Annotated in this window: 47 protein-coding genes and 1 pseudogene (1 of these 48 running past the window's edge); 31 read left to right on the forward strand and 17 right to left on the reverse strand. The window is 42.5% G+C overall.

Annotated elements, in window-relative coordinates:
* Nucleotides 1-107 precede the first annotated feature (107 nt).
* The 5 genes from msrA to C900_RS18610 all read right to left on the reverse strand — a co-directional run bounded on the left by msrA (nucleotide 108) and on the right by C900_RS18610 (nucleotide 7,383).
* Complete coding sequence (msrA, locus tag C900_RS18590) at nucleotides 108-773, reverse strand: peptide-methionine (S)-S-oxide reductase MsrA (RefSeq protein ID WP_009581706.1); 666 nt, start codon at nucleotides 771-773, stop codon at nucleotides 108-110.
* Between the two features lie 124 nt (nucleotides 774-897).
* Nucleotides 898-1,953: a PA0069 family radical SAM protein gene (locus C900_RS18595; protein ID WP_009581707.1), complete on the reverse strand. Its 1,056-nt coding sequence runs from the start codon at nucleotides 1,951-1,953 to the stop codon at nucleotides 898-900.
* 205 nt (nucleotides 1,954-2,158) lie between these two features.
* Nucleotides 2,159-5,320, reverse strand: a complete 3,162-nt coding sequence (locus C900_RS18600; RefSeq protein ID WP_009581708.1) for a TonB-dependent receptor — start codon at nucleotides 5,318-5,320, stop codon at nucleotides 2,159-2,161.
* Nucleotides 5,321-5,429: 109 nt separating this feature from the next.
* Nucleotides 5,430-6,122, reverse strand: coding sequence for a response regulator transcription factor (locus C900_RS18605; RefSeq protein ID WP_009581709.1), 693 nt, complete (start codon nucleotides 6,120-6,122; stop codon nucleotides 5,430-5,432).
* On the reverse strand, nucleotides 6,115-7,383 hold the full coding sequence (locus C900_RS18610) for a sensor histidine kinase (protein ID WP_040497089.1): 1,269 nt from the start codon (nucleotides 7,381-7,383) through the stop codon (nucleotides 6,115-6,117). Before C900_RS18610 ends, C900_RS18605 begins: the two co-directional genes overlap by 8 nt.
* A gap of 163 nt (nucleotides 7,384-7,546) precedes the next feature.
* Between C900_RS18610 and C900_RS18615 the strand changes: the two genes are divergently transcribed.
* From C900_RS18615 to C900_RS28670, 3 genes are all read left to right on the forward strand, one after another.
* The gene (locus tag C900_RS18615) at nucleotides 7,547-7,954 is read left to right on the forward strand and encodes a DUF1573 domain-containing protein (RefSeq protein ID WP_009581711.1); all 408 of its coding nucleotides are present in this window, start codon (nucleotides 7,547-7,549) and stop codon (nucleotides 7,952-7,954) included.
* Between the two features lie 322 nt (nucleotides 7,955-8,276).
* Nucleotides 8,277-8,639 carry a VOC family protein gene (locus C900_RS18620; RefSeq protein WP_009581712.1) on the forward strand — a complete coding sequence of 121 codons (363 nt, stop codon included), beginning with the start codon at nucleotides 8,277-8,279 and terminating at the stop codon, nucleotides 8,637-8,639.
* Between the two features lie 70 nt (nucleotides 8,640-8,709).
* Entirely contained in the window at nucleotides 8,710-10,404 is a 1,695-nt protein-coding gene (locus C900_RS28670; protein WP_009581713.1) for a tail fiber domain-containing protein, read from the forward strand.
* A 230-nt stretch (nucleotides 10,405-10,634) separates the two neighbouring features.
* On the opposite strand, the gene C900_RS18630 is transcribed toward C900_RS28670, so the two are convergent.
* The 3 genes from C900_RS18630 to C900_RS18640 all read right to left on the reverse strand — a co-directional run bounded on the left by C900_RS18630 (nucleotide 10,635) and on the right by C900_RS18640 (nucleotide 13,788).
* Entirely contained in the window at nucleotides 10,635-12,197 is a 1,563-nt protein-coding gene (locus C900_RS18630) for an Rne/Rng family ribonuclease (protein WP_009581714.1), read from the reverse strand.
* Nucleotides 12,198-12,419: 222 nt separating this feature from the next.
* Nucleotides 12,420-13,265, reverse strand: coding sequence for a tetratricopeptide repeat protein (locus C900_RS18635; protein WP_009581715.1), 846 nt, complete (start codon nucleotides 13,263-13,265; stop codon nucleotides 12,420-12,422).
* 220 nt (nucleotides 13,266-13,485) lie between these two features.
* Nucleotides 13,486-13,788, reverse strand: a complete 303-nt coding sequence (locus C900_RS18640; RefSeq protein WP_009581716.1) for an HU family DNA-binding protein — start codon at nucleotides 13,786-13,788, stop codon at nucleotides 13,486-13,488.
* Between the two features lie 145 nt (nucleotides 13,789-13,933).
* Between C900_RS18640 and mutY the strand changes: the two genes are divergently transcribed.
* From mutY to C900_RS18700, 12 genes are all read left to right on the forward strand, one after another.
* Nucleotides 13,934-15,004 (forward strand): A/G-specific adenine glycosylase, encoded by a 1,071-nt coding sequence (gene mutY / locus C900_RS18645; RefSeq protein ID WP_009581717.1) that lies wholly within the window; start codon nucleotides 13,934-13,936, stop codon nucleotides 15,002-15,004.
* 50 nt (nucleotides 15,005-15,054) lie between these two features.
* Complete coding sequence (locus C900_RS18650; protein ID WP_009581718.1) at nucleotides 15,055-15,504, forward strand: single-stranded DNA-binding protein; 450 nt, start codon at nucleotides 15,055-15,057, stop codon at nucleotides 15,502-15,504.
* Between the two features lie 22 nt (nucleotides 15,505-15,526).
* Nucleotides 15,527-16,879: a gliding motility-associated protein GldE gene (gene gldE, locus C900_RS18655; protein WP_009581719.1), complete on the forward strand. Its 1,353-nt coding sequence runs from the start codon at nucleotides 15,527-15,529 to the stop codon at nucleotides 16,877-16,879.
* Nucleotides 16,851-17,462 carry a gliding motility lipoprotein GldD gene (gldD, locus tag C900_RS18660; protein WP_051052900.1) on the forward strand — a complete coding sequence of 204 codons (612 nt, stop codon included), beginning with the start codon at nucleotides 16,851-16,853 and terminating at the stop codon, nucleotides 17,460-17,462. Before gldE ends, gldD begins: the two co-directional genes overlap by 29 nt.
* Before the next feature lie 13 nt (nucleotides 17,463-17,475).
* Nucleotides 17,476-17,769: a nucleotidyltransferase family protein gene (locus tag C900_RS18665; RefSeq protein ID WP_009581721.1), complete on the forward strand. Its 294-nt coding sequence runs from the start codon at nucleotides 17,476-17,478 to the stop codon at nucleotides 17,767-17,769.
* The gene (locus C900_RS18670) at nucleotides 17,770-18,120 is read left to right on the forward strand and encodes a HepT-like ribonuclease domain-containing protein (RefSeq protein ID WP_009581722.1); all 351 of its coding nucleotides are present in this window, start codon (nucleotides 17,770-17,772) and stop codon (nucleotides 18,118-18,120) included.
* Nucleotides 18,121-18,124: 4 nt separating this feature from the next.
* A complete protein-coding gene (gene recG / locus C900_RS18675; RefSeq protein WP_009581723.1) occupies nucleotides 18,125-20,218 on the forward strand; it encodes an ATP-dependent DNA helicase RecG in 2,094 nt (697 codons plus the stop codon).
* Nucleotides 20,219-20,269: 51 nt separating this feature from the next.
* Nucleotides 20,270-21,031: a triose-phosphate isomerase gene (tpiA, locus tag C900_RS18680; RefSeq protein ID WP_009581724.1), complete on the forward strand. Its 762-nt coding sequence runs from the start codon at nucleotides 20,270-20,272 to the stop codon at nucleotides 21,029-21,031.
* Between the two features lie 10 nt (nucleotides 21,032-21,041).
* Complete coding sequence (gene prmA / locus C900_RS18685; RefSeq protein WP_009581725.1) at nucleotides 21,042-21,881, forward strand: 50S ribosomal protein L11 methyltransferase; 840 nt, start codon at nucleotides 21,042-21,044, stop codon at nucleotides 21,879-21,881.
* 171 nt (nucleotides 21,882-22,052) lie between these two features.
* A complete protein-coding gene (locus C900_RS18690) occupies nucleotides 22,053-26,822 on the forward strand; it encodes a hypothetical protein (protein ID WP_157494075.1) in 4,770 nt (1,589 codons plus the stop codon).
* 89 nt (nucleotides 26,823-26,911) lie between these two features.
* Nucleotides 26,912-27,556, forward strand: coding sequence for a glycerol-3-phosphate 1-O-acyltransferase PlsY (plsY, locus tag C900_RS18695; RefSeq protein WP_009581727.1), 645 nt, complete (start codon nucleotides 26,912-26,914; stop codon nucleotides 27,554-27,556).
* A 742-nt stretch (nucleotides 27,557-28,298) separates the two neighbouring features.
* Nucleotides 28,299-29,435, forward strand: coding sequence for a DUF2911 domain-containing protein (locus C900_RS18700; protein ID WP_040497092.1), 1,137 nt, complete (start codon nucleotides 28,299-28,301; stop codon nucleotides 29,433-29,435).
* A 407-nt stretch (nucleotides 29,436-29,842) separates the two neighbouring features.
* On the opposite strand, the gene C900_RS18705 is transcribed toward C900_RS18700, so the two are convergent.
* The 6 genes from C900_RS18705 to fumC form a co-directional block, all read right to left on the reverse strand.
* Nucleotides 29,843-30,412 carry a collagen-like triple helix repeat-containing protein gene (locus C900_RS18705; protein ID WP_009581729.1) on the reverse strand — a complete coding sequence of 190 codons (570 nt, stop codon included), beginning with the start codon at nucleotides 30,410-30,412 and terminating at the stop codon, nucleotides 29,843-29,845.
* Nucleotides 30,413-30,468: 56 nt separating this feature from the next.
* A complete protein-coding gene (locus C900_RS18710) occupies nucleotides 30,469-31,998 on the reverse strand; it encodes a GH3 auxin-responsive promoter family protein (protein WP_040497093.1) in 1,530 nt (509 codons plus the stop codon).
* Nucleotides 31,999-32,063: 65 nt separating this feature from the next.
* Nucleotides 32,064-32,795: an LPS export ABC transporter ATP-binding protein gene (lptB, locus tag C900_RS18715; RefSeq protein ID WP_009581731.1), complete on the reverse strand. Its 732-nt coding sequence runs from the start codon at nucleotides 32,793-32,795 to the stop codon at nucleotides 32,064-32,066.
* Nucleotides 32,796-32,810: 15 nt separating this feature from the next.
* Nucleotides 32,811-34,511: a single-stranded-DNA-specific exonuclease RecJ gene (recJ, locus tag C900_RS18720; protein WP_040497094.1), complete on the reverse strand. Its 1,701-nt coding sequence runs from the start codon at nucleotides 34,509-34,511 to the stop codon at nucleotides 32,811-32,813.
* A gap of 127 nt (nucleotides 34,512-34,638) precedes the next feature.
* Entirely contained in the window at nucleotides 34,639-35,283 is a 645-nt protein-coding gene (locus C900_RS18725) for an SPOR domain-containing protein (protein ID WP_040497095.1), read from the reverse strand.
* A 61-nt stretch (nucleotides 35,284-35,344) separates the two neighbouring features.
* Nucleotides 35,345-36,745: a class II fumarate hydratase gene (gene fumC, locus C900_RS18730; protein ID WP_009581735.1), complete on the reverse strand. Its 1,401-nt coding sequence runs from the start codon at nucleotides 36,743-36,745 to the stop codon at nucleotides 35,345-35,347.
* Between the two features lie 278 nt (nucleotides 36,746-37,023).
* On the opposite strand from fumC, the gene C900_RS28675 reads away from it, so the two are divergent.
* The 4 genes from C900_RS28675 to C900_RS18750 all read left to right on the forward strand — a co-directional run bounded on the left by C900_RS28675 (nucleotide 37,024) and on the right by C900_RS18750 (nucleotide 41,524).
* Nucleotides 37,024-37,746 (forward strand): LiaF transmembrane domain-containing protein, encoded by a 723-nt coding sequence (locus C900_RS28675; RefSeq protein WP_009581736.1) that lies wholly within the window; start codon nucleotides 37,024-37,026, stop codon nucleotides 37,744-37,746.
* A 307-nt stretch (nucleotides 37,747-38,053) separates the two neighbouring features.
* The gene (locus tag C900_RS18740) at nucleotides 38,054-39,127 is read left to right on the forward strand and encodes a sensor histidine kinase (protein WP_009581737.1); all 1,074 of its coding nucleotides are present in this window, start codon (nucleotides 38,054-38,056) and stop codon (nucleotides 39,125-39,127) included.
* Nucleotides 39,105-39,845, forward strand: coding sequence for a LytR/AlgR family response regulator transcription factor (locus C900_RS18745; protein ID WP_009581738.1), 741 nt, complete (start codon nucleotides 39,105-39,107; stop codon nucleotides 39,843-39,845). The genes C900_RS18740 and C900_RS18745 overlap by 23 nt, the downstream gene beginning before the upstream one ends.
* Before the next feature lie 143 nt (nucleotides 39,846-39,988).
* Nucleotides 39,989-41,524 carry a S8 family serine peptidase gene (locus C900_RS18750; RefSeq protein ID WP_157494076.1) on the forward strand — a complete coding sequence of 512 codons (1,536 nt, stop codon included), beginning with the start codon at nucleotides 39,989-39,991 and terminating at the stop codon, nucleotides 41,522-41,524.
* A 377-nt stretch (nucleotides 41,525-41,901) separates the two neighbouring features.
* On the opposite strand, the gene C900_RS18755 is transcribed toward C900_RS18750, so the two are convergent.
* A complete protein-coding gene (locus C900_RS18755; RefSeq protein WP_040497096.1) occupies nucleotides 41,902-42,447 on the reverse strand; it encodes an RNA methyltransferase in 546 nt (181 codons plus the stop codon).
* Nucleotides 42,448-42,745: 298 nt separating this feature from the next.
* On the opposite strand from C900_RS18755, the gene C900_RS18760 reads away from it, so the two are divergent.
* Both C900_RS18760 and mutS read left to right on the forward strand, forming a co-directional pair.
* Nucleotides 42,746-43,147, forward strand: coding sequence for a GNAT family N-acetyltransferase (locus C900_RS18760; protein WP_009581741.1), 402 nt, complete (start codon nucleotides 42,746-42,748; stop codon nucleotides 43,145-43,147).
* Between the two features lie 150 nt (nucleotides 43,148-43,297).
* Nucleotides 43,298-45,907: a DNA mismatch repair protein MutS gene (gene mutS, locus C900_RS18765; protein ID WP_009581742.1), complete on the forward strand. Its 2,610-nt coding sequence runs from the start codon at nucleotides 43,298-43,300 to the stop codon at nucleotides 45,905-45,907.
* A 37-nt stretch (nucleotides 45,908-45,944) separates the two neighbouring features.
* Here the strand turns inward: mutS and C900_RS28680 are convergent, their stop codons facing one another.
* On the reverse strand, nucleotides 45,945-47,312 hold the full coding sequence (locus tag C900_RS28680; protein ID WP_051052904.1) for a sensor histidine kinase: 1,368 nt from the start codon (nucleotides 47,310-47,312) through the stop codon (nucleotides 45,945-45,947).
* Nucleotides 47,313-47,577: 265 nt separating this feature from the next.
* Here C900_RS28680 and C900_RS18775 point away from each other — a divergent pair, with 265 nt between their 5' ends.
* The 6 genes from C900_RS18775 to C900_RS18795 all read left to right on the forward strand — a co-directional run bounded on the left by C900_RS18775 (nucleotide 47,578) and on the right by C900_RS18795 (nucleotide 53,085).
* Nucleotides 47,578-48,528: an acyl-CoA desaturase gene (locus tag C900_RS18775; protein WP_009581744.1), complete on the forward strand. Its 951-nt coding sequence runs from the start codon at nucleotides 47,578-47,580 to the stop codon at nucleotides 48,526-48,528.
* A 136-nt stretch (nucleotides 48,529-48,664) separates the two neighbouring features.
* Complete coding sequence (locus C900_RS30005; protein ID WP_009581745.1) at nucleotides 48,665-48,829, forward strand: hypothetical protein; 165 nt, start codon at nucleotides 48,665-48,667, stop codon at nucleotides 48,827-48,829.
* Between the two features lie 82 nt (nucleotides 48,830-48,911).
* Nucleotides 48,912-50,486 carry a sensor histidine kinase gene (locus tag C900_RS28685; protein WP_009581746.1) on the forward strand — a complete coding sequence of 525 codons (1,575 nt, stop codon included), beginning with the start codon at nucleotides 48,912-48,914 and terminating at the stop codon, nucleotides 50,484-50,486.
* Between the two features lies 1 nt (nucleotide 50,487).
* Nucleotides 50,488-51,171, forward strand: coding sequence for a response regulator transcription factor (locus C900_RS18785; RefSeq protein WP_009581747.1), 684 nt, complete (start codon nucleotides 50,488-50,490; stop codon nucleotides 51,169-51,171).
* Nucleotides 51,172-51,637: 466 nt separating this feature from the next.
* Complete coding sequence (locus C900_RS18790; RefSeq protein ID WP_040497097.1) at nucleotides 51,638-52,048, forward strand: hypothetical protein; 411 nt, start codon at nucleotides 51,638-51,640, stop codon at nucleotides 52,046-52,048.
* Nucleotides 52,049-52,131: 83 nt separating this feature from the next.
* Nucleotides 52,132-53,085 (forward strand): beta galactosidase jelly roll domain-containing protein, encoded by a 954-nt coding sequence (locus tag C900_RS18795; RefSeq protein WP_157494077.1) that lies wholly within the window; start codon nucleotides 52,132-52,134, stop codon nucleotides 53,083-53,085.
* A 48-nt stretch (nucleotides 53,086-53,133) separates the two neighbouring features.
* Here C900_RS18795 and C900_RS18800 read toward each other — a convergent pair whose 3' ends face one another.
* Complete coding sequence (locus tag C900_RS18800) at nucleotides 53,134-54,711, reverse strand: hypothetical protein (protein ID WP_009581751.1); 1,578 nt, start codon at nucleotides 54,709-54,711, stop codon at nucleotides 53,134-53,136.
* A gap of 950 nt (nucleotides 54,712-55,661) precedes the next feature.
* On the opposite strand from C900_RS18800, the gene C900_RS18805 reads away from it, so the two are divergent.
* From C900_RS18805 to C900_RS18820, 4 genes and pseudogenes are all read left to right on the forward strand, one after another.
* On the forward strand, nucleotides 55,662-56,105 hold the full coding sequence (locus C900_RS18805) for an acyl-CoA thioesterase (RefSeq protein WP_009581754.1): 444 nt from the start codon (nucleotides 55,662-55,664) through the stop codon (nucleotides 56,103-56,105).
* 288 nt (nucleotides 56,106-56,393) lie between these two features.
* Nucleotides 56,394-56,974: pseudogene (locus C900_RS18810) on the forward strand (HD domain-containing protein).
* Nucleotides 56,975-57,092: 118 nt separating this feature from the next.
* Entirely contained in the window at nucleotides 57,093-57,611 is a 519-nt protein-coding gene (locus tag C900_RS18815) for a hypothetical protein (RefSeq protein ID WP_040497098.1), read from the forward strand.
* Nucleotides 57,612-57,622: 11 nt separating this feature from the next.
* On the forward strand, nucleotides 57,623-57,671 hold the 5' portion of the coding sequence (locus tag C900_RS18820; protein ID WP_009581757.1) for a GerW family sporulation protein. 314 nt of this gene lie beyond the right edge of the window; the window shows 49 of its 363 coding nt (coding positions 1-49); its start codon is at nucleotides 57,623-57,625; its stop codon lies beyond the right edge, outside the window.

The raw sequence follows: 57,671 nt of genomic DNA on the forward strand, positions 1-57,671 counted from the left end.
TTCGATGCAAACTCGTCTTCCACTCAAGACTCACGACCCAATACCCAGATCTCAAATCTCATATCTCATATCTAACTATCTAAACTTCGGTCTTCTGACTTCCGGCTTCACCTATACTTCTCCTTAAGCTTGTGCTTATATTCTTTCATAAACTTTTCCACCTTTGGCCGTGATACTGAAGCTACATAAGGCTGATCAGGATGAAGTTCATAATAGTTCTGATGGTAGGTTTCCGCCTCATAAAATGATGTGAATTTTGTGATTTCAGTTACAATAGGCTTATCGTATTTCCCTGAATTGGTTAGTTTTTGCATCACCTCTTCTGCAGTCGACTTCTCTGATTCATTTTTGTAAAATATAGCGGAGCGATATTGCTTGCCAATATCGGGGCCCTGACGGTTGAGCTGTGTTGGATCATGAGATGCGAAAAACATTTCTACCAACTCAAGGTAGGTCACCACCTGCGGATCATATAGCACCCTAACTGCCTCGGCATAGTTGGTAAGGCCTGCGCTTACCTCTTCATAAGTTGGACTCGATTTAGTTCCTCCACTGTAACCGGATACCACATCTTCAACACCTTTAATCCTTTCAAAAACTGCTTCCGTACACCAGAAGCACCCACTGGCAAAGATAGCAGTGTCAAGCCGGGCAAGTATCCCAGAGTCAATATGTCTTTTCGTTGCATCCTGGGTTGAATTTTCCTTGGCAGTACAAAATATAAGGCTGCAAAATGAGAGAACAATTACTAAAGATCTGAACATCAGTTTCATATCGTATTTATTGGTATATAGAAAGCTAAACTGGTTTTGGAGGCGCTTTGTTTCACACAAAACGAAAGCCAGGCGACATATCAGTTAAATTTAATGAAGTTTTTGCCGGTTTGGTAGCTTGGGCCTAGAAAAGGCTGTAGTTACCACCCCTACGAAACTTGGAGACATCAAAAGGAGGGATTTCTCTACCGGCCATATATTTATCGCGGGAGGAGTTGAATAGTTGTGCAATGATATCCGCAATGTTACCTTCTCCACGCATTCTTCTTCCAAATTGGCTGTCATTGACATGGCCACCATGCACCTCGCATATCTGATTCCAGACCTTATTGAAGCGATCCGGGAAATTCTTTGTTAGCCAGTCTTCAAAAACTTCTCCAATATATCCGTTTAGCCTGACTATTGTATATCCTGCGCTTAAGGCACCATGCTCGGCTGCTGCTTTGATCACTTTAGGTATCTCGTAGTGGTTAAGTCCGGGTATAATGGGGGCGTTCATAATGGTGACGGGTATGCCGGCATTGGAAAGCTCGCCAATAGCATGCAGTTTTTTTACAGCGCTGGCTGTGCGTGGTTCCAGCAAAGACCTCAGTTTTTCGTCAAGTGTTGTGATCGAGAATACTACGTGCACAAGGCGGTCTTTGGCCAGCTCAGTCAAAATGTCCAGGTCCCGGAGGATAGTTACGTTCTTGGTGATGATTCCCACCGGGTGGCGGTATTTCAAAAAGATCCCCAACAGCTTTCTGGTAATGCCGAGCTTTCTTTCCAACGGCTGATAGCAGTCTGTGTTTCCTGATAGCATAATTGGTACTGGCTTCCAAGATTTTTGCAGAAGCTGCTTTTCAAGGAGCTCGGGAGCATTTTTCTTAACCACTATCTTTGTCTCAAAATCTAACCCTGCATTATATCCCCAGTATTCATGTGTTTTTCTTGCATAGCAATAGATACAGCCATGCTCACAACCCTGGTAAGGATTGAGCGAATACGCCATGCCAACATCAGGACTTTCTACCCGGTTAACAACCTTTTTAGGGGTTTCATAGAAAACCTGTGTTACAATTTTTTCAGGAAGCAGCTCTTCATCTAGTCCTTCTATATGCTCGGCAACATATTCCTGTTTTAAAAACGGATTGGTCGTTTTTATCTGTGCGCCCCTGCCTTTATGATAGCCTTCATTCATATTGTAAATATACTAAAAATTTTAGTAATTACTATTAAATTTAGCGTTAATAATAGAAGGTCACTACAGTCGGCTCATTATACCAAAACTTGATTGAGGATCCCCTATAAAGTATGGTCGAAACTCAAGCAGGGGATGCTGAGTTCAGGATAACGCCCCAAAGTAGGCTTTTGAGACGTCATCCTAAGCTGTTGGAGTATTCTTTCTAAAAACTATACCTGAGTCCAAATTGCATTTGCCATCTGGATTGTAAGCTTGTATCAGAAGTAAAGCTATCGGTTAGATTAGTGTCAAATGAGTAGGTTGGATTTCCATCGACCACACTGACACCAATAGGCTGAGTGTTAGTTGGAAATTCTCTCACACCCCATTCAGAGCTAATCAAATTGCCAATATTAAGAATGTCTATGCTAAATTCGATTGAATGGCCATTGTTCAACTTATAATTCTGCAGCGTCCTGAAATCCCAACGTGAATACCAAGGGCTTAGAGCATCATATTTTTCAGCATATTCCCCCCGATTGTCATTAAGGTAATCGTCCTGTTTTATGAAAGCCTTCAAAGCGGATCTTTGAGCTGCTTGCTCTGCAGCGCTACCTGTAAAAGCCATATTGTCGATTTCATTATCTGTGGGGATATAAATAAGGTCATTCAATCCCGAACCATCATTGTTGATATCACCGGAGTATGTATAACTGAACCTGCCTCCTTTAGCATATTCAAAGAATACTGAAACAGTGGTTGACCAGTTACCACCATAAGTAAAAGTTTTATTGGCGTTCCCAACCACTCTGTGCTTATTACCATATAGAGAGGGAGCTAACCGCGCTCTATTGACATGCCCAATAGCCGGATTTCGATCATATGCATCACCGGAGATCTCTGCCTCTATCGAACTTGCATCTTTCGCATCAAGAAAATTATAGGCAATGCTGGTATACAAGCCGTTAGTCCAGTTTCTCTTTAGCTCCAAAGTTCCATTAAAGCTTCTACCTTCATCGGTGTTGGTAAATACATAAGCGTTTGTTGCTCCTCCAAACGGCCCCTGAGCCCTGTCCGTGTTTTCGTAAATCGCTCTGTTGTCAACACCACTTAGTTCGCCAGACGGTAATCGAAGGCCATAATTTCTTACCATCATGGCATTGATATCTTTGGTATAGGCAAGATCTGCCGTAATTATCCATCCATCACCAAGCCTCTGGTCTACTCCTACACTGGTTCTCCACACCTGGGGAAACTTAAAGTCATCTTCAGTCATTGTATAGAAGAAAAAGTCGGGGTTGGCTACCTGGTTACCAACCCATACGAACGGAAACCTCCCGGCAAACAATCCCGAACCACCTCTCAGTTGAAGTTTTTTGTTTCCATGTATATCCCAGTTAAATCCTACTCGTGGTGAGATCAAAGGCGTTTGATCGGGGAGGTCCGTGTGGTTAAACCGTACCGGATTCCCATCTTCATCATAATATACTACATCAGGAGCATAAGAACCTCCCTCATCAATAGTGCCTCCCTTCCTCTCAATATTTTCTTGTATTTTTTTGTCAGTATTAAAATAAAGAGGCATATCCATTCTTAATCCATAAGTTAGGGTGAAGTTTTCAGATATATCCCACCTATCTTGTGCATAAAGTGCAAATTGACCTACATTGGTTTCTGCCAGAGCCCAACTGTCATTAGCATTATTTGTATTAAAGGTGTTTTCAGCGTGATCTATCACCGGCCCAAGCAATCCGGCGGCTACATAGTCAACAAAATCTTGCACGCTGTTGAAGCCTGGTCCGAAAGTTCCACCCGGATAAGGATAACCGAAAGGTTCATATACACCCAGGTTGAAGGAATTGTCAAACTTAAATTTTTCAAATGATCCACCCACAGTTATTGAATGCACACCTATGTAGATGTCAAAGTTATTATTCACCTGAAACACGTCCTGGTCAAGCCTGTTGTGGATTGAAAACGGCTCATGACCCGCTACAATATATCGGATGCCATCCTTATTGATATTCAATACTGGAAATGGTGCGCTGAAAGGATCTCTGCTGTCCTTAAATTTGGTCATCCCGACTTGAAGTTTATTCGCAGTTTTATTCGAGAATCTTGATTTCAATTCCAGTAGTCCGGAATGTATTTTGTTATTTATGGCATACCCGGAATTCCTGAATTGTAAGGTAGTGGCATCCGGCCCTCTTCTCCCTATCGCATTGGGATGGGCTGGTTTTTGTTTAGTTGCATCCAAAAAATTATAAGTTGCGGTAAGTGTGTGATCATTATTGATATTCCAGTCAATTTTAATAATCCCTTTCTGATTGTCTGTGTCATGCTTATACCCTTGATATGGTCCGGGCTCATAGCCAACGCTTCTCAGAGCATCCCGTACAGCTACAAAATCTGATTCCTCAACCCTTGATTCATTGATCTGGTCCTGCGGTCCGTTTTTAGCTATAAAACTTGATCCGAGGTCCTCGCGTCTTTCAATCTCCATATTGGCAAAAAAGAACAGCTTATCTTTTATTATTGGCCCCCCGATACTAAAGCCCGTTTGAAGTTGGGTTAAGTCGGGAACAAATATTTCCTCATCTTTCACTTTTTCACCAGTCAATGCATCCGACCTGTAAAACCCAAAAACAGTACCCGAAAAATTATTAGTTCCGCTCTTAGTCACTGCATTAATAGATGCGCCCGTGAACCCGGATTGCGTAACGTCATAGGGAGCCACGGCTACTTGTATCTGATCTATAGCATCCAGTGAGATAGGCTGAGCATCTGTTTGTCCTCCCGGGGTGGCGGCATCAAGCCCAAAGGGGTTGTTGAAGATAGATCCGTCAAGAGAAAAATTGTTGTACTGATCGTTTCTTCCTGCAAATGAATTACCATCAGAAGAAGGAGTCAAACGGTAAATGTCGCTGGCCGAACGTGTAATGGTGGGTAGTTTTCTGATCTGAGAGTTGTCAAAAACCTCGGCAGCACCGGTGCGATCGCTATTAAAGGTCTCATTATTGCCGCTAATAACTACTTCACCCAATGTTTGAACATCCTCATCCAGATTGAAGTTGAGTTCGAACACCTGACCTAATAGCAGGTTGATGCCTTCCTTTTGCTGCTCTGCATATCCGATATAAGTTACCTTTACTGTATATGGCCCACCTACTCGCAGGTTAGGTAGGTTGTATTTGCCATCAGCTCTTGTGGAGGTGCCATATTGTGTGCCTGTAGGCTCGTGGAGCGCTATAACTGTCGCTCCGGGGAGTCCTTGGCCGTTGTTATCTGTTACTTCACCTCTTATCGAGGCTGTTGTCACACCCTGGCCGAAGCACCAGGATACGCCAACTACGAGAAACGAAAAACATAGTAATACTTTCTTCATTGCATTTTGGGGTTGGTTTTAGTTGTATTTTATTGAGCACAGAAATAGGGGCTCGATGCAATGAAGATATGGAATATCATTGAAAAATGAATACAGATGCTGACAGGTTTCAGATTTTGATCTGGAATTTAAATCCGATTCCGTGATAATTTATGATTTCAACGGCTGGGTCCTGCTTCAGGTATTTACGCAGTTTTGAAATAAATACATCCATACTTCTGCCCAGAAAGTAGTCGTCATCTCCCCATACCTCTCTGAGTATATCTTCCCTTCGCACTATTACATCTTTATTGTTGCAAAAATACCTGAGCACATCAGCTTCCTTTTGAGTCAAATCTTTATGAAAGTCGCCATTGGTGAGTGTGAGATTTCCATAGTCAAAGAGATATGCTCCCACCTGGTAGGTGGTTGTGGCAGGCTTTTCAGACCCCAAACCTGTGCGTTTCAGGAAAACCTGCATCCTGTACATCAGCTCTTCCATGCTGAAGGGCTTGGTTATATAGTCGTCAGCACCTGTCCTGAAGCCCTCGAGCTTATCTTCCTGCATCGATTTGGCGGTGAGAAATAATATGGGGATATGCTGGTTGAAAGCTCTGATCTCACGGGCTAGCGTAAAGCCGTCTTTCTTTGGAAGCATCACATCAAGTATACAAAGATCAAACCGACTGTTTTGACAAGCCTCCAACCCTTCCTCTCCATTATAGCACCGTGTAACGCTGTAGCCGCTTATGGAAAGGTTATCTTCAATGACAAAGCCAAGGTTTTGGTCGTCTTCAACAAGCAGAATTCTTTTTTCAGGCATTGTGCAAACAAAGTTTAAATGTACTACCCTTTTCAGGTTTGCTTTCAAGTTCTATGGCTCCTTTATGCGCTTTTATTACCAACTGCACATAGTTCAATCCCAGACCAAATCCCTTAACGTCATGCAAGTTGCCCGTTGGCACCCGGTAGAATTTGTCGAACACCTTCTTTTGCTGATCGGATGTCATTCCAATTCCCGAGTCTGTAATCTCAATGTAAATGATGTCCTTTTTATTATAAGTGAGTATTTTGATTTGCGGGGCATTTTTAGAATACTTAATGGCGTTGTCCAGCAGGTTGTAAAAAACATTAATGATATGTAACCTGTCACCGGTTATTTTGGTGTTGGTGGCGCTGAGTCGGGTAGTTACCATTCCATGCCTTTCTTCCAGATTGACAGCCACTCCTTTTAATGCATCATTAATAACTTCGTGAATATCCAGTTTTTCTCTCTTCAAAGCTATCTCTTCTTTATCCAGGCTGGCCATTTGAAGTACCCGCTCTACCTGTTTTTTGAGTCGTTGATTTTCGTTTTGTATGATAGTGGCGTAGTTGAGCAGTCGCTCCGGCTGTGTGGTGATATTTGGGTTCTTTAATACTTCGGTAGACAATGCAATTGTTGAAATAGGAGTTTTAAATTCGTGGGTCATATTATTGATAAAGTCTTTCTGGATCTCCGAAAGGCGTTTTTGCTTGAGTATAATGAAGAGCGCATAACCAAAAAAGAGGATCACTACCAATAACACGGCAGAGGAAAAGATCCATACCCCCATACGGTTGGTAATAATGGAGGCCTTATCGGGAAATTGTACTCCGAAATAATAGCTTTGGTTTTCCCACTTCGGCAGAGCACCTGGCTCAGGCGCATGTTTTCCTTTGTTATTCATTGCAACATAGCTTCCGTATACCATCTTTTCATTGTTGCAGTCGTATATCCCATATTCGAAATCTGCGATCAGGTTTCTTTTTTCAAACTCTGTCTTGAGCAGGTACTCCAGCAAGTTGGCATCTATTTCGTTATTGATCATCACCACGTAATAATTGGTTGAAAGCTGCCGGATAGGGTTATTTGCCGGAATGGCAGTATTGCTGATCTCAAAAAACTGGTTGGCGACATTAAAGAGTGCGGTGCTGACATCCCTGTTAAAACGGTCTGCCTCTGTGTTAAATGCCTGCTTAAACCAGTATACCTGGGTGATAGAGATACCTATCACGCTGAGCGTGGCTAGTACCACCAAAAGCCGTATTGTACTGCGCTTCATTTTATGAAAATAATAAAAAGAGAATTGCTTCGTGTGATTTTAACATCTTGTTAACAACTATTACAAACCTGTTAACAAAAAGATTCTGCAGATATAATGAAATTGGCTTTCGCTTATGTGGTCCACAAACAACTTAAACAAATTGTAAAATTTAAACCTTAAAATGATGAAAAGATTTTTTTTAATTTCGATGTTTTCGTTTCTGGCCCTTGCTCTCCATGCACAGGAACTGGCTTTGGCCAATAAAGCTCCGGCTGCTGAGATCAATTGGCTGGAATCGCGCACTTTTGATTTCGGCAAAATTGTGAAGGATCAGGCTGCAGAACATGTGTTTCAGTTTACCAATAAAGGTACCGAACCCTTGATTATTAGCAGTGTTAAAGGTTCATGTGGCTGTACTGTTACTGCCTTCACAAAGGAGCCCATCCCTCCCGGACAGACTGGTGAAATAAAGGCTACTTACAATGCAAAAAGTCTTGGCTTATTTCAGAAAGGAATCACTGTGATATCTAATGCAAAAGAGAGTCCGGTGATGCTCTATGTTAAAGGTGAAGTGGTCGAAGGAAAATAAATGTGATATTTTAAGTAGGTCGGCTTGCCAAGCCGACTTACCATTTTTAATATCTTTTTAATATCTTTTGCATTTAATAATAATGACGTGCGTTCGATATAGTAAAACCGATTAAATTGTATTCGTATCCAAACAGACCTAAAAAACCTCTTTTCTTTTTAAGGTCATTCTGCCTGTCCCGAACTTGCCTTCGGGGAGGTACGAAGAATCTTACTAAGTTCAAGGATACCATTACAACTTAGGAAGATCCTTCCTGACGTCAGGATGACTGCCCTTTTTTAAGCATTTTATATCGAATTCACGTCAATAACAAGTCGACAAAATGTTAGAAATAGAAGAATTGAACCATGTGGCTATTTATGTGAAAAATGTTGAAGTAAGCAGTGAGTTTTATAAAAGTATTTTATGCCTTAGCCCGCTTCCTCGCCCCGATTTTAACTTTCCCGGAGCTTGGTTCAGGCTAGGGAGCCGGCAAGAACTTCACCTGATAGGCAATCGTGCCGAAGACCTTATCTTTCATAAAAGACATCACTTTGCGTTGAAAATAAGATCAGCCAGTGCAGCGGAGCAATGGCTAAAAGAAAAAGAAGTAGCCTTTGCCGGTCCAAAGCCCAGACCTGACGGAGCCATTCAGATCTTTCTCCAGGACCCGGACGGATACTATATAGAGCTCTTCGAGCTTTAGCATTGCGAGGCAACGGTAACCTTTGCTTGTTTTTCTACACAAAGCCAGTAGACAACAAACATGTGTTACTATGAGAAAACTTCTATTTACATTAATCCTTTCCAATTGGTGGGTATGGCAAACCTACGGTCAAAATACCGCATATGGCACCGGTGCAGGTAATGCCGGAACACAAAACACATCTGTTGGGTATTATGCAGGCGATAAAGTTACCGGATACAACAATTCATTTTTTGGGACCTATGCGGGATTCAACACCACTTCAGGAGGCAATAACTTCTTTGGAGGTGCATCTTCCGGATATAGCAATGTTTCCGGTATGGGAAATGTTTTTTTAGGCCTTTCCAGTGGCAGGAATAATACAGATGGCTCATACAACGTGTATCTCGGTTACGTAGCAGGGTTCAATAATGCCAGTGGGAGCGATAATGTAACCATTGGCACTTATGCGGGTTATAATTCTTCAGGTGGTAGAGGCAATGTCACCATAGGGAGAAGCGCTGGCTCTAATAACCGCGCAGATTATAATACATTTCTCGGGTACCTGGCGGGGCATCGAAACCAAACGGGAACACAAAATCTTTTTGCCGGTAATGATGCCGGCTTTGGGAATGAAACGGGGTCGTATAATGTATACCTTGGGCCTATGGCAGGCCATAATAAGACAGATGGTAAAATGAATGTATTTATCGGTTATCAAACCGGTGGCAATGCAGCAGGAGAGTCGAATGTCTTCGTAGGATCTCATTCCGGATATTACAACAACGCCAACCATAATACTTTTGTTGGTGTAAATACAGGCCAAAGTAATGATAGCGGTGCACGTAATTTATTCATGGGCTTTAGTGCGGGAAATTCAAACAATTCCGGATCGGACAACGTGTACCTGGGCTATCATGCAGGATCTACAAATACCATTGGGAGCGGCAATATTTTTATAGGCAAACAAGCGGGTTACTATGAGACCGGCTCTAATAAGTTCTACCTTGCCAATTCCTACTCAAATACACTACTATATGGTGATTTTACATCGCGGAATATTGTAGTAGGCGGTTCGTTGAGCAGTTCTTATAAACTCTACGTAATGGGCGATGCCTATGCTACCGGCCTCTGGGTTTCATCAGATAAAAAATGGAAGCATGAGGAAAAGAAGGTAAAGGGAGCATTGGAGGTGATTAACAAATTTGAACCAAAATCATATGAATTCAGGCAAAAAAGTAAGGAGAGAATGTCATTCAGCTCAGGAAAACACTATGGTTTTATAGCTCAGGATCTGCAAAAAGTCATGCCTGAACTTGTCAGAGAGGATGCTGATGGTTCTCTGGCCATAAACTATATTGAAATCATTCCTCTACTCACCAAGGCGATACAGGAGCTGAGCCAAAAGCAGCAGGAAATTGATCTATACAAGAATGAGTTAAAAGAAATTAAAGAGCAATTGGCATTGTTGACCGGAAACCCGGAAGAACTTACCGGCAACGCATTTGATGAGCAACAGCACCCGGACAATACGCGAAATATGCAACTTTTACCCAACCCGGGCCGGGAAGAGATAAAAGTACTTTACAAGGCGAATAAAAAAGCGACTAATGTTCAACTGCGGATTTTCGATATGCAGGGGAGATGGAAAAAAACAATTTCAAACCTTTCACCTGGAGATGCCGAAGTATTAGTTCAATGTACCGACCTTTCAGCAGGTATGTACCATGTAGCGTTGGTGCAGGACGGAGAAGTGATGGGCATAAATAAATTAATAATTGAATAGAGGCAAACGCAGAAGAGGGGATGGACTATACTTCTACAAATGCCATGGAATTTGTGTCGACACGAAGAAAGACGCATTCGAAAGTCTAAATCATCTCAACAGTCATTTAATGAAGAAAGGGATCTTACTAAGATCAGGTTCTAAACTCTATTTCTTAGTAAGATCCCTCTTATACCTTCCCAAGACAGCTTGAGACAGGCGTGATAACCGGCTTTTAGAAAGTGGCGTCTTTATTGCAAATTACTCACCTCTATTTCTTCACCGAATTTATTAAGAAACTTAAATTCAGTAACACCCATGGACGAATCCTGAATCATTTTTATCCATTTGAAATACTTCATAAACCATTTAAGCCTTCTTGAAAGGGTGCCTTTGGTGAAGTATGCATAGATAAACGGATGCACCACTACAGTAATGTCTCTGTCATTTTGTTTGGTCATCAGGTAGTCAACTGACCTCTCGATCTGATCAGACACCAATATTGATGCGCTGATTTTCCCTGTTCCCTGGCATGTAGGACAGACCTCTTTTGTGGCTATATTCATTTCCGGCCTCACCCGCTGACGCGTGATCTGCATCAGGCCGAATTTAGAGAGGGGCAACACAGTGAACTTCGACCGGTCAGCAGCCATCTCTTCCTTAATCTTTTTATAGATGAGCTTTTTATTTTCAGCTCTCTTCATGTCGATAAAATCGACCACAATGATACCCCCCATATCCCTCAGCCTGAGCTGACGGGCTATTTCTTTGGCAGCTTCAATGTTTACTGACAGCGCAGTAGCTTCCTGATCTTCCTCCCGGTTAGACTTATTTCCACTGTTGACATCAATTACGTGAAGCGCCTCAGTGTGTTCTACGATCAGATAGCCACCCCCTTTTAAACTTACCGACTGGCCAAAAGCAGACTTTATCTGCCGTTCGATGCCAAAATTTTCAAAGATCTTGGATTTACCGTTGTAATATTTAACGATCTTCTCTTTATCGGGAGCAATAGTTTTAATATATGATTTTACCTCATCATATATTTCTTTGTCATCAATGTGTATGTTATCAAATGACTCATTCAGCACATCCCTCAGAATGGCCGATGCTTTGCTCATTTCGCCAATAACTTTTTCACGCGGCTTAGCAGTTCTGAGCGCTTTTGCGCCTTCATGCCACGTATTTAGGAGGTTTCGGAGATCTGTATCCAGCTCTCTTACATCTTTACCCTCAGCTACGGTTCGTATGATCACACCATAGTTTTCGGGTTTTATGGAAGATACCAGCCTGACAAGCCTTTTTCGCTCATCGCTGCTACCTATTTTCTTGGAGACGTTTACAGTGTTTGAAAAAGGAACAAGCACTAAATATCGTCCCGCTAATGACAACTCGCAGGATAATCGCGGCCCTTTTGTAGATATAGGCTCTTTTACAACCTGTACCAGTATTTGTTGATTCCTGGAAAGTACGTTACCAATCTTTCCATGTTTGTCTATATCTGGCTTTAAGCCAAATTTTTCCAGCCTGCTGGAGGTGTTCTTTTTTGAAACCGCACGTTTCGTAAATTCATGCAAAGAACTAAATTTGGGCCCCAGATCAAGGTAGTGAAGAAATGCATCCTTCTCGTATCCGATATCTATAAACGCTGCATTAAGACCCTGAACAACCTTTTTTACGGTTCCAAGGTAGATATCTCCTACACTAAACTGGGTACCATCCTCATCGTGATGGAACTCAACAAGACTTTTATCTTTTAATAGGGCTATACGACATCCGTTTTGAGTCGAATTAATGATCAATTCGTTACTCAAAATGTATGTAATTTGAGGTTAAAACTTTATTTAATCAAAGATGCGTATAGACGCATAGCCCGAAATCCGGGCTATTACAAATTACTTCTTCTTATGTCTGTTTTTTCTCAGTCTTTTCTTTCTCTTGTGAGTAGCGATCTTATGTCTTTTTCTTTTTTTACCGCAAGGCATAATTTTTAATTTTTTACTCCCGGAAATCGGGATCGGTTAATAATATTTTATTTATTCAATTTCTTCCAGATAAGAATCCACGGTAGCTTGTAGCTGTGGATCATCATCCAGTTGTTTTACTATTTCAAAGTGCTCTTTGGCCGCAGCTTTTTTGCCGGTTTCCATATAGCTGACTGCCAGGAAAAAGTGCGCCTGTGTATTGTTAGGATAGAGCTCTACCAGCTTGCTAAACCGCTCGATAGCCTTGTCGTACTGGTTAGATTGCATAGACAAAGCGCCGAGATTAAACAAAGCTTTCTCATTGCCAGGATCCTGCTCTAATATCTCCCGAAGCATCATAATCCCTTTCATAGGACTTGATGACGATAAATGCGTCATGGCCAGCTTGTTTTTCACGTCCAGCCTGTCAGGAGAGTCTTTCAACACCTTTTCAAAATATTCCCGCGCTTTGGTTGCCATCTCAGTGCGCTTCGCAGGCTCCATAGAGTAGGTGAAGCCTTCATAATACGCATTGCCGGCTCTAAGCCAACTGTCTTCGCCAGGACTATTTTCAGCTATTATGTCAAGGAACTTAGCTGCACTATCGTATTTATTAACACTTAGATACAGCTCCGCCAAAGAGTCTGCAAAGATAACACTTTTTTCAATATTTTTACTAGCAGCAAATTTTTCCTTTAAATTTTGGATCTCTTTCTGCGCTTCGACAGATAGCTGTTGGTCATGCACGTTATCTTCTGCAGGTGCTGCTGCATCAGGGCTTTTATCAGTTGCTTCTGCCTCAGTTGTATTTGACGCCATTTCATCAGGGTCATTATCAATCACAACTTTAGGAAGGCTGAAGATGAGCACTACCAGTACTACTGCACTTATAAGCAATATTATCCTTGTCTTTAGCATTTTATATTTTTAATAGTCAATGCAAAGTTCAAGGATAACATTAAGATTTGAAAGCAAAGTTCCTAATTAGTGCTTGTAAGAAACTCCGGGTGGCTTTAAGAAAACGTTCCCACCAAAGGGCGGGATGAAGTCCCAAAAAGCGGTAGTCCCGTACAGTTGTAGGGACGAGCATTCCCGGGACTGCGCAATGCAGACATTGGCGTTTTCTTAGAGACACTAATTATGCATTCACCTCTTTTACCTTATGACTGGCCTTTATCTTTTCGATAAATACTTTTGACGGCTTGAAGCTTGGAATATAATGTTCGTCAATAACGATTGCCGTATTTTTGGATATATTTCTGGCAATTTTCTTTTTCCTCTTTTTATTTACAAAGCTTCCAAACCCACGAACATATATGTTGTTACCTTCTGCCATAGATGCTTTTATGATATTAAAAAACGCCTCAACAGTTACGGTTACGTCTGATTTATCGATGCCCGTCTTGTCTGATATTTCGGATATTACTTCTGCTTTAGTCACGAATAATAGTATTTTTTGATTTACGATTAATTAACTAGGTGTATATTGGTCAACAAATTTAGGCTGCATGGCGATATTTAAAAATTAAATATGTAAAAAATCTAACGCCTGTTTAGCAGCCAATTGCACGATAAAAGGTTTACACTTGGATAACAAAGAATTCATAGAAAAGTTAATTTCGTGGTATAATGTCAACAAAAGAGATCTACCCTGGAGAAAAACCCGTGATTCCTTTAAAATATGGCTTTCTGAGATCATTTTACAACAAACCAGGGTTGCTCAGGGATTGCCTTATTACCTTAAATTTATAAATAATTTCAATAACGTAGAACAATTAGCTGTTGCCGATGAACAATTTGTTTTACGCTTGTGGCAGGGCTTAGGATATTACTCCAGGGCGAGAAACTTACATAAGTGCGCCAGGGAGGTACATGAAAATTTCGATGGGAAATTTCCCGAATCCTACGAAAAGTTAATTAAACTACCCGGAATCGGTAAATATACGGCCGCGGCAATTGCCTCATTTGCCTACATGGAAAAGGTACCCGTAATCGATGGTAACGTGTACAGGGTGCTGTCAAGGATATTCGGAGTTGATGCCGATATCGCTGATGGCCGCGGACAGAAAGTATTTGAAAAGTTGGCTGCCGAACTGATGCCTGAAACTCATCCTGATATTTATAACCAGGCTATAATGGAGTTTGGTGCTTTGCAGTGTACCCCGAAAAATCCGGCCTGTACACAATGCATATTTAATATCGAATGCTTCGCCCGTAGAAATAATAAACAAAACGAGCTGCCTGTCAAATCTAAGAAGGTCAAGGTGAAAAACAGGTACTTTCATTATGTAGTACTAAAATATAAGGACCACATGGCCATGAGGAAACGTGGAGACGGGGATATTTGGCAGGGTCTGTATGATTATTTGATGGTAGAATCCGAAGCTTTTACCGATTATGGCTGGTTGCTGGAAAATAACGAATTGTTGGATCACCTTCACCCTTATATACAAGATGTTGAGGTAAGTGAAGATTACAGACATGTGCTTACTCACAGGCGGTTATTTGCTCGCTTTTACACTGTTTCGTTACAGGAAAATGCTCCTGTGAAAACTGTTTTACCTCAATTTGAATTACAACTTTATGACCGGGAAGCGGTTTATGACTTACCCAAACCCGTTTTAGTCAGCCGTTATTTGAATGATACTATTTTTTAGTTAGATTTATAAAACATTAGTATTTTTGCATTGAAAACAAATTATCAAGTATGTCAGGAGTAAATAAAGTGATCATTGTTGGAAGGTTGGGGAAAGATCCTGAAGTCAGACATTTGGAGAACGGAGCCTCAGTAGCCAATTTTCCCGTGGCTACTTCCGAAGTTTATAAAGATAGAAATACCGGGGAAAGAAAAGAGCAGACGGAGTGGCATAACGTAGTGTTGTGGAGGGGCCTTGCCGATGTAGCTGAGAAATACCTGAATAAAGGAGACATGGTGTACATAGAAGGTAAACTTCGTACACGATCATGGGAGAAGGATGGAATAACAAGATATACCACTGAAATTGTAGGTGACAACATGACCATGCTTAGCCCTAAAAGCGGCTCTGAGAGTACCGGTATGGCTTCAGCTCCTGGTAATCAGCAGAGTTCAGCATCTTCTTCGCAAGCAGCAGCAGATATTACCATCGAGGATGAATCAGATGATCTCCCCTTCTAGTTTTTGGAATAAATCCTAAGTGTTGGAACCCGTAGAAGAACCCCCGAGTGAATATTTGTTAACGGCAATCTTTAGCGGTGATTCACTGTTTTACATTGCCAGTGGAGTCACTTTACTGCTGCTTTTAGCCCTATCGGCATTGATAAGTGGTTCCGAAGTTGCCTTTTTTTCGTTGACAGCAAAGGATGTAAGCGATTGCAAAGAGAGTAGCAGGCCCAATGACCATAAGATCGTCTCGCTGATCCAGCACCCCAGGCAGCTATTGGCTACAATCCTGATCATGAACAATTTTGTTAACGTAGCTATTGTCACACTGTCTACGTTTGTCATGTGGGAAATTGTTAATTCCAAAACAACAGAGGGTACTCCGGTAGTAATTTTAACCGTCATCACAACTCTGGGCATAGTATTCTTTGGTGAGATATTACCAAAAGTATATGCAACATCCAATAACCTGAGTTTTGCCCGGTTTATAGCGCCACTTTTGAAATTCCTGAATTCGATATTAAAGCCATTGTCCTTTTTGCTGATGACCACCAGCAATGTGATCGAAAAAAGATTTCAAAAGAAGGGGTATGATATTTCAGTAGAAGAGCTGCATCATGCACTGGAAATGACCACTACCAGCGAAGAGACCACTGAAGAAGAAAAAGATATTTTAAAGGGTATTGTAAACTTTGGCACTCTTACTGTAAAGCAGGTGATGAAATCGAGAATGGATATTACCGCTTTTGACCTTGACATGGATTTTCACGAGCTGATGGATAAGATCAATAAATCAGGTTTCTCGCGGATACCCGTATTTTCGGATACTATTGATAATATAGAGGGAGTACTGTATATTAAGGACCTGTTACCATATGTGGAGCAGGATGAGCACTTTGACTGGCGTAAACTACTCAGACCCGGATTTTTTGTGCCTGAGACTAAAAAGATTGATGCGCTGCTTAAAGATTTTCAGGAGAAACGGGTGCATATGGCAATAGTTGTAGATGAATACGGAGGGACTTCCGGATTAATCACTCTGGAGGATGTTATTGAAGAGATCGTGGGTGAAATTAATGATGAGTTTGATGATGAGGACATTGCCTATAGCAAAATCGACCAGCATACCTACCTCTTTGAGGGACGTACTACACTGAATGACTTTAGTAAAATTGTGGATGTAACCCCCGGAACTTTTGAAAAGATAAAGGGAGAGAGCGAGTCTCTTGGAGGCCTGCTGCTCGAAATAAATTCAAAATTACCTTCTACAGGCGAAAAGATCTATTATGACAAGTTCGTATTCACGGTAGTGGCTGTGGATAACAAGCGCATAAAGAAGGTCAGAGTATTAGTTAAGGAAAATGAAGAGGAAAATCAGGACTACAGGTAAACTATTGTTGTTGGCAGTTGGCTTTTTGTTACTATGGTCTTGTGAAAAGGATTATGTGCCCAAACCGAAAGGTTACAACAGGTTTATTCTTCCTGCGCATGAATACCAGCCCCTGCCGGATACACTTCCATACCAATTTGAATATTCGAAGCATGCCCGGTTGTTAAAGGATACATCATGGATCTCCGACAGGTATTGGGTTGAGATATATTATCCCCAGATCAAAGCCAATGTGCATGTTACCTATAAACAGGTTAATAGCCTGGATTCGCTGAAAGACTATCTCAACGATGCATACTTTCTGACAGCCAAACATCAGATAAAGGCGTATGCAATTGATGAAGCGATTTCAACAACTCCTTCCGGAAAAGCGGTCGTGTTTGCTGAACTTGAGGGCGAGGTGCCCAGCCAATTTCAGTTTTTCACTACGGATTCTACGGAAAACTTCCTGCGAGGTGCGCTTTACTTCAATACAAGGGTACAAAATGACTCGCTGAAACCTGCCATCGAATATGTGAAGATCGACATTGTACACATGATGAATACACTGGAGTGGACTAATTCAGATTCAGAAAAGAATTAGCTATTTTAGTGTGATGCTTACTCCAGATATCATAGAAAGCAAAATAAGACAATTGAAACCTATTCTTTCTACAAAGTTCTTTGTAGACGACATTGGATATTTTGGATCCTATTCTTCAGGAAATTATACCAAGGATTCTGACATAGATATTTTAGTATCATTTAAAAAGCCGCTAGGGTGGGCCTTTGATCTCAAAAGCTTCCTTGAGAGTTCCCTTCAGCTTAAAGGGGACCTGGTGTCTTTTAATGCATGGAGAAGCGAGTTAAAAGAGGAAATTGTTAACCAAACCAAATTAATTCGCTATTAAATGGCAAGCAGAAGGTATGACTTTTACTTAAAAGATATGCTTGTTTCCAGGAATAGGATCGAAGGGTATGTTCACGATATGTCTTTTGACCAATTTGAAAAGAACTACCTTATTGTTGATGCTGTTGTCAGGAATTTTGAAATAACTGGTGAAGCTTCAAAAAACATTCCAAAGGAGATAAAGGCTAAGTACCCACAGATGCCAAGGGAACAAATGTATGGCCTGAAGAATATTGTCATTCATGAATATTTTGGTGTTGACCATCATAGGCTATGGACAATCGATACAAGTGATCTGCCTGCTAATAAAAAGGACTTAAGAGAAAGACTAAAAATTAAGGACATAATCTGAACCCATGCAGGGATTCTTTGATACCAAAATAGAATTTCTAAAAGGTGTGGGGCCGCAAAAGGCTGCTCTACTCAACAAGGAACTCAATATTTTTACCTATGGAGATCTGATACAGCATTATCCCTTCCGGTATGAAGACCGCACTAAGTTCTATCCAATCAATGAACTAAATGGCTCCATGCCATACGTTCAAATTAAAGGAAGGGTACGGCATATCGAGGCTGCAGGTCCTCCGAGAAAAAGGAGATTAAAGGCCTACCTGCGTGATGAGTCAGGGGAGATCGAACTTGTATGGTTCAAGGGAATTCAATGGGTGCTGAAAAAATTACAGCCTGGTGTAGAGTACATGGTTTTCGGTAAGCCAACAATGTTTGGCAGTAAGTTGAACATAGCCCACCCGGAAATCGAACTTCTGACCAATAACAACGATGGCATCAGCTATCTGCACCCGGTCTACAACACCACTGAGCGGCTGAAACAGAAATACCTGGATAGCAAGGCCATTAGCAAATTGCAGCGGGTACTGTTGCAACTCTCGGAAAGTCGTATAAAAGAAACACTACCCCAAAACTTACAATCTGAATACCGTCTTTTGTCTAAAAAAGAGGCACTGTTTAACGTACACTTTCCCGAAAACGCTGATGCCTTGCAAAAGGCGCTGTTCCGGCTAAAGTTTGAAGAACTATTTTATGTTCAGTTGCGGTTGCTGAAGCTAAAGCTGGCCCGCATAGATAAGTTTAAGGGCAAACCCTTGCAGGATACCAGTGCGTTGACACGGTTTTACAATGAACACCTGCCTTTTGACCTTACATCCGCTCAGAAACGAGTGATCAAAGAGATATACCACGATATGAAGTCGGGCCAACAGATGAACAGGCTGCTTCAGGGCGATGTGGGTAGTGGAAAAACCATTGTGGCCTTTATCTGTATGCTCCTTGCGGTGGGGTCTGGGTGCCAGGCGGTGATGATGGCTCCTACCGAGATCCTGGCTAGTCAGCACTACCAGGGGCTACAGGAATACGCTGACAAAATGGAGATAACCATTGCTCTACTCACGGGATCAACAAAAAAAAGTGAGCGGAAAATTATTCACAGCTATCTGAAGTCAGGGGATTTAAACATTATTGTCGGCACTCATGCTTTACTTGAAGACATTGTTCAGTTTAAAGAACTCGGACTGGCCATTGTGGATGAGCAGCATCGCTTTGGCGTGGCTCAGCGCTCCAGGTTGTGGCAGAAAAATAAGGATTTTTACCCACACGTACTGGTAATGACAGCTACACCTATACCCAGAACACTGGCTATGACGCTTTATGGTGATCTGGATGTTTCGGTAATTGATGAGTTGCCTGCGGGTAGAAAACCTATCAAAACGGTGCATCGCTATGATGCCAACCGGCTGAAGGTGAATGGCTTTATGAAAGAGCAAATTGCGGAGGGCAGGCAGGTATATGTTGTATACCCTCTCATTGAAGAGTCAGAAAAGCTGGACCTCAAACACCTGATGGATGGTTATGAGAGCATCTGCCGCTCCTTCCCCGATGTACCCGTGAGTATTGTGCATGGCAAAATGAAGCCCGATGCTAAGGACTATGAGATGCAGCGCTTCGTCAAAGGAGAGACTAAGATCATGGTGGCCACTACCGTAATTGAAGTAGGGGTGAATGTACCTAACGCCTCGGTAATGGTTATTGAAAATGCGGAAAGATTTGGTCTGGCCCAACTACACCAGTTGCGGGGTCGTGTTGGAAGAGGGGCCGATCAGTCATACTGTATACTTATGAGTAGCTATAAGCTTAGTAAAGAGGCGCGAATAAGGATCGACACCATGGTAAAAACCAACAACGGTTTTGAAATAGCAGACACCGATCTTCAACTTCGTGGCCCCGGTGACCTGATGGGTACACAGCAAAGCGGTGTGCTGGACCTATTGATAGCTGACCTGGGTAAGGACGGGAAGATATTACAGGCTGCCCGTAGTGCTGCGCTGGCCATACTCAATGATGATCCTGAGTTGGAACGGCCTGAAAACAGAAATGTAAGGGCACAGGTCGAATCTATGCGTAAAACCGTGGTTAACTGGAGCAGGATCAGTTAAAAAACATTATTAATATTATCTTTGTGCGCACCAAAAACAGATAAATCAACTATGCGACAAAAAATTGTAGCCGGAAACTGGAAAATGAATAATACCCTGGATGAGGGACTGAAGCTTACTTCAGAAATAATCAACATGATCTCTGATGAAGTACGTGGAGATGTAACTGTTGTACTTGCTCCTTCTTTTGTACATCTGACCAGGGTCAAAAGTCTGATTAAAGATACGAAGAAGGTTCACCTTGCGGCTCAGAATTGCAGTGAACATACTTCAGGAGCATATACAGGAGAGGTTTCTGCCCCAATGCTTGCCTCAGTAGGAGTTGAGTATGTGATCATAGGCCATAGTGAGCGAAGAGAATATTTTAATGAAACTAACGAACAACTGGCACGTAAAGTGGATATAGCTTTGGCCAACGATCTTATACCCATTTTTTGCTGTGGGGAGGCCCTTGAAGTACGTGAGAATGGCCTTTACCATGAGTTTGTGTGTAACCAGGTAAAAGACAGCCTGTTTCATTTGCATGATGATCAATTTTCGAAAGTGGTTATCGCTTATGAACCCATTTGGGCAATTGGCACCGGAAAAACAGCATCTTCTGATCAGGCACAGGAAATGCACGCCACCCTTAGGGAGTATATCGGGGAAAGGTATGGAACTGATATTGCCGAAAAAACACCTATCCTTTATGGCGGTAGCTGCAAACCTGATAATGCTAAAGAACTGTTTGCCTGCAAAGACGTGGACGGAGGCCTCATCGGAGGAGCTTCTTTGAAGTCCAGAGATTTTACCGATATAATTAAATCTTTTTAATCCTGTAGAAATGGGTACTGTAGATTTTATAAGCGTCAGGTTTGCTTGTTCTGAATCTTTTAAGGAAATTATTATAGCCGAGCTGGATGCGCTTGGCTATAATTCTATGATGGAGACGGATGAGGGAGTAGAGGGTTATATCGAAAAAGAAAAATTCGCAGAGCAAGAGGTGGAGGACCTTGTCGACAGATATAAAGATGCTACTACCATTTCATATGAGCTGGAAGAAGTAATAACGCGAAACTGGAACGAAGAGTGGGAAAAAAATTATGACCCAATCATTGTGGACGACCAGTGCCTGGTAAGGGCTACATTTCATCCCTCAGATCAATCATACCCTTATGAGATCATTATCAATCCTAAAATGTCCTTTGGCACAGGCCACCATGCCACCACATATCTGATGCTTAAGACACAAATGGATCTCGACCATAGAGGCAGGCGTGTGCTTGATGCCGGATGTGGTACAGCGATATTGGCCATTATGGCATCTAAACTAGGTGCCAGAGAAGTAATTGCCTATGATATCGATTCATGGAGTATTGAAAATGCCCCCGAAAATGTGGTGCTTAATGGGTGCGAGAATATTGCTGTTTTAGAAGGTACTATTGGTACCCTTGGTTTGCAGGGGCAGTTTGATATTATCCTTGCCAATATCAATAAAAATGTACTTCTCGCGGAACTGGGTGCTTATGTTTCTTATTTATCGCCAGGGGGCACTTTAGTGCTTAGTGGATTTTACGAATCGGACGAGGCCGATTTGATCAAAAAAGCAGAGGAAAATCATCTTCAATTCCTTAACAAGAACAGCCGCAACTATTGGTCGGTGCTCATTTTTGAGAAAAAATAGAAGAAAAACATCATTCCGCCAATTTTTTCGTTTAGGAATGTGTTTACAAGTAATCGTCATTCAATTGGTTTATTCACAATTATTTAGGAATTTCAGGGATTGAACATGCGGATAACCGTTACATATTTATTTTTTCTGTTATGGCTGCTGAGCGTCCCCTTGATTGCTCAAATGAGCAAGTCATATGTCATACCGAGAGACACGGTCAGGGTGATGCTTGCCGATGATCGAGGCAAGAAGGTGTTAGGTGTAGAGGATAACTTTTTAATGGCCTGGGAACAGATCTCACAGGATCAGCAGGATAAAATCCTTACTCAGGTTACTACTTTGCTTAATCGGGGGCATAATAACAAAAAGATCTTTTCTGCATATTTTGGAGCAATAGCCAGTGCTGTAAACATAGAGGGAGCGGATGAACAGAAGAGGCTGGAATATCTTAATGTAACTCAAAAAGTGATCGATGGACATAAGATAGAGGAAACGCTGGCTTACCTGCAAAGGGCAAAAGTCTTTTTTGAACACCGGGCATTGTTTTTTAACAGATCCAATAAAATGCTGGTGTCGGATGACGACTATTTTTTTGAATATGTTGAAAGTGCAGCCCTTATAGAAGCGGAAATAGAAGAATACAATGATGATACTGCTGAGGATGAGTATTTTGATGAATGGGATAAAGAACCCGCGGATGACGATTGGAATACTGAATGGGACGACAAACCGGGAAATGACAAATGGGATGATAATTGGGACGAGGAAACTGTAGATGAAGATCAGCAAATGGTTGAGGCCATCAGGGGTGGGGCATCATTGCCACAAATTCAAGGGCCTGTTATTCAATTCGATAAAGCCACACTGAACTTTGTGACCCCGTATGATTCAGTTTTTCTCCAAAATACTAAAGGTACTTTTTTACTATTGACCAATCAGTTTGTTGGTGAAGGAGGAAAATTTGACTGGACGATGGCCGGCCTTGGCGCAGATTCAGTCTATTGCAATTTGAGTGTATATAGTTTTGCCGTTAATAAGGCGTACCTGCAGGCGGAATCTGCCAAACTTACTTATAAAGGAAAATTAGACGGACCTATTGACGGTGTATTTGAATATCAAGGAGTGAAGCATGATACTACCACGGATGCCAAATACCCACGTTTTTTATCATATTATAGCAATATAAGGGTCAACAATATTGGTGAAGGCCTGATCTATAACGGTGGATTTTCACTGAACGGGAGTAAGATCTACAGTTCATCGCTCTTAGGAGACCTGTCGAAAATAGAAGTACATGATAAATCATCCAAAAAGTTTAAGGCCCGTGCTAAGATTTTCGAGTTTAGTGACTCAACGGTATCTGCTATCCGCGCGGCTGTAGTGATATACCAGGGAAATGATTCCATTTACCATCCGGCAGTACGACTGAACTACGACTATAACAACAAGCGACTTGTCCTTCAGAAGGATAAGGGCGGCTATAGAAATACGCCCTTTACTGCTACCTATTTCAATATAGATTTCACTGCCGATATCATCAGGTGGGATTTAAACAGTGATAGCCTGAATGTGTCTATTCTTGAAGCACGAAGAATGGTGCCTGCCTATTTTGAATCGTCAGATCACTTCAAAGAAGAAGATTATCGATCGTTGGGTGATAAGGTATATCCTTTTAATCCGTTGGCGATGGTAATAGCTTTTTCAAAAAAAGAAAGAGCGGAAGAATTCTATGTGGAAGATCTGGCAAAGCACTACAAAAAGGACATCAATGTGATGAAAGGAGCCATGCTACACCTTTCTCAAAAGGGGTTGGTCGGCTACGACTCCAGGAAAGGCTTTGTTACCGTGAAGGAAAAAGCATTCCATTTCTTCGACTCCAAATTTGGGAAGAAAGATTTTGATGATATAATAATTAAGTCAGTAATACACTATAAGCCGAATGCTACCCTTGATTTTTCCAGACGGGAGATGAAAATACGCGGTGTTGATGCTTTCAAGATCAGCGATTCTTTAAATGTGGTGATCAAACCGGACAGCTCCGAGATAACTTTGCTGCGCGATCGCGATTTTACTTTTAACGGTAAAGTGACAGCCGGTAATTTTGAATATATTGGTCGTGATTTTACTTTTAAATATGATAGCTTCCTTATCTACCTCAATGAAATAGATTCCATCGAATTTTACGTAAAAGATATTAACAGCCGTGGCGGATCCGGCAGGAAAAAGGTAGATAATGCCCTGGTTTCTCCGGATTCACTTATGGTCAGTGATGTATCCAACAATCTTCAGGCATCCTCGGGAACGCTTTTTATCAACAAACCTGATAATAAGTCAGGGAAAGAGAATTTACCCAGGTATCCCAAGTTCGATTCAGGAAAGGGTGCGGTGGTATACTTCGACAGAAGAGATGTATTGGCCGGTGCTTATGACAGGTCTTTTTATTTTATTGTACCGCCCTTTGGTATAGACAGCCTGAGTGGATCAGACCCGGCCACCATTGGCTTTGAGGGCACGTTTGTGTCCAGCGGGATGTTTCCTTCCTTTGAGGAGAAGCTGAAGATCATGCCCGATTACGCGCTTGGCTTCGAACATACCATTCCTTCGGAGGGCTATCAGCTTTATCAGGGAGAGGGCAAGCTTTACAACCAGCTTACTTTGAATAAAAAAGGACTCAGAGCAAATGGCAGGATCGAATTCCTGACCACTACGCTGGAGTCGCAGGATTTTATTTTCTATCCCGACTCTGTTACCACCGTGGGTGATTACGTTGATATGAGGGAAGAAGAATATAATGGTGTGATCTTTCCGCAGGTGTCCGTTAAAAACTACAGCATGAAATGGTTGCCCAAAAAGGACAGCATGTACGTCAGTAATATTGATGATCCTATACACTTCTATCACGAAACGGCATCTTTGGATGGAACTGCTATTATCTCCAACAGTGGGGTGTATGGTATGGGTACGCTCATTACCAGGGGTTCAGAGGCAAAATCTAAAAAGATGACCTTTGAGCATGACAGGTTTTCTGCACGGCATGCTGACTTCGAGTTAAAGTCGGACAATCCCGATAAGCCCGCCCTGGCAGGAAAAGATATACGTCTACGCTTTGACCTGGAAGAGAATTACGCAGACATGAGCCCGGAGGTAGAGGGAGAAGCCGCTATCGAATTTCCGTATGCTCAGTTTAAAACTTCCATTACTCAGGCACGTTGGGATCTCGATGAGCAAAAAGTGACCATGAGAAAGCCGGATGATGTCCCATTAAAGAGCTCATATTTTTATACTACACGTGAGGACCTGGATTCACTGCGGTTTAATGCCACCGAGGCCGTTTACGATATTAATACACTCGAGCTAAAAGTTAGTGGCATTCCATATATTGTTGTTGCCGATGCTAAAATTACACCTGAAAACAATGAGGTACTCATACTTGAAAATTCCAAAATAGGCCGCCTGATCAACACAACTATTGTGATGGATACGTTGTATGAATACCACAGACTTACGGAAGGGGTAATAGATATTAAATCGCGAAATGAATTTACCGGCTATGCTACCTATCAGTTTGTAACGGCTCTTAATGATACGGTGCCTATCAAAATGGAGAATTTCCATTTGGAAAAGATGCTGGTTGCAAACAACCGGAAAAAGGAAGTTTACGAGCAGCATACAGTAGCAAATGGCGCTGTAAGTGAGATGCAGAACCTTCTGATCTCGGCAGGTATGTACTATAAAGGTGACATGACCTTATATGCCCATAAGCCTGCTATGCAGTTGGACGGGTATATTAAGCTTGGCCTTACGGAGCCCGGTTACAATACCTGGATAGCTCATTCCAGTAGTGGAGATCAGCGGCAGGTAATGATTAACTTTGATAATAGTGTAACTGAAGGGGGAAGGCGATTAGAAGCCGGTCTGCATTTCTCTGCTGGCGACAACAGTCTCTACAGTAATTTTATATCAGAAAAATTCACACCTGACGATGATGATTTTTTCGTGCCCTCAGGTGTTCTTTTCTACGACCAGGAGAGTAATGAATATGCTATAGAGGATACCGTAAAAACTGCAGGGCGTAAGCTGTCCGGAAAAGTGTTTAGATACAACCAGGACACTAAGGATATCAAGTTTGAGGGACCTGTCAATTTCATGAGGTCTTCAAAGGACGTAGCCCTTAGGGCCGCCGCATTGGGCACTGGGAATATTGAAAGAAATGAGTTTAATATCAACTCCCTTATTACGGTTAACTTTGCCACCGTTCCCGTTCAGGCCTTTGACATAATGGCATTGGATATCATCGATGTGGTCAACAACCTTGGTGCACCGGAAGCCATTGGCGATCACACCCAACTGCTTTACAAGCTGGCCGAAATAATCGGGGAGAGAGCCGCAAAGGAATATGAGAACCGTTCACTGCAGGAGTATATTTCATTAGGTGAATTTGCCAAGGAGACGGCTGTACCATTAGTGTTTTCAAATGTAGACCTTAAATGGTCTGCGGACCATAAGGCATTCTATAGTGAGGGGAAGCTGGGGCTCTCAAACATAATGAAACATGATATCAACGGTGCTTTCGATGGTTTTATGGAAATAAAAAAGAACGATGGAGGGGGAACAATATTCAATGTTTTCATAAAGGCCTCCCCTGCTTCCTGGTTCTATTTTAGCCTTGAAGATGATCGGTTGCTTGTTTTTTCATCTAATAATAACTTCAATAATCTCATAAGCAAAAGGAGCAATGGTTCCAAGGCAAAGATCGGAGACCTGATTTTTGCACCTGCTGATCAGGCGGAAACATTGAACTTTATTAACCGGTTTCGGTTAGAATATTATGGGATAGATGAATTTTATGATCTCAACTCTGAAATCGAAGAAGCAGAAGACCGGCCAAAAGATGATGGCTTTGGTGGTAAGAAAGAGGATGACGGCTTCGAAGATGACGATGATGGCTTCTGACACTTCACGTAAATTAAAAAATCCCTATATTTGAAGACTAATAGTTCGGTAAGTTATATGCTTACCTATTTTTGGACAAAACATATAATATGGAAATAGCAATAGGAGTAGGAATATTATTAGCTTATTTACTGGGTTCAATACCTACAGCAGTGTGGTTTGGCAAGGCCCTGCACGGAATCGATGTGCGCGAGCATGGCAGTGGTAACCCTGGAGCTACTAATACTTTTCGCGTGCTTGGAAAAAGGGCAGGTACTATTGTTATGCTTGGTGATGTCATCAAAGGGATGGCGGCTACTTCTTTGGCTGTCATTTTGATGAATATGGAGTTTATAGAAGAGCAAAACCTGGTGACCTTTAAATTGATAATGGGTGTGGTGGCGGTTACCGGACATATATTTTCTGTTTTCATAAACTTTAAAGGAGGTAAGGGCGTAGCTACGCTTTTAGGAATGATGATCGCTATCCATTATGAAGTTGCCCTGCTTTGTATTGTTGTTTTCCTGATCACATTGATCGTATCGAAATATGTTTCCCTGGCTTCTATTATCGGAGCATTATCTTTTCCCGCACTACTACTCTTAGTGCCCAGATTTAAAACAAACGAGCCGCTGCTTGTGATATTCGGATTTTTCCTGTTCGTGGTTATCGTTTGGACCCACCATAAAAACATAAGAAGAATGATGGAGGGAGAGGAGAATAAAACTTATTTGCTCAAATCGAAGAAGGATTAGAGTTAAGGGCATTCGGTGTTCGGCTAATAATATCTGCCAGATGCTTTATTGATTGCCTACCGCCTTCTGCCAACTATCGTGGGGCACGAAGAATCTTACTAAGTTCAAGGAGACTTTAACAGCTTGGGAAGTTCCTTCCTCCGTACCAATGACAAGTTTTGCAATGCCTGCGATGACAAATCACAAACTCGTCACGTGAAAAAATGGGCTCAACAGTGTGATTTATGACATGTACGTGTGGCGTGAAATTCTTAACGCCATTTTCTCAAGGCCGTTCTGAAGCTATGTTATTGTCTACAAAATCAACTCAAAGTTGTTGGTTTCCTGCCAATGACAAGTTATCATTACATGATCCCGGACGTAACAAAGTGAAGATCCGGGATCTCCTCGCTACTGGCTGTGACTGAACTTCAGCCCCCGCCAACGGATCTGGGGGTCCTGAATATTTTCTCCGTTGCTCTACAAAAATTTTTAGGATGACGTGGTGGTTTATGATTTCTGTTGCTCCTCTTCTTCCTCTGTGGTTAATGATGGCATAATGTCATTATCCACAATATCAACTCAAAGTTTCAAGTTAACGTAATAACATTGGTGGGTTTCCCTGATGCCCTTCCCGATGACCACTCATCGCTGCTGAACGGCACTTTATGTATTTTATACCAACTCAAAAGGCAGAAATTGCGTATTTGTTCTTAATCATCAGAACCCACAGACCTATTCATTCACCATTAACTATTTAACCATGAGATCAAAACGATTATCAATTATTTTGACCTTGATAAGTGGGTTGATGCTATTTGGCACCAGCTTGTGGGCTCAAGGTGTTACTTTGCCGCAATCCAGCGCGGCAGCAGAGGTAAGACAACGTGTCGGTATTGCAGATGTTACCGTTAACTATTCACGCCCTGATGTGGTAAGCCCTCAGGGACAGGACCGAACAGGGCAAATATGGGGAGGCCTGGTGCCTTATGGCTATAATAACCTGGGTTTTGGCACTTCGCAGGCAGCTCCCTGGAGAGCAGGCGCCAACGAAAATACAACCATAGAGCTTAGCCATGATGCTACAATAGAGGGCAAAGCTCTTCAGGCCGGAACTTACGGTTTGCATATGGCAGTTGCAGAGGAGGGTAATGTAACCGTTATCTTTTCAAGAAATAATACTGCTTGGGGAAGTTATTTCTATGATGAAAAAGATGATGCCTTAAGAGTAAATGTCAAGTGGCAGGATAACGAACAGACCCCATTACTCACTTACAATTTTGTGGATGTGGGTGACAAGCAGGCTACGCTTGTACTGGACTGGGAGAAAAAGCGTATTCCTGTTAAAATTGAATTTAACACACCAGAGTTGGTGTATAACAACTTAAAGAAGGAGTTGCAGGGCGCACAAGGCTTTATATTACAAAACTGGATGTCAGCCGCCAATTATCTGGCTCAGAATAAAATTCACCTTGAAGATGCATTAGCCTGGGCCAATAATGCTATAGAGGGACAATTTTTTAGTCAAAAGAACTTTCAGACGATGCAAGTTAAGGCAAGAGTATTAACTGCTATGGGCAACACTGCCGAAGCTGACAAAGTAATGAATGAAGCGCTCGAAGATCCTGCTGCTGGCATCGCGGATTACTATAACTACGGCAGGCAGCTAATCGGCCAGGATAAAGGTGCAGAGGCGCTGGAAGTATTTAAAAAAGCAAATAAAAAGTGGCCTGATCACTGGCTGGCGCCCCACGGTCTTGCGCGCGGATACTCAGCTACTGGTGATTATGCCAAGGCTCTGAAATATGAGGAGCAGGCCTACACAAAAGCACCTGATGGAAGCAAGCAGTTTATCGATGGCTACCTCAAGACTTTGAAGGAAGGGAAGGATTTTAATTAGTGTTTGTAAGAAAACTTTAAGTGGCTTTAAGAAAACGTTAAGGTCAAGGCTTGTGAAGCGCCAAAAAGCGGAGCGTACCGGGGTACGTGAGCATTTTTGGGACGAGCATAACGCAGACATTGACGTTTTTTTTTAGAGACACTAATTAATTAACGTGAGTTCGATATAGTAGAACCGATTAAATTGTATTCGTATACAAAACAAACCTAAAAAACCTCTTCTAAGGGCCATTCTGCCTGTCCCGACCTTGCCTAGCCTGCCTCGGGGAGGCACGGAGGATCTTACTAAGTTCAAGGATACCATTAACAACTTAGGAAGATCCACGTCAGGATGACCGCCTATTTTCAGGCATATTATATCGAAAGAAGCTGTCTCATCGACCTCCCTCTCGTGAGACAGCTTCTTTACTAATCTGGTATGTTATAAAATATTTTCACCTGATCGTAATCCGAGTAGTCAACGGCTGCCACTTTCCCCCCTGTCAGGTTACTGCCCGGCACAAGTACATATCTAAATTGATAATTATTTCTAATGGCTGCCAACTGTGAAGCATTGGTGCTATAAGCTCCCAGGTAGATGGTATATGTTATGGATTGATAGTATTTCTGAAAGAGGGGAATGAAGTCTACGTCTGAGGGTTCGTAGTGCAGCGGCATTACTAAGGATGAGGTTGCAGAGCTTCTGTAGTAAATGAAAATAATACCCCGGTCAACTACATCGGCTGTCATGTTTTCATCTACGTGGTACCATATGTAATAATTGGATCCGCTTTCGTACCACTCTGGTTTGATCCAGTTAGAATATATTACATTGGCGTTTCCCGGATCGCCTTTGTCGCCCTTATCTCCTGTTTCACCTTGTGACCCTTGTTCACCCTGGGGTCCCTGAGGGCCGGGATCTCCATCTTCACCACAACCGGAAAAAGATAATAAAAGCACAACCAGAAGCCACTTTAATTTTAATTTAGTACATTTCATTGTAAGCATTTTTTCAGCTTAGTGCATACAATGAGCAACAGGTTACCGGTTGTGGTTTACAAATTATTTTGACGGATCATTTGCAAAATATCATCAATATGCTCACGATTATTTGACAATCGCGGCACTTTATTCTGCCCGCCAAGCTTACCCCTTTTCTTCATCCAGCGATAAAATGTGCCCTCTGTCACACTATGAACAACAGGAGGAAGTAGCGCCATATCCTGGTAGCGTTTGGCATCATAATCAGAGTTCACCTTCCGAAGCGTTTCATCAAGCAAATGCTTAAATTTCTCCAGATCATCGGGTTGTTGTTTAAATTCGATGATCCACTCGTGGCCTCCTTTTGAACCCTCGTCAAAATAGATAGGTGCAGCCGTGAAGTTGTCAAGGATAGCCCCTGTTTCTTTGCAGGCGGTGGTAATCGCAGTTTCGGCATTTTCTATAATCACTTCTTCTCCGAAAGCATTGATGAAATGCTTTGTACGTCCCGAGATCTTTATTCTGTAGGGGTTAACACTGGTGAATTTAATAGTGTCGCCAATATTATACCTCCAAAGGCCGGCATTGGTAGTAATAAGCATGGCATAATTCTTACCCACTTCTACCTCCTCAAGAGATAGCGTTATCGGTTCTTTTTTACCTATCTCATCAAATGGTATGAACTCATAGAAAATACCATAGTCCAGCATTAATAACAACTCGGTAGAATCCCTTTGATCCTGAATACCGAAGAAACCCTCTGAAGCGTTGTATGTTTCGCAGTAGTTCATTTTTTCATTCGGGATCAGCTTCTTGAAAAGCTCCCTGTAAGGATCAAATGCTACTGCTCCATGAAAAAACACCTCAAGATCCGGCCATACTTCGAGTATATTGTCTTTACCGGTCAACTCCATTACCTTTTGAATGAGAAGAATGGTCCAGGTCGGGACCCCGACCAGGTTAGTCACATTTTCTTGCGAGGTGATCTTTGCCATTTTTTCAATTTTCTCCTCCCACTTATCCATCAGCGCCACATCCAGCTTGGGTGTTCTGATAAGCTGCGCCCAAAGCGGAAGGTTTTGCATGATCACCGCTGACACATCTCCGTAGTAGGAGTTGGCATTGGGGTCATATTCATTAATTTGATGGCTTCCGCCAATAGTCAAACCTTTGCCGGTAAACATCCGCGTATCGGGATAATTATTTACATATATGGAAATAAGATCTTTGCCTCCTTTGAAATGACAGTCTTCCAGAGCCTCTGGAGATACGGGAATAAATTTGCTTCTGGCATTCGTGGTTCCCGATGATTTGGCAAACCAGGTGATCTCAGTAGGCCAGAGTACATTCTGCTCCCCCCTCATCAGGCGCTGAATATAGGGGAATATATCTTCATAAGCGTGAACGGGTACACGTTCTGTGTACTCTTTATAACTGGTAATATCTCTGAAGCCATATTTTTTACCAAACTCCGTATTTTTGGCTTCTCCCAGCAGTTTTCTAAATAGCTCATGCTGTACATCATGAGGGTATTTTATAAAAAGCTCGATATCATGTATCCGCTTCTTCATCACCCAGGTCACTATCGAATTTATTATATCCACCGCAGCTAGTTTTGATCTCAACCTTGAAGATATAAAATATTAAAAAGCTAAAAGTGAGAGATGGTTTAAATTTTTCTTTTCAACTGAAAATGTTGACCCAGGTAAACTCTCCTCACCTGCTCGTCAGCAGCAAGTTCTTCCGCTGACCCTGCTTTTAGGAGGCGTCCTTCAAACATAAGATAAGCTCTGTCTGTGATGGATAGGGTTTCGTTTACGTTGTGGTCGGTGATGAGGATGCCTATATTCTTTTGTTTTAGCTTGGCAACTATTGTTTGTATCTCTTCCACGGCTATTGGGTCAACACCAGCAAAAGGCTCATCAAGTAGTACAAAATGAGGATCTACTGCCAGTGCTCGCGCAATTTCCGTACGTCTTCTCTCTCCCCCCGATAGTACCATTCCTAAATTTTTGCGTACATGTGTAAGGCTAAACTCTTCAAGCAGCGATTCACATTTTTCTTTCTGGTCCTTTTTAGGCATATTCCGCATTTCAAGTACCGCCATGATATTTTCTTCAACGGATAACTTTCGAAATACGGAAGCTTCCTGTGCCAGGTATCCTATTCCTCTTTTTGCCCGTCTGTACATAGGAAGATCAGTAATGTTTTCATCATCAAGAAATATTACCCCTTCATTGGGTTTTATCAGGCCCACGATCATGTAGAAAGTTGTGGTTTTTCCGGCACCATTGGGGCCAAGCAGACCTACGATCTCACCTTGCTCTACTTTGACGGAGACATCATTAACAACAGTACGTTTTTTATATTTCTTAATGAGGTTATCAGCGCGTAATATCATAGGTGGCAAAAATAACTATTCGAACTTTATATCTTTTATATTTAACTGAATTGACTGATGGCCCATGTAGTTGTTTTCTTCAATTGAGAATGCAATTTTGAACTTTTCGCCATTCGCTATCCTGCTTGCATGCTCAGCCATATTGAAAGCAATTACTTCCAGTTTCCGGTCATCCTGCACAGCAGTAAATTTTAAATGTTTGTCTTTGATGACCCTCAAAGAACTTGCCAGTTTTACATCTTCAGCAATAAAAATGGGAGACAGGTTCTCTGGCCCGAAGGGAGCCATCTGGCTTATCACATTAAAGAATTTTTTGGTTACCTGATTGAAAGTAATGGGAGTATCTATATCGACCACTGGAACCAGGAGCTCTTCGGGTATTGAATTAGCTACCACTTCTTCAAATTTTCTCTGGAATGCTGCTACTTTCTCCAGCTCGAGTGTAAGTCCGGCTGCATACATGTGGCCTCCAAACTGTACCAGCAGTTCACTGCAACTGGCTATGGCATTATATACATCAAAACCCGGAACCGACCTCGCTGAGCCTGTGGCGCGATTGTTTGACATGGTAAGGATAATCGTGGGGCGATGATAGCGCTCAATACATCGCGAGGCAACGATACCAATTACTCCTTTATGCCAGCTATCCTTAAAGAGTACTGTGGTTTTGGCCATCTTCAGCGTTTCATCTTCCTCTATCATTGCCAATGCCTCCTCAGTGATGGACGCGTCAAAATCTCTGCGCTTCTCATTTTTGATATTGAGTTGCTCCGCGTAGTGATAGGCCTCTTCTTCCGAGGCAGCCAGCAGCAGATGCACGGCAGTTTTGGCATGTGCTATCCTTCCTGCTGCGTTTATGCGGGGAGCCATTCCAAACACAATACCTGTAATATTTATCTTTTGAGTAATGCCCGAGAGACTCATCAATGCCTTTAAGCCAGGCCTGGCGCATTCTTTCAACTGTCTGATGCCATAATGTGCCAGCACCCTGTTTTCTCCTGTAATGGGCACAATATCGGAAGCGATGCTTACCACTACCAGGTCAAGGAAGGAATTGGGGTCAGGGTGCCAGCCGGGATTTCTGCTAACCAGGGCTTGCATGAGCTTAAAGCCAATGCCGCATCCGGGCAGCTCCTTATACGGATAAGGGCAGTCATCCCTCTTCGGGTCGAGTACAGCAATGGCCGGTGGTAGCTCTTCACCGGGCCGGTGGTGGTCGCAAATAATAAAGTCAATACCATAGGAGGCGGCTTTTTCTACCAGTTTGGATGATTTGATACCACAATCCAAAGAAATAATCAATGAGAAGCCGTAGGTTTTGGCCCATTCTATGCCTGCTTCAGAAACACCATACCCTTCCTTATAGCGATCGGGGATGTAAAAATCACAATTGCGGTAAAAGGAATCAAGAAATCCATAGAAAAGCGCAACGGAGGTTGTTCCGTCAACATCATAATCACCATAAACAAGTATTTTTTCGTTGTTGGCAATTGCTTCTTCTATTCTTTTCACTGCCACGTCCATATCTTTCATTAAAAAGGGGTCATGGAGCATATCCAGGGTAGGCCTGAAGAAGCTTTTGGCAGAATGATAGTCAGTTATGCCACGTTGGACAAGAATGGTGGCGATAGGGGCGCTTACATTGATAGCTTTAGAAAGAGAATCCGTGATATTCTCATCTGGTTTGTCCTTGAGTACCCACCTTTTATCTACCATGCGCCAGGAATTGACATAAAAAAGGAAGCTGCCTCAAAATGCAATTAAATTGTAATGCTATAAGCATCACAAGATGAATGGCCAAAGACTTGGCTATTTGAGACAGCCTCCGTTGAGAAATTTGTTTTTATTCGGAATCAGCCGGAGCGTCTTCTGCTATCACTCCTTCGAGTACGTCTTTAATAGGCACACGGTTACCATCTTTGTAAGGCACGATCCATGCGTCCTTAACACCCATTTCTCTTAAATATTTTTTGAAAGTATCTGCTTCCCAATAGTCACGGAATTGCCCAAGGGTGATCTTTTGCATCCCGTCTTCATTCTCACCGCTAAAGTTTTCATTGTTTTCAAAGTATTTGGAAAGGTCTTTATTTCTAAATGCACCTATCTGTACTTTAAATACAACGCCATCGATCATCTGTCCTCCGCCTGAAGTGGGTTCTGAGGGCCTGGATTTTAGCTCTCTTACTTCAGCTCTGGCAGCGGAAAGATCGCTCCTTAGCTTTGCCAGGTCGTCCTGAAGCTCGCTAACTTTGGCATCCTTGTCACTCATTTTTGATTGGATAGCGGTGTTTTCGCTTTTTAATTTGCTCACCTGGCCTTGAAGTTCTTGGTTTTCTTCTACCAATTGCTTCATTTGCTCAGGGTTTTTGGAATATTCTTTGGCTTTTTTCTTCCATTCCTTTTTCTCAGCTTTTGAAAGCTGGGCGAGTGACTCTACCGAAAAAGTAGCCACAAAGGCAAGCACGAGTATCACGGTTAGTTTTTTCATTATGCTGTATTTTGTAAAAATTTGTTGAAAATATACTCAATTTAACTAAAAATTAAAAAAATTACTTCTTTAAGCTGCCAACCATGTCTTCGGGTTTTACCCATTGATCAAATTCCTGTTCCGTTAAAAAGCCGGATTTTATGGCCTCTTCTTTTAGTGTAGTACCATTTTCATGTGCAGATTTAGCAATTTTTGCGGCTTTTTCATAGCCAATATGAGTATTTAATGCAGTCACCAGCATCAAACTGTTATTCAGGTGCTGCTCAATATTTTTATAATTAGGCTCTATGCCTATAGCACAATTTTCTTCAAAAGATACGCACGCATCACCAATTAGCCTTGCCGATTGCAGGAAATTATAAGCCATAACCGGCTTAAATACATTCAGTTCATAGTGTCCCTGAGCGCCACCAACAGTGATAGCCATATCGTTGCCCATTACCTGGGCACATACCATAGTCAGCGCTTCGCTCTGTGTTGGGTTCACTTTACCCGGCATGATGGACGAACCAGGCTCATTAGCCGGAATGTTGATCTCACCAATACCAGATCTCGGACCAGAGGCAAGCATGCGAATATCATTTGCTATTTTGTTCAATGAAACAGCCAGTTGCTTCAGAGCGCCATGAGATTCTACAATGGCATCATGAGCTGCCAGGGCCTCAAATTTATTGTCTGCACTCTTAAAAGGAAGTCCGGTAAACTCGGCAATCTTTTTAGCTACCAACTCAGCATAGCCTTCAGGAGTGTTGATGCCGGTACCAACAGCAGTGCCACCTAATGCCAGTTCCGAAAGGTGATCCAGTGTATTCTTTAGTGCCTTCAGTCCGTGGTCGAGTTGAGAAACATACCCTGAAAACTCTTGTCCAAGGGTAAGAGGTGTGGCATCCATCAGGTGTGTTCTGCCTATTTTTACCACATTCATATACTCCTCTGATTTCTTTTTCAGCGTATCGCGCAGCTTCTCTACCCCGGGAATCGTTCTCTCTACCACCATTTTATAACAAGCTATGTGCATACCTGTAGGGAAAGTGTCATTGGAAGACTGCGACTTGTTTACATCGTCATTGGGGTGGATAACAGATTTTCCTTCACCTAATTTATTGCCGGCCAATACATGCGCGCGATTGGCAATTACCTCATTGGTATTCATGTTAGACTGTGTACCTGAGCCTGTTTGCCAGATCACGAGTGGAAACTGATCATCATGCTTGCCTTCCAGGATCTCATCACATACGCTGGAGATCAGATCTCTTTTTTCTTCAGCCAGCACACCCAAAGCATGATTAGCATGTGCTGCGGCCTTTTTCAGGTAAGCAAAGCCATAGATAATTTCCAGCGGCATGCTGGCTTCCTCACCGATCTTAAAGTTGTTTCTCGAACGTTCTGTCTGAGCGCCCCAATATTTATCCGCGGGTACCTTTACTTCGCCCATAGTGTCTTTTTCTATTCTGAATTCCATGTTGGTCTGGCATTTTGTGATTTTCCCGGCAAATTTAGGAAAAGTTCCGAGTTCTTAACTCCCACTTTATAGTTTTTGGAAACGCAAAACCAAAGCCTCCAATACTAATAAACTAAGAACGAAGAAATTGAGAACGGTGAACGACAAACGGTGAACTGAGAACTGCTTAACCCATCTCCTTTCGGCATTCACCGGTAACCCTTCGGTACTTGCCGATTATCACCAACTTAGCTGTCCGTAACACAGTATAATTGTATATAAATTAAAACGACAAAATCATGAGCGAGCATCACACAAATCACTCCAACGACAAAAGATTATGGTTAGGAGTTATCCTCGTAGCCATAGGTGGCGTATGGTTGTTAGACAACCTGAATATCATTCCGTATTATATCCCTCACTATTTCTTCTCCTGGAAGACGTTCCTGATCGTGCTCGGTCTTTATTTCACATTGGGTAGAAACAGATCTGAGGCAGGTATAATCATGATAGCAGTAGGAACGATTTTCCTTCTTCAGGACATTGGCCTGTTCTATGTCCGAAATATCTGGCACATCTTCTGGCCTGCCATTATTATTGTAATAGGTATTTCGCTGATCATGCGAAGGTCAGGCTTTGGAAGGGAGCATAGTTCTGACGAAAAAAAAAATAGTTTAGATTATATTGATGATTTTGCCATAATAGGTGGCAGAGACCGGAAGGTTGATTCTCAGAATTTCAAGGGAGGCAAAATAACAGCCATGTTCGGCGGCTCAGAAATAGACCTTCGTGGAGCACAGTTGGCGGAAGGGGTAAATGTGATCGACCTTTTCGTAGTTTTCGGTGGATCTGTGATCATAGTGCCTCCCGATTGGAATGTTAAGGTTGAAGTAACGTCTATTTTGGGCGGATTCAGTGATAAGCGATCTTCGGCACTTAAAGTTGTTCCAAACTCAGACAAGGTGCTGGTTGTGAAAGGTTTCGTGATGTTTGGAGGTGGAGAAGTAAAATATAAGGTATAAAAATTTCGTTTTCCATTGCATGAAATGATCATAAACTTTATTCATCCAAATAATACCAATCCAGGATGAATAAAGTTTATGGCGAATTCAATACTTACGTGTCGGAATGCACTACAGCATGTAAGGGCATGTGACAGTTGAAAACAAAAAATATACACAGGAAATGTTTAACGGGACTGTCTCAAAAGTCAGTCGTCATTCCAAACTTGATTTGGAATCCCCCTGGAAATGAGCAGAACCTAACCCGGGGGTCACAAGGAGACGTTTGAGGACGTTCAGGTTACGTAAAAATCCCGATTTTAGAAGTATGAAACATCCTTTTGCTGGTAAAGCATTATATTTTTATGTTGCCATTTGGATAGCAGTTATTATTATACATGTGGCAGCCTTACATCTTTACTTCGGCTTCGACTGGGACCTGGCGCTTTCTGATGCTGTTATACACAACTGTCTCATCATGGGTATAGGCTTGAGCTATTGGTATGTGGTCCAGTATATTTCTCCAAGTCATCAAGGTACCGCAGGAAGTATCATCAGCCAGGTGGTAGGTATACTCATCACAAGTTCAATAGTATCATTTGGAGCCCGTGCCATTCTAAAAGCGCTGTATTCGGGTGATGGGGCTTATATGGCCTTTCTCACCGACGGGTTTCCCTGGCGAATTGTACAAAGCACATTTGCCCTTGCTTTGGTTGTAGTGATCTATTACCTGCTCAAATATACCCACAACTTGAAAGAGCGGGAGCGGGAAGAATTACAGCTTCAGGATATGCTGAAACATGCCGAACTTGAGATGCTCAAGTTCCAGATCAATCCACATTTTATTTTTAACAGTCTCAATTCCATCAGCTCGCTTACTATCATTGATGCCGACAAGGCCCGGGATATGGTCATCAAGCTCTCGGATTTTCTAAGGTCGTCACTGGGGAGTAAGAATGTTGACAAACATACACTGGAAGAAGAACTTGATCAGATGAACCTTTACCTGGAGATCGAGAAGGTGAGGTTTGGCGAACGGCTGCTGGCGGTTAACGAAATAGATCAGAAGTGCCTTTCCATGACCCTGCCTAACATGATCCTGCAGCCATTGTATGAAAATGCTATTAAATATGGTATTTATGAACAGTTGGACGATGTGAAAGTGAGTACCAGGTGTGTTTGTGAAAACAGATTTTTAAAAATATCCATTTCAAATAACTATGACTCAGAGGCAATAGTCCAAAAAGGAAAAGGGATCGGGTTGAAGAATGTCAGCAACAGACTTGAGCTGATCTATGGTATCTCGGGTCTGATGACCATAGAAAAGAACAGAACCATTTTTACTGTACATTTGCTCATACCTCAACAAACAGAAGATCATGATCACAGCAGTAGTAATTGATGATGAAAAGCTTGCACGGGACATTGTAAGGTCATACCTGAAAGCTTTCCCTCAAATTGAGATAGTTGGAGAATGCGCCAATGGTTTTGAGGGAGTAAAAACTATCAGCGAACTGCAGCCGGATCTTATTTTTTTGGATGTTCAGATGCCTAAGTTAACCGGTTTCGAGATGCTGGAGCTTTTGGATCATATACCGGTTATCATTTTTAGTACTGCTTTCGATCAGTATGCAATAAAGGCATTTGAAAAAAGTGCTGCGGATTATTTGCTGAAGCCATATTCGCAGATACGGTTTAACGAAGCGGTAGAAAAAGCGTTGAGCAAATTAGATGCACAACATGTTCATGGCTTAAAAGATATACGGCAGACCCGGGAACAATACGCTGAGACCCTGGATCGTGTGGTGGTGAGGGTAGGACATAAAATTATTATTATTCCCCTGGATAAAATAGAATATATCGAGGCACAAGACGATTATGTGGCGATCTATAGCGAAGGGAAAAAACACCTCAAGCAGCTTACCATGAAATATCTGGAGACTTCGCTACCGAAAGATGGCTTTACGCGCGTTCATAGATCCTTTATTGTGAATATCAATCAGATCGACAGGCTGGAAGCATACTCCAAGGATGCTTTCGTTGCGGTTTTAAAAAATGCCCGGACAGTACCTGTCAGCAGGAGTGGTTATACGCTATTAAAAGAGGTCCTCCATTTTTAGAAGCAGCAAAAACCCGTTAAAACTTACATCGTCAGTTATTGATGCCTTTCCGAATTGGTTTTGGATTGAAAAATATCGAATTTTTCGAAACAGGGCTTTTGTCCCTGAAAATCAATTTTCTAACAAACCTAAACCAAAAACCAATGACCAACTACAGAATGTTGTTTATCCTGTTGGGCTTTTTGCTCATCAGGTGTTCAGATGACCCTAATGAAATAGCAGAACCTCTTAAAGATCAAAAGGATCAACTGATTCCCAAGGATCAAATCGATGATCTTATCATTAACTCCCTGAAAGCTACCAATGAATTTCACTGGGAGCAGGTATCCGACCAGGTATTGTGGAGTGCTCTGATGCACAGCGATAGCTCCCTTGTAGTCGGATATAAACCTGACGGGGAAGGGGATATCAATTCCAGAATGGCTACTATTGACATCAACCAAAAGGCCTGGGTACAGGCAAAAAATAATGTAGTAGAAGAAGCCCTACAGGTGATAAACCAAAGCAATGCACGCCAGCTTAATGCTGATGATATAGTGCTAAAGGCGCATGAAGTACTGCCTCAGGTAGAGATGAAGATTGAAGACATTGCGGTGATTTCGCGCCTGCGCAGCATGCCTAACATCAGGTATTTAGAGCCACTCACTTACGAGCTCGATTCACGGCAGACTGACAATGGTCGCGAAACCAGTGAAAAAGGATGTTCTAATGATCCGGATTACGGCATTCCGACAGGTGATTATGTGAATGTAGCTCCTAATGCCAAAGTTTCATGGAATTATAACTACATGAATATCCCTCAGGCATGGAACCACTCAACCGGAAGTGGTATCGGTGTAGGTCTGATCGACACAGGGGTATCTCCCGACCAGCTTAAGCTCAACGGAGAGTTTAATTCAGGTTACTCAAGCGGACGCACCGTCTCGAAGCATGGCTTCTTTGTCAGCTCCTGGTGGTGGTGGGCATCCCCCGATGGACCTAACGATCAGTGCGGACATGGTACAGCAATGGCAGGAGCTATTGCAGCTCCAAGAAGCAATACAGGAACGTCAGTCGGTGTGGCCTACAACTCCAATCTGATAGCAGTGAGAGGTACTGGCGATGTGGTAATAAATTCCGGAAATGAAAAGACTGGGGTTTCCGATGCTCTGGTATTCCTGGGCAACAGATCGGATGTGAAGATTATCAGCATGTCGATAGGCGATGTATTTAGCAGCTCTAATGTGGCCGATGCCATACGCTATGCCCATGGTAAAGGCAAACTGATCTTTGCAGCCGCCGGAACCTCGACTTCATGGACTAATTGGTATGGAGTAATATTCCCGGCTAACATGAATGAGACAGTAGCCGTTACCGGTATTAAAGAAGGCAACGGGTATACACGCTGTGACATCTGTCATTCAGGAAGTAAGGTAGACTTTACCATTGTAATGGAGAGGGCCAATACCAACAAGCATCCTCTATCGCTGGCAATGAGTGGCAACACGCCATCAACAGTTGGAGGCTCTTCCGTGGCTACTGCCACCGCTGCAGGTATTGCAGCCCTGGTATGGTCCAAAAACCCAGGCTGGACGCGCGATCAGGTGCTAAATAAAATGAAGCAAACCGCTGATCTCTACCCTAGCAGGAGTTCAGAGTTTGGATGGGGGACCCTGGATGCCCTGGCAGCAGTGCAATAATTTAGAATAATTTTATTGTAACCGGTGCCTTTGTGGTTTTACCGCAAATGGCTACGAAGGTACCGGGAGCAATAAGCTTAAGATTCAAGGTCTAAGGCAGAGGCAGTAGGCAAAATAGGGTTCTGAGTATTTAGTCGTGAGTATTGAGTATTAAGTTACGAATGCTTCTTTCTAAGGGGTGTAGTTCGAGTGATCAGTAAACGGTGATCGGTAATAGGTGTAGCGTACATGCTTCTCATCGGATGAGTGTCTTCTCAAAGCATGTTGCATCCGATGAATGATGTGGCAGTCGAAAGACCGAAGTCGGAAGCATCGGCAACGTGAAAACCAACAACATCAAACTTCAAACAGGAACAGGAAACCTCAAACTCTAAACATCAAACACGAAACAGATCACCAGTAAGCTTATTATAAAAATCCCAAACCACAATCCCGACACTTACCGAGATATTGAGCGAGTGCTTGGTTCCATACTGAGGGATCTCTATGCAGATATCAGAATTTTGTACCACCTTTTCATCCACACCAAAAACCTCATTTCCGAATACCAGACAATATTTTTTTCCTTTTTCGGGTATAAACTTATCGAGCATTACGCTCTTATCCACCTGTTCGATCGAAATGATCTCATAGCCACGACTTTTTAGCTCCAAAACAAAGGTAGCAGGATCTTCCACGTGCTCCCATTCTACTGATTCCGTAGCGCCCAGAGCTGTTTTTGTAATATCACGATGAGGAGGCGTGCCCGTAATGCCACCCAGGTAAAGTTTCTCTATCAAAAAAGCGTCAGCGGTACGAAAGGCAGAGCCAACATTGTTGAGGCTGCGCACGTTGTCTAGCAATATACTTACAGGCAGTTTTTCGCTTTTTTTAAATTCCTCCACCGTTTTACGTTCCAGTTCCTCATTATCGAGCTTTCGCATCATAAAAAATTTTTGTTACTTTACCTCAGACTAGCAAATAGCCTCTGAAATTTACAAATCTAACATTTAGCCCTCAATACACTCCTGAGCACAGACCTGGAATTGTATTGTCCTGAATTCACATGAAGCTCATCAAGAGTTGCTTTCAAATTATTTCAAGACAATTTAAATTCTACATCAATGTTAGTAATCGAAACCGAACGATTAAAGTTAATACCATTAAAGTTTTGAACAACTCCAACTGCTCAGGCAAGGCCGGCCGCTTCTGGAGGCATCATTGGGGCTAAGGCGATCCGCCATGGAAGTGGATGACGTGTTTATGGCAGAAATGGAAGAAGCTATGGGCTTTTGGCTGGAGGGCGCCCGCAGGTATCCTGAGCAGTACGCCTGGTTTACCAATTGGGAGATTGTTCTAAAGGCGGAAAATATGACGGTTGGAGGCATAGGCCTCACTGGCTTACCGGATGAACATGGAGAAGTGATGACCGGGTATTTCATCGATAAGAAGTACCACAGCCAAGGGCTGGCTTCGGAAGCACTGGCCGCACTGGTGAACTGGGTGTTTTCACATCCCGGAGCTGAAGCCATACGGGCAGACACACCCGTGGATAATATTTCATCGCAGCGGGTCCTGGATAAGAACCGGTTTGTAAAAATCGGTGAGCATGACAGGTGTTTTCAGTGGAAGCGATCTAAGTAGGAATCTCAACCACAGAGGAAGCAGAGGTTTCGCAGAGAGAAGCGGAGATTATTACTTCACGCTGTTCGGTTAATCTCTGTTCCCTCAGCGCCAAAAAAAATTGCTAATAGCTTTAAAATAATTAATCTTTGTGACTGTAATTATCTTACGATGGCTAAAACAAAGGATGCTAAGGAAACACCGTTAATGAAGCAGTACAATGCTATTAAAGCAAAGTACCCGGGGGCGTTGTTGCTGTTTAGAGTGGGTGATTTCTACGAAACCTTTGGCGAGGATGCCATAAAGGCCAGTAAAGTACTCGATATCGTACTTACTAAGAGGGCCAATGGCGCTGCCTCCCACATTGAGCTGGCAGGATTCCCGCATCATTCGTTGGATAATTACTTGCCCAAGTTGGTGAGAGCAGGCAACCGCGTAGCTATCTGCGATCAATTGGAAGATCCGAAATCGGTGAAAGGTATTGTCAAAAGAGGAGTTACCGAGCTAGTGACACCGGGGTTATCTTTTAATGACAATGTACTTGAAAAAAAGGCCAACAACTTCCTTGCCTCCGTTCATTTTAATAAAGAAAAAGCAGGTGTAGCATTTCTCGATGTCTCCACAGGTGAGTTTATGGCCGCCCAGGGATCTGCCGACTATATTTCCAAGCTCTTTCAGGGTTTTAATCCTTCCGAGGTGATCTATTGTAAGGCAGCAAAAGAGCAGCTCAGGAATCTGTTTCAGGACGATTACAATGTTTTTGCACTTGATGAATGGATATACAGTTTCGATTTTGGCTATGAAAAACTGACCAGCCACTTCCAGACAGCCACTTTAAAAGGCTATGGAATAGAGGGTATGGATGATGCCATTATTGCTGCAGGGGCCATACTTCATTACCTCGAGGAAACGGAGCATCGTGAGGTGAAACATATCTCTTCCATCTCAAGGATTGACGAGGACCGATATGTGTGGCTCGATAAGTTCACCATCCGCAACCTGGAGTTAATATATCCTCAGCACGATGGGGGTGTACCGCTTATTGATGTCCTGGATTGCACCGTAACACCTATGGGGTCACGGCTTTTAAAAAAATGGATGGTACTTCCGCTGAAAGAAATCACGGCTATTAACCAACGACTTAAGACCGTAAAAGGTTTTTATGAAAATCAGGAGTTGTTGGATGATATACAACAAAACCTGAAGCAAATAGGCGACCTGGAAAGGTTGATCTCCAAAGTAGCAGTAGGCAGGATCAATCCGCGTGAGATGAATCAGCTTAAAAAAGCGCTTCAGAATACTGCACCTATCAAGCAAACACTGCAGGCAAGCAGCTTTGAAGAGCTGAAGAAACTTGCTGACCAGATCAACCCCTGTGAATTTTTACTTGAGAAGATCAACAAAGAGCTTAAAGAAGAGGTGCCTCTCACTGCCAATGTAGGTGGCCTGATCAGAGATGGTGTGAATGAGGAGTTAGATGAACTGAGAAAAATAGCTTACTCAGGTAAAGATTACCTCATTCAGATACAAAAACGTGAAGTCGAGCGTACGGGAATACCTTCACTAAAGATCGCTTACAATAAAGTCTTTGGCTATTACCTGGAAGTAAGCAACGCACACAAAGAAAAAGTACCATCAGAATGGATCCGAAAGCAAACACTTGTTAACGCGGAGAGGTACATCACGGAAGAGCTCAAGATCTACGAGGATAAGATATTAAATGCCGAAGAAAAGCTGTTTGTAATAGAGCAGCAGCTTTTTATGGAGTTGGTAACAAGTGCAGCCGACTATGTAACGCAAATCCAGCAAAATGCCAGAGTACTGGCTACCATTGACTGCCTCAATTCCTTTGCCATAATAGCCAAATCGAACAAATATGTGATGCCTGAAGTGAACGACAGCACTGCTATCGACATCAAAGAAGGCAGGCATCCGGTCATTGAAAAGCAATTGCCGTTAGGTGAGTCCTATATACCCAATGATGTTTTCCTGGATAACGATCACCAGCAGATCATGATCATCACCGGTCCTAACATGGCCGGTAAGTCGGCCCTGCTACGGCAGACAGCCCTGATCGTACTCATGACGCAGATGGGCTCCTTTGTGCCGGCAAAGAGTGCTTCCATAGGCATTATTGATAAAGTATTTACCCGTGTAGGCGCTTCTGATAATCTGTCCAAAGGTGAATCTACCTTTATGGTGGAAATGACCGAAACGGCCAGTATACTCAACAACCTGAGCGACCGCAGCCTGGTATTAATGGATGAGATCGGTCGGGGCACCAGCACTTACGATGGTGTGTCTATCGCCTGGTCTATTGTAGAGTTCCTGCATAACCACAGGGACTACCGGGTGAAAACATTATTTGCTACCCATTATCACGAACTGAATCAGCTTACGGAAGATTTCCCTCGCATTAAAAACTTTAATGTTTCCGTAAAGGAGGTAGGTGACAAGATTATATTCATGCGTAAGCTGAAGGAAGGTGGTAGTGAGCATAGCTTTGGTATCCATGTGGCCCAACTGGCTGGCATGCCCAATAAAGTGGTGATCAGAGCCAATGAGATCATGCATTTCCTGGAAAAGGACAAGCACAAAAATGATACCCGCAAAAAGCTGGAAGAAGTACCCAAAGCCAACTATCAGATGAGCCTTTTTGAAGCAGACCCACGCTTCAAGGAAGTTACCAGCATGATGCAGGCGCTCGATATTAATACCATTTCTCCTGTAGAAGCCCTGCTGAAGCTGAACGAGATCAAGACGATATTGGAGAAGAAATAGGGCTTAATGCGATATCGTATCAGTGATTGGAATAATTCTAAGAAACGGTAGTGGTGCTTTTCTTATCAAAAAATACAATGAAGGAAGATCCTTTGTTCACGTTACTCTGCACTTCTACTTTTCCACCAAGGGCCTCTACCTGGGTTTTAGTCATAAATAAGCCTATCCCTTTAGAATCGTGGCCGGAGTGAAATGTATTTCTTAGTCCGAACACCATATTTCCATATCTGTTCAGATCAATTCCCTGGCCGTTGTCTGTAACCCTGAGCTGAATGTATCCATCAATTTTATCAGTTTCGACATGAATGTGGAGCGTTCTGTCCGGAGATCGGTATTTGATGGCATTAGATAAAAAATTATGGAAAATGCTCTCCAGGTACGCCTTGGGATAAATAATTACCGGAAACCTGAAATCGGTCGTTATCACAGCTCCACTCATAAGAATATCCCCCTGCAGAGAATTGACAACCTTATTATAGATTTCTTCGAACTGCAGTTCTTCTCTCTCCACGCTTGTACTTTTCTTTACCTGAAGCATCTCAAGAAGCTCATTAAGCGTTTCGTTAAGATTCTGAGAAACCTTCTTTAGCTTTTGAAATATGAGTTGATAATCTTCAACAGTGCTGTCTTCATTTAAAAGTGATATCAGGGAGGAGATGTTGCTGGCAGGAGAGCGAATGTTATGAGATGTCAAATGTGCAAAATCATCTAATTGTCTGTTTTGATGATTAAGCTTTTGAATTAATATATCCTGCTTTTTTTGTAATTCCAGGGTTGTTTTTGCATCATTTCTGATTCGTATGTAGAACAGAAAGACTACACCAATAACGAATCCGGTGAAGATTAAAAAGAAAGTATTTTGTCTGACAATATAATGCTCATTACGGTTAGTAATACTGTTTATATTGGCCATTTGTTCAGATTCCAGAGCTTTGCTGATAATTCTGATGCTATCCATAATATTTTTTCCTCTACCGGTAGAAATAAACCTCAAAGCTGCTGTCTGTTCTTCATTTCTTCTAAGTGAAATAGCCGTATTGCTGATCTCTATTTTTTTCTGCACCCAGCTCCGGAGTTGACTGAGATTTACTTTCTGGCCTGTATTATTTTGTGAGAGGCTATCTATGATATTTAGACTTTTGGCTAACTCTGACCTGGCTTCTGTCATTGGGTCCAAAAAAACATCATTCCCTGTGATAACAAAACCACGGTGTGCAGCTTCAATATCGGTAATGGAGGATTCCACCTTCTCAAGATAGTATAGAAACTCCTGCATTTGTGTTACCAATTGGCGTCCGCTCCTTGTATAGAAGGTGCTTTGTAGTACCGAATAAAGTAACGCTAATAAAATGGCTATGACTACAGTAAATAAAACATCAATTTTGGTTATCAGGTTTAGTGACATAGGACACTTGCTGCATCTGGTCTGGTTATTTACAAGATCATAAAGCTAAATGGAACTTGATATTAGTGTAAAACAAAAGATGGATGTGGATAGTTTTGTAAGTCATTTTATTTATTTGAGACAAGCATGACAATATATCATATCTGCAAACTGTCTATCCTAATTGTTTTTATTTTATCTAACTGAACCTTTATTCAACAATATACCTTAATACTAAATAATCCGTACCTTTACGGTTCATTTAGTGTTTTTTAATGACATCGGTATGTCAGAAGTAGTATTAGAAAAAAGAAATAAGCCCATTCTGAAGCAGGAGATTGCTTTTGCAGTGGTACACCTCCTGCCTTTGGCGGCCATTTGGACAGGGGCAACATTGTTTGACTGGATCGTTTGCGCGGTTCTGTATTTTGGTAGAATGTTTTGGATAACCGGTGGCTACCACCGTTATTTTTCTCATAAATCGTATAAGACATCACGTTGGTTTCAGTTTATCATCGCCTTTATGGCACAAACCTCAGCTCAAAAGGGAGCGCTATGGTGGGCTGCACACCACAGGCATCACCACAGGCATAGCGACCAGCCGGAAGATCCACATTCTATGAAGCTTTATGGCTTCTGGTATTCGCATATCGGCTGGATTGTTGGCCCGGACTATAAAGAAACAGACTATAAAACTATTGGTGACTATGCCAAATATCCGGAGTTGGTGTGGCTGAATAAAAATTATATGGTACCACCGCTAGTGTTGGCGCTTACTGTTATGGCTGTGGGCGGTTGGGTCAATGGAGGAAGTCCTTTATTGATGTTTACACATCATGGTTTTTCTACCCTTTTCATTGGATTTTTCCTGAGTACAGTGATTCTTTACCACGGCACATTTTCCATTAATTCTATTATGCACAAGTTCGGCAAGCAGCGCTATGAGTCTGGTGATGAATCGAAAAACAGCTTATGGCTGGCTCTGCTAACTCTTGGAGAAGGATGGCACAACAATCACCACTATTATGAAGTAGCAGCCCGAAATGGCTTCTTCTGGTGGGAAATAGATTTCACATACTACGGCCTCAAAGCGCTGAGCTGGATGGGCCTTGTCTGGGATTTAAAGGGCGTGCCTGAACACATCTTGTATTCTAAAAATAAGAAGCATGCGAAGGAACTGGCAGCTAAGATGAAAGAAGGTAGCCTAACCCCGCAAGATCTAAGAAAATCCGCATAGATACCTGAGTCATTTACACACCACGCACTCAGCTCGTTAACATTCTGCATCAATCCGGAAGAAAAATAAAAAGTAGGCGCATGGCAACTTTTTTATATCCCAGATCGTTTGTAGAATTGGATAATATAAAGAAGATATGACTTCGTTGTTTTTAGAATTTCAGACAAAGTTTCGAAAAACAGGAAGGGTACACTTTAAAGGTTTTCAGGAAGCTTTTACGCTTTTCCAGCAGGTGGATAGGATGACTAAACCATGGCTGGAAGATGAAGATCTGGAACCCTCTCCTGAACTAATCGACTAAGGTTTCAAAAGTTAGTCTTTGGAAGGCGACTTTTGAAACCGCCTTTATAACTTCAGCCCCTTCCTTTCCGTAAGCTATCCTAGTGAATTCCATCAGAAAAACAGGCCTTATTCTATTGCTGGTATTTTTGCTACCTGCAGTTTTTTATTCTGCTTATGAGATCTCATCACTTAATAAAAATGAAGAGGTGATCAATCAGATATATCAGAATCAGTTGGATGCTATTCTTTATTCTGTAAATCAGTATTCTGATGATGTAACCAGTAGGTGGATATCCAAAATAGAAGCAGGGCTTAAGGAATATGACACGAACGATACCATTCCGGAAAAGATATATGAACTGCTACAGTTCAACCCGGGTATCAGTTACATTTTTCTGGCCGACACAACGAATGGCGTGCCTCCTATAGCGTTTTCCATGACAGATTCTCTTCGTGGAGTAAAGGCCTTTGATACGATGGCTTCAATGATCTTAAGGAACCTCGAAAAGATCAACAGGCTGGTGAGGTATAAGCAGAGCGGATTTCAAAAAGTGGAGCCCCTGGATTTACCGGGGCATGCCACTGGACAAGTGGCGGTAGCATTTATTCTTAACGAGCCGGTAAAAGACAGGATTGTCTGTGTTATCGGCCTTACACCATCATTATTTATTACGGAAACTCTTAGCGCTAAACTGCAAACCATTGCCAGGGATAAATTTATCATATCAGCTTTTGAAAAGGGGCAGGAACAACCCGTATATTCTACCGTAGATACTGTTAATGACAAAAGCTACCTCTCAAGAGCTGTAACTAAGGACTTTTGGATACTACCCGATCATTACCTGGGGATCAACCTTAAGGGGCAGTCTATTGATAGCATTGTAAAAGAAAGGACGTATCTTAATCTGGGATTGATCCTGGTACTGGATGTAGTGCTGCTGCTGGGTGTCTGGCTGGCCTATAGAAACGTAAAAAGAGAGATACAACTGGCTCAAAATAAAGCTGATTTCGTATCGAACGTGTCGCACGAGATACGCACACCACTGGCGCTTATCAGTATGTTTGCTGAAACACTCGAAATGGACCGTGTGAAATCAAAGGAAAAGGAGCAGGAATACATAAGCATTATCCACAAGGAGACCAACCGATTAGCAGGGATAGTCAATAAAATACTGAATTTTTCTCAGCTTGAAGCCAAGAAAAACAACTTTATCTTTCAGGAAATTGCCTTGAATGCTGCCGTGGAGGAAGTACTCAGCACATACGAATATCATTTAATCAGCAAAGGATTTGAATACTCCTTCATGCCACAGAGCAATGAGGCCATATGGGCTGATAAGGAAGCGCTGCAGGAAGTGATCATCAATATCCTGGACAATGCCATAAAATACAGCCCGGATAAAAAGGTCATTGAGATCGTGACAGGTAATGCTGACTCCATGGCCTTTGTATCCGTAAAGGATCAGGGGATTGGAATTCAAAGGAAAGACCAGAAGTATATCTTCGATAAATTTTACCGTGTGCCTTCGGGGGATTTGGCGAAAGCCAGAGGCACAGGATTGGGATTATCTCTTGTTAAACAGATTGTAGAAGCTCATAACGGAAAGATAGAGGTGAAAAGTGAAGTGAATAAAGGCACAACCTTTACCATTTATTTTCCGAAAAAGAAAAAATAGGATGTCCACAATTTTAATCATAGAAGACGAGCCGGCCATGCGCCTGGGGCTAAAGGATAATCTCGAATTCGAGGGGTATCAGGTAGATTGGGCCGGAGACGGTGAGGAAGGCCTGGTCAAGATACAGTCTGCTAACTATGACCTTGTCTTGCTTGATGTAATGCTGCCAAAGCTCTCTGGCTTTGATGTGTGTAAGAAAGTGAGAAAGCAAGGGCTGCAAACACCCATCATCCTGCTCACTGCAAAAGGAGAAGAAATTGATAAGGTACTGGGGCTGGAATTTGGCGCAGACGATTATGTTACCAAACCCTTCAGTGTAAGGGAACTGATGGCTCGTATTAAAGCTATTCTTCGCAGAAGTCAGGCCACTGGCTCTAACCATGGAGAATCAATCAGTATAGGGAAGGTCACGGTAGACTTTAACAACTACACTGCAAAAGAAGGTGAAGAATATGTGAAAATGTCGCATAAGGAGTTTGAAGTGTTGCATTACCTTTACAGCCACAAAAATGAACTTGTGAGCCGCTATGACCTGCTGGAAGATGTATGGGGCTACGAAGAAAAACCTACCACACGCACTGTGGACAATTTCATAGTCAGGCTCAGACAAAAAATAGAGTCAAATCCTAACTCCCCCAAAATCATTATGACAGTGCATGGTGCTGGGTATAAATTGATATATTGATAAGTTCGAAGGCCCCTGTCTTTAAACAGCCTGACCCACCTCTGTGTCTCCTACCGAGAAGAGATTGGTTCACGTGTTTTGGATGGAGGTTCGTCTTTCACTTAAAACTCAACACTAGTGGCTAAATTGCCTACTGCTATTGCCTATCACCTACTTTGAATTTGGGGATGGCTTCGATACCTTCCCGAGACAACCTGGGACAGGCGCCATGACGTTGATGAATTTGTATTGAAGATGGAAATAAAAAGCACCGAAAGTATTCATAAGGTCTCCCCGATCTGAGGAGATGTCCGAAGAACAGAGCGGCATTCCGGCTCCCGACTTCGATCTTCGGACTTCCGACTTCCGACTCCCTTACAACCTGTGACATTCTTTTACAACAGTTTACTTTTCCATGACATCTTGCCCTGCTGTCAGGCCGTTATTTGTAGTAGATTCAAACAACAGGTCAAAAACAGTTAAAACAATGAAACTACAAGTAAAGATTTTAGCCGTGCTTTTATTGGTAGCCGGTATCAGCACAGCATCAATGGCAACAGATCCGAAGAAAACTGATGTAGCCGTAAAAATATTGCCTTCTGGTAAAAATGGTTTATTGAAGTTGCTTTATGTTAATCCGGGTCAGAAAAACGTAGAAGTAAAATTTTACGATGAAAAAGGGGTGCTTTTTACGGAAAATGTAAAGAGCAATAGATTCAAAGATGGCTTCATTAAGTTCTACGACATTAGGGAACTTAAGCCGGGTAAATATTGGTTGGAAGTAGTTGATACCGAACAATCAGTAAAGTATGCGATTTCACTTACCAAAAACACAATGTGGGTCAACTACTGGGATAATTATTTACCTGCAGATCAGGCGGTAGCCATGAAGAAATAAAGTTTTCATAAGGGTGGTTTTGGGGTGACTTATTCTGAAATGAATGAGGAACCCCTTAACTTTATGTGTTTAATGAAAAGAAATTGAAATACCTGTTTACCTTTTTTATAAGTATAATATGCATTTCAACCTATGCCCAGGAGCGATTAGTTAATCTGGAGGGTAAGTGGAAATTTTCCATTGGTGACAACCATGACTGGTCAACTGCCGGTTTTAATGATTCAAAATGGGAGTCTATTAATGTTCCGGGTATATGGGAAGACCAGGGTTTTCACGGCTATGATGGCTTCGCCTGGTACAGAACCACTTTTAATGGACAGAGTCTTCCGAGAAATCAGACGCTTTACCTCGATCTGGGCTACATCGATGATGCTGACCAAGTGTATGTGAATGGCAAAATGATAGGTTTCTCAGGATTTATGCCTCCTAAATTCAAAACCGCCTATTCTGCAAAGCGGCTATACCACTTGCCGGTTGAATATATTAATTTCAACGGTCAAAACACCATAGCAATACGCGTATTTGATGTAGTAAATGAGGGAGGTATCGTCAGCGGCAGACCTGGGATCTACCGCTCTGAGGCCAATGCGGCTTTACTATTCGACCTTCAGGGGTTATGGCAATTCAAAATAGGACGGATCAATGACAGCAGATCGTGGAATGAGATCATGGTGCCTATACCATGGGAAGCGCAGGGTTATGACCGCTACGATGGCTGGGCCACCTACAAAAAAACTTTCCGGTTGCCCGATAATATTGATAGAAATGAGCTGGTACTGATCATGGGTAAAGTGGATGATTTTGACAAAACCTATTTTAATGGAGCATTAATAGGCGCTACTCGTGATAACCTGAGATTAGGCCGGAGCCGTTCGTATAATGAACTTCGTGCATATGACATTCCGCCAGAGCTGATCAGGCGTGGAGAAGATAATACTATAATCATAGAAGTAGAAGACATCGGTCTGACAGGTGGTATCTGGCAGGGTCCGGTAGGAATTACTACAAAAACCAGGTACTACAGATACTTGCGGTAGATGTAGCGCCAGCCATTGCTGTCCATTGCGTAGCACGCTGCGTCTAGCTTAATTTCCTCTCTCTCTGGAGGTTCCTGTTCCGGTTCTTGTTTTGGGTTTTGTTGACGCTCCTGTCCTGCTGGCGGGCTGGCTGCTTGGCGTTTTTGACCTGTGATTGTACTCTGATCGCTCCCAGGTTCTTTGGTGGAGGTCGCGGGCCCTGTTGAGCTTGTAGGTTTCACTCGGAGGCGTGCTTTGTCTGATCGTTTTTTCAGGCGGTGTTTCACGGTAGTAGATTGTATTACGGGTTTCTCCTGTAAGGTTAGGGTAGCGCTTACTATTTTGTTCCAGGTAGGTGTCCCGGGTTACGGTGCGATTGCTCTCATTAACTTTCCGGTAGTTGCGTTCAAACTGACCATATTCCTTCAATTTTTCCAGTCTTCTGCTGTCGTCACTGATCAGTTGGCGGGTGACCTCACTGCGGCTTTCATTTTCCCACTCGCCCACAGCAGCGGATAAGCCGCTCCTGCTTGGCCCGGGTCCTCGCTTGTTGTAGTACCGGATCACATAATCCGAAAAGTGAGGATACAAGTAGTGATGGTATGGTATACCAAAATACCATCTGACAAAATAGTAAGAAGGAAGCCCCACCACCATAATAGCGCGTTGGTCACCGTAATAATAGCCCCAATGATACCAATAAGGATACCAGTACCAGTAAAATGAAGGATACCAGGCGGGATATCCAAACCAGTAAGGATAATGGTAGTAATAGTGATAGTACACATCTACCCGTTCATCATCAGCTCCCTTTTCCTTTTTCGTGCCTTTTTTCGGGGCAACGGCATTAGGGTACATAGGGTCATATTCTATATACCCGTTATCTTGAGAAAACGCTGCTGAAGCCTGTTCAAATTCTTGCAGTGCACGTGGGTTATCTTTCAGGCCTTCCTGCCATTCGTTGATCTCCTCAGCATATCTGCGTGATACATCTGCCTGAATGGCATCCAATTTTTGCCTTACTAAATCCGGGTTTTTAGCGTACAGGTCACCTACCAATATGGCTAACTTCAGATTTTCCGTGAGCATGTAGATCACTTCCGGATATTTTATCAATAAATGAATGGCATCCTGAGTCTTTTTCTGATATGGCTTTAGCATCACCTCTACTGCTTCATCAGCTTCAAGAGTGAGGGCATGTATCTTCTCCAAAGTACGCAGACGGGCTACTCCAAAATCGAGCGCAGCTTCATGCACTTCATTGGGGTAATCTTTAAGTATACCCTGGACCTGGCTCCTGGTTTTTTGCCCGCCTTCCACAAGCTTTTTGATCAGGCCATTATATTTGGTAAGCTCCCAATATTTTTTTTGGTCTGTCTCAGGAAGATACTGGATCAGTTCTTTAAAAGATTGACTGGTTTTATTTTGAATAGCCCCAATTTTTACCAGCAGCTCCGGATGTAATGTGCTTTCCAGAATAGCCTCTCTGATATTGTCAGGGTACAACGACAACGCTTCTATTTCTTCCTGGCTATTTTGGACCAATTGTTTTAATGCGGCAGAGTCTCCGTTCTGGTTCTGGGCAGGCAGTGAATAGCTGAGGCAGCCAGCTATAACTACGGTGAATATATATTTTGTTAGGTCCATGGCTCGGTAGTAAAAGGTTCAGTGTGGCTAAGTACGCAGGTTTTTGTATGATTTCTAAGGAGGTACGTCATACCTTGGGGTGATTTTGATCACTCGTGCCTTTGCAGTCTAACCAAGTGTATTAAGGATACTAAACAAAATGATCAATAACAGCAATACGATGGCTACTATGGTGATTCTTCGGTTCATTAGCTAAATTTTTGCAGGAGGCATTATAACGTTCAAGGTCGCTGAGTCATCCTCTGTTTTCAATGATGAAAGTCTCCTGATCTGATGGCTTTCGTCATCGTAAAATCTTCTTTTATGTTGCAACTTTACATCATCAGGTAAGTGATAAAAGACTGGTGTAAAAACCAGGCTGCTTATGCTTTCTGGCTTCTTGAAATTTATTCATTTTTACGAAAATGAATGGAAGGATGAAGCAGGACATATTCAGTCAGATCCTGAAAACTCAGGTTGGATGGTGAAGTCACAATAACAGTAGCCTGACATTTGATATGTTCTACGGGATATGTTAAATGAGACGGGAAGTTTATCTTAGTTTTAAGGTAAGTTTCCCGTCTTTTGTTTTTTTATGTTTTGAGATATGAGATTTGAGACGTGAGATATGAGATTGAGAAAGGGAACAGGTGAGAAAATTCGGATTTAAAACTATAATTTACGAATTAAGCGAAAAAAGTTGGGGACCTGGAATATTCAAAAGATTGATCTGCTTTACACTATCATCTAATTTTTCAAGGAAACCACTGTTTATCAATAACATTTACACCATCTCCCCAAAATATTGCTTGCCCCAATTACCACGTCATCCTGAAAATTTCGGAGAGGAACGGAGAAAATATTCAGGATCTTCCTGAACAGAAGCAAAGCCAGAACTCATGCGGGCGCCACGGATCGAAGAGTTGATCTTCCGTCTTCCGCCTTCCAACTTAAACCGTATCTTTGCCGGCATGGATATCTTCAACTCATTCACTTTTAGGCAGGAGCTTCAGGTACGCTGGATGGACCTCGATCCTTTGGCACATGTTAACAACTCGATCTACATACAATATTTTGAACTAGGCAGGGGAAAATATATGTCTGCCGCCAGCTCCACGTGGGACTGGCATAAAAATATGTTCCTGATCGCAAGCATTACCTGCGACTATAAAAGAGAGCTTAAGCTCACTGACCACAACCCAGCCGTATGGGTGCGCACTTTGCGCTTCGGAGCTAAAAGTTTTGAACTGGAATACCTCATCTGTTCTGAAAAACAGGGTGAAACTATTCTTCATGCCCAGGGCAGAAGCACTCAGGTAATGTTCGACATGAAAGAAAGAAGTACCTTTCAAATTCCTGAGTGGCTGAGAAATGAGATCACCGCTTATGAGAAATCAGGTAGTATTTTATTGTAGGGAATGCTGATCTGCCGCTGATAAAATATTGGCTATATAGTGTCTCTAAGAAAACGCCTGCGTTGCGCTTGCCTCAAAAATGCTCTTCCCGACAACTGTAACAACTGTACGGAACTATCGCTTTTTTGGGAATTCATCCCGATCTTTGGCGGGAACGTTTTCCTAAAGCCGCTTAGAGTTTTCTTACAAGCACTATGTAACTGTGACATCCTGTAGTTTGCAAAACTTAGCGAAAACAGCACCGTTTAAAACAGAATAGCAATTTAAATTTTAGGAAATTAAAAAATCATGTCTCTGGAAAACCTCTCAAAACAACTGGCCTTCATTAAAGAGATCGATAAGCTCAAGTACATTCAGCGCAAAACAAGGCTGTTCAATAGTGACCGCAATGAAAATGATGCCGAACATAGCTGGCATCTGGCGGTAATGGCCCTTGTGCTGGTTGAGCATTCCAATGAGAAGATCGACCTGCTGAGGGTTTTGAAAATGGTACTGATCCATGACATTGTGGAAATAGATGCCGGAGATACTTTCCTGTATGACGCCAAGAGAGATGCTGGCAACGAAGAAGCAGAGCGTGAGGCTGCCAGAAGAATATTTGGCATGTTACCCAAAGAACAGGCCGAAGAGTTGATAGCGATCTGGGAAGAGTTCGAAGAGGGGAAACCAAAGAAGCTAAATTTGCTCATTCCCTTGACAGGCTCGAACCAGTGCTGCAAAACGATTCCAACCAGGGAGGTACCTGGGCCGAGTATAATGTGCCTCGTGAAAAAGTGATCAGCAAAGTATGCGTGATGGAGAAGGGGTCTGCCAGGTTGTGGAGCCACGCTGAGGGGTTAATCGCGAATTTTTACATCGACAAAGAATAGTGCGCTCCGGAGAAAAAGGCCTCACATCCTGACATCAATCATTATCCCAATAGACTATCATCATTGAAGCCTTAAGGCGTTGACTGGTAGCTTTACCAATAAAAGAAGCTCAAAATTGATGGTGGTCATCTACATACTATTGATACTGATCCTTGGCCTACTGCTGTGGGTCGTATTCGTGCCGGTTTATGTTAGGATAGACACTGCCATTGACCAATATGAGTTAAGTCAGGCGGGAACTATACGGATGTTGCTGCACCCTGGAGAGACACCATGGTGGAGTGTGCGGGTGTTTGGTTTTTTGGTGCCATACAAACGAAGCGAAAGCGAAAAGACAGAGCCGGAGAAAAGTATCCCTCCAAAAAAGAAAAAGTCGAAGTTCAAAAGATCTGCAGCAGCGTGGAAGTATATGATCAGGGGAATATTTCGTAACATAACCCTGAAACGCTTTACCTGCACGGTAGATGTGAATAATGTGGTGCTTAACGCGCAACTGGTGCCGGTGCTTATGCTGGTTAACCGAGGCCCGGTCAGCATTACTACTAACCTATGCGGACAATATTACCTTCACATGGAGGTTAAAGCTCAGCTCAACAAGCTGATTTGGACATTTATACGATTCTTAACTAAAAAATAAAAACCATGGAGATGAATTTTGAAACTTTATTAGAGCGCCTCACTGACTTTATTCAGAAAG

The organism is Fulvivirga imtechensis AK7, assembly GCF_000331535.1.
Classification (GTDB): Bacteria; Bacteroidota; Bacteroidia; order Cytophagales; family Cyclobacteriaceae; genus Fulvivirga; species Fulvivirga imtechensis.

Bases quoted from the DNA above. Each gene is read 5' to 3' on its own strand.
- C900_RS18690 (WP_157494075.1), top strand. From the start codon at position 22,053: ATGAGCAAGTCATATGTCATACCGAGAGACACGGTCAGGGTGATGCTT.
- C900_RS28680 (WP_051052904.1), bottom strand. From the start codon at position 47,312: ATGTCACTAAACCTGATAACCAAAATTGATGTTTTATTTACTGTAGTC.
- mutS (WP_009581742.1), top strand. From the start codon at position 43,298: ATGGCTAAAACAAAGGATGCTAAGGAAACACCGTTAATGAAGCAGTAC.
- C900_RS18725 (WP_040497095.1), bottom strand. From the start codon at position 35,283: ATGAAAAAACTAACCGTGATACTCGTGCTTGCCTTTGTGGCTACTTTT.
- C900_RS18775 (WP_009581744.1), top strand. From the start codon at position 47,578: ATGTCAGAAGTAGTATTAGAAAAAAGAAATAAGCCCATTCTGAAGCAG.
- C900_RS18610 (WP_040497089.1), bottom strand. From the start codon at position 7,383: ATGAAGCGCAGTACAATACGGCTTTTGGTGGTACTAGCCACGCTCAGC.
- C900_RS18760 (WP_009581741.1), top strand. From the start codon at position 42,746: ATGGAAGTGGATGACGTGTTTATGGCAGAAATGGAAGAAGCTATGGGC.
- C900_RS18700 (WP_040497092.1), top strand. From the start codon at position 28,299: ATGAGATCAAAACGATTATCAATTATTTTGACCTTGATAAGTGGGTTG.
- tpiA (WP_009581724.1), top strand. From the start codon at position 20,270: ATGCGACAAAAAATTGTAGCCGGAAACTGGAAAATGAATAATACCCTG.
- fumC (WP_009581735.1), bottom strand. From the start codon at position 36,745: ATGGAATTCAGAATAGAAAAAGACACTATGGGCGAAGTAAAGGTACCC.
- C900_RS28670 (WP_009581713.1), top strand. From the start codon at position 8,710: ATGAGAAAACTTCTATTTACATTAATCCTTTCCAATTGGTGGGTATGG.
- msrA (WP_009581706.1), bottom strand. From the start codon at position 773: ATGAAACTGATGTTCAGATCTTTAGTAATTGTTCTCTCATTTTGCAGC.
- C900_RS18600 (WP_009581708.1), bottom strand. From the start codon at position 5,320: ATGAAGAAAGTATTACTATGTTTTTCGTTTCTCGTAGTTGGCGTATCC.
- recG (WP_009581723.1), top strand. From the start codon at position 18,125: ATGCAGGGATTCTTTGATACCAAAATAGAATTTCTAAAAGGTGTGGGG.
- C900_RS18670 (WP_009581722.1), top strand. From the start codon at position 17,770: ATGGCAAGCAGAAGGTATGACTTTTACTTAAAAGATATGCTTGTTTCC.
- C900_RS18665 (WP_009581721.1), top strand. From the start codon at position 17,476: ATGCTTACTCCAGATATCATAGAAAGCAAAATAAGACAATTGAAACCT.
- C900_RS28675 (WP_009581736.1), top strand. From the start codon at position 37,024: ATGAGCGAGCATCACACAAATCACTCCAACGACAAAAGATTATGGTTA.
- gldD (WP_051052900.1), top strand. From the start codon at position 16,851: ATGAAGAGGAAAATCAGGACTACAGGTAAACTATTGTTGTTGGCAGTT.
- C900_RS18740 (WP_009581737.1), top strand. From the start codon at position 38,054: ATGAAACATCCTTTTGCTGGTAAAGCATTATATTTTTATGTTGCCATT.
- C900_RS18650 (WP_009581718.1), top strand. From the start codon at position 15,055: ATGTCAGGAGTAAATAAAGTGATCATTGTTGGAAGGTTGGGGAAAGAT.
- prmA (WP_009581725.1), top strand. From the start codon at position 21,042: ATGGGTACTGTAGATTTTATAAGCGTCAGGTTTGCTTGTTCTGAATCT.
- C900_RS18745 (WP_009581738.1), top strand. From the start codon at position 39,105: ATGATCACAGCAGTAGTAATTGATGATGAAAAGCTTGCACGGGACATT.
- C900_RS18755 (WP_040497096.1), bottom strand. From the start codon at position 42,447: ATGCGAAAGCTCGATAATGAGGAACTGGAACGTAAAACGGTGGAGGAA.
- C900_RS18605 (WP_009581709.1), bottom strand. From the start codon at position 6,122: ATGCCTGAAAAAAGAATTCTGCTTGTTGAAGACGACCAAAACCTTGGC.
- recJ (WP_040497094.1), bottom strand. From the start codon at position 34,511: ATGGTAGATAAAAGGTGGGTACTCAAGGACAAACCAGATGAGAATATC.
- C900_RS18635 (WP_009581715.1), bottom strand. From the start codon at position 13,265: ATGCTAAAGACAAGGATAATATTGCTTATAAGTGCAGTAGTACTGGTA.
- C900_RS18595 (WP_009581707.1), bottom strand. From the start codon at position 1,953: ATGAATGAAGGCTATCATAAAGGCAGGGGCGCACAGATAAAAACGACC.
- C900_RS30005 (WP_009581745.1), top strand. From the start codon at position 48,665: ATGACTTCGTTGTTTTTAGAATTTCAGACAAAGTTTCGAAAAACAGGA.
- C900_RS18815 (WP_040497098.1), top strand. From the start codon at position 57,093: ATGGTGGTCATCTACATACTATTGATACTGATCCTTGGCCTACTGCTG.
- C900_RS18750 (WP_157494076.1), top strand. From the start codon at position 39,989: ATGACCAACTACAGAATGTTGTTTATCCTGTTGGGCTTTTTGCTCATC.
- C900_RS18705 (WP_009581729.1), bottom strand. From the start codon at position 30,412: ATGAAATGTACTAAATTAAAATTAAAGTGGCTTCTGGTTGTGCTTTTA.
- plsY (WP_009581727.1), top strand. From the start codon at position 26,912: ATGGAAATAGCAATAGGAGTAGGAATATTATTAGCTTATTTACTGGGT.
- C900_RS18615 (WP_009581711.1), top strand. From the start codon at position 7,547: ATGATGAAAAGATTTTTTTTAATTTCGATGTTTTCGTTTCTGGCCCTT.
- C900_RS18620 (WP_009581712.1), top strand. From the start codon at position 8,277: ATGTTAGAAATAGAAGAATTGAACCATGTGGCTATTTATGTGAAAAAT.
- C900_RS18800 (WP_009581751.1), bottom strand. From the start codon at position 54,711: ATGGACCTAACAAAATATATATTCACCGTAGTTATAGCTGGCTGCCTC.
- C900_RS18790 (WP_040497097.1), top strand. From the start codon at position 51,638: ATGAAACTACAAGTAAAGATTTTAGCCGTGCTTTTATTGGTAGCCGGT.
- lptB (WP_009581731.1), bottom strand. From the start codon at position 32,795: ATGATATTACGCGCTGATAACCTCATTAAGAAATATAAAAAACGTACT.
- C900_RS18805 (WP_009581754.1), top strand. From the start codon at position 55,662: ATGGATATCTTCAACTCATTCACTTTTAGGCAGGAGCTTCAGGTACGC.
- C900_RS18785 (WP_009581747.1), top strand. From the start codon at position 50,488: ATGTCCACAATTTTAATCATAGAAGACGAGCCGGCCATGCGCCTGGGG.